This is a genomic window from Mesorhizobium sp. WSM4807 (assembly GCF_055811615.1).
In genome coordinates this window covers 1-45,256 of the sequence record NZ_JBVVQY010000035.1, presented here as the reverse complement: position 1 = coordinate 45,256, position 45,256 = coordinate 1, and the positions used below count along the sequence as shown (strand labels likewise).

Annotated in this window: 29 protein-coding genes, 1 tRNA gene and 1 pseudogene; 18 read left to right on the top strand and 13 right to left on the bottom strand. The window is 63.0% G+C overall.

Going from position 1 to position 45,256, the window contains the following annotated elements; translation table 11 throughout:
* Window positions 1-200 precede the first annotated feature (200 nt).
* Window positions 201-947, bottom strand: coding sequence for a histidine utilization repressor (hutC, locus tag AC0L3N_RS29510; protein ID WP_473551050.1), 747 nt, complete (start codon window positions 945-947; stop codon window positions 201-203).
* Window positions 944-2,296 carry a formimidoylglutamate deiminase gene (locus AC0L3N_RS29505; RefSeq protein WP_473551049.1) on the bottom strand — a complete coding sequence of 451 codons (1,353 nt, stop codon included), beginning with the start codon at window positions 2,294-2,296 and terminating at the stop codon, window positions 944-946. The genes hutC and AC0L3N_RS29505 overlap by 4 nt, the downstream gene beginning before the upstream one ends.
* A 100-nt stretch (window positions 2,297-2,396) precedes the next feature.
* Between AC0L3N_RS29505 and hutI the strand changes: the two genes are divergently transcribed.
* The 8 genes from hutI (at window position 2,397) to AC0L3N_RS29465 (ending at window position 20,436) form a co-directional block, all read left to right on the top strand.
* Window positions 2,397-3,632, top strand: coding sequence for an imidazolonepropionase (hutI, locus tag AC0L3N_RS29500; RefSeq protein ID WP_473551047.1), 1,236 nt, complete (start codon window positions 2,397-2,399; stop codon window positions 3,630-3,632).
* On the top strand, window positions 3,629-5,164 hold the full coding sequence (gene hutH / locus AC0L3N_RS29495; protein ID WP_473551046.1) for a histidine ammonia-lyase: 1,536 nt from the start codon (window positions 3,629-3,631) through the stop codon (window positions 5,162-5,164). Before hutI ends, hutH begins: the two co-directional genes overlap by 4 nt.
* 220 nt (window positions 5,165-5,384) lie before the next feature.
* The gene (hutG, locus tag AC0L3N_RS29490; protein WP_473551045.1) at window positions 5,385-6,203 is read left to right on the top strand and encodes an N-formylglutamate deformylase; all 819 of its coding nucleotides are present in this window, start codon (window positions 5,385-5,387) and stop codon (window positions 6,201-6,203) included.
* 40 nt (window positions 6,204-6,243) lie between these two features.
* Entirely contained in the window at window positions 6,244-7,914 is a 1,671-nt protein-coding gene (hutU, locus tag AC0L3N_RS29485; protein WP_123147607.1) for a urocanate hydratase, read from the top strand.
* 8 nt (window positions 7,915-7,922) lie between these two features.
* Window positions 7,923-8,510, top strand: coding sequence for a HutD/Ves family protein (locus AC0L3N_RS29480; RefSeq protein ID WP_473551043.1), 588 nt, complete (start codon window positions 7,923-7,925; stop codon window positions 8,508-8,510).
* Between the two features lie 246 nt (window positions 8,511-8,756).
* Window positions 8,757-17,318 (top strand): glycoside hydrolase family 94 protein, encoded by an 8,562-nt coding sequence (locus tag AC0L3N_RS29475; protein WP_473551042.1) that lies wholly within the window; start codon window positions 8,757-8,759, stop codon window positions 17,316-17,318.
* Between the two features lie 360 nt (window positions 17,319-17,678).
* A complete protein-coding gene (locus AC0L3N_RS29470) occupies window positions 17,679-19,451 on the top strand; it encodes a glucan ABC transporter ATP-binding protein/ permease (protein WP_123147604.1) in 1,773 nt (590 codons plus the stop codon).
* A gap of 220 nt (window positions 19,452-19,671) precedes the next feature.
* Window positions 19,672-20,436 carry a heme ABC transporter permease gene (locus AC0L3N_RS29465; RefSeq protein WP_123147603.1) on the top strand — a complete coding sequence of 255 codons (765 nt, stop codon included), beginning with the start codon at window positions 19,672-19,674 and terminating at the stop codon, window positions 20,434-20,436.
* 94 nt (window positions 20,437-20,530) lie between these two features.
* Here the strand turns inward: AC0L3N_RS29465 and AC0L3N_RS29460 are convergent, their stop codons facing one another.
* Window positions 20,531-21,589 carry a D-TA family PLP-dependent enzyme gene (locus AC0L3N_RS29460; protein ID WP_473551040.1) on the bottom strand — a complete coding sequence of 353 codons (1,059 nt, stop codon included), beginning with the start codon at window positions 21,587-21,589 and terminating at the stop codon, window positions 20,531-20,533.
* A gap of 150 nt (window positions 21,590-21,739) precedes the next feature.
* Between AC0L3N_RS29460 and AC0L3N_RS29455 the strand changes: the two genes are divergently transcribed.
* On the top strand, window positions 21,740-22,426 hold the full coding sequence (locus AC0L3N_RS29455; protein WP_473551038.1) for a D-lyxose/D-mannose family sugar isomerase: 687 nt from the start codon (window positions 21,740-21,742) through the stop codon (window positions 22,424-22,426).
* Between the two features lie 291 nt (window positions 22,427-22,717).
* Here the strand turns inward: AC0L3N_RS29455 and AC0L3N_RS29450 are convergent, their stop codons facing one another.
* From AC0L3N_RS29450 to AC0L3N_RS29425, 6 genes are read right to left on the bottom strand one after another with little or no spacing between them, the layout of a single operon-like run.
* Entirely contained in the window at window positions 22,718-23,614 is an 897-nt protein-coding gene (locus AC0L3N_RS29450) for an RDD family protein (RefSeq protein WP_473551037.1), read from the bottom strand.
* Entirely contained in the window at window positions 23,601-24,632 is a 1,032-nt protein-coding gene (locus AC0L3N_RS29445; RefSeq protein WP_473551035.1) for a stage II sporulation protein M, read from the bottom strand. The genes AC0L3N_RS29450 and AC0L3N_RS29445 overlap by 14 nt, the downstream gene beginning before the upstream one ends.
* Entirely contained in the window at window positions 24,629-25,939 is a 1,311-nt protein-coding gene (locus AC0L3N_RS29440) for a DUF58 domain-containing protein (RefSeq protein WP_473551034.1), read from the bottom strand. The genes AC0L3N_RS29445 and AC0L3N_RS29440 overlap by 4 nt, the downstream gene beginning before the upstream one ends.
* Window positions 25,936-26,892 (bottom strand): AAA family ATPase, encoded by a 957-nt coding sequence (locus tag AC0L3N_RS29435; protein WP_473551033.1) that lies wholly within the window; start codon window positions 26,890-26,892, stop codon window positions 25,936-25,938. Before AC0L3N_RS29435 ends, AC0L3N_RS29440 begins: the two co-directional genes overlap by 4 nt.
* Window positions 26,879-28,084 (bottom strand): DUF4350 domain-containing protein, encoded by a 1,206-nt coding sequence (locus AC0L3N_RS29430; protein WP_473551031.1) that lies wholly within the window; start codon window positions 28,082-28,084, stop codon window positions 26,879-26,881. The genes AC0L3N_RS29435 and AC0L3N_RS29430 overlap by 14 nt, the downstream gene beginning before the upstream one ends.
* On the bottom strand, window positions 28,081-28,707 hold the full coding sequence (locus AC0L3N_RS29425) for a DUF4129 domain-containing protein (RefSeq protein WP_473551030.1): 627 nt from the start codon (window positions 28,705-28,707) through the stop codon (window positions 28,081-28,083). Before AC0L3N_RS29425 ends, AC0L3N_RS29430 begins: the two co-directional genes overlap by 4 nt.
* 152 nt (window positions 28,708-28,859) lie before the next feature.
* On the opposite strand from AC0L3N_RS29425, the gene AC0L3N_RS29420 reads away from it, so the two are divergent.
* The 6 genes and pseudogenes from AC0L3N_RS29420 to AC0L3N_RS29395 all read left to right on the top strand — a co-directional run bounded on the left by AC0L3N_RS29420 (window position 28,860) and on the right by AC0L3N_RS29395 (window position 39,569).
* A complete protein-coding gene (locus AC0L3N_RS29420; RefSeq protein ID WP_473551029.1) occupies window positions 28,860-29,642 on the top strand; it encodes a hypothetical protein in 783 nt (260 codons plus the stop codon).
* Between the two features lie 359 nt (window positions 29,643-30,001).
* Window positions 30,002-33,811, top strand: a complete 3,810-nt coding sequence (gene metH / locus AC0L3N_RS29415) for a methionine synthase (RefSeq protein ID WP_473551028.1) — start codon at window positions 30,002-30,004, stop codon at window positions 33,809-33,811.
* Window positions 33,812-34,058: 247 nt separating this feature from the next.
* Window positions 34,059-34,925, top strand: coding sequence for a class I SAM-dependent methyltransferase (locus AC0L3N_RS29410; RefSeq protein ID WP_473551026.1), 867 nt, complete (start codon window positions 34,059-34,061; stop codon window positions 34,923-34,925).
* A gap of 409 nt (window positions 34,926-35,334) precedes the next feature.
* Entirely contained in the window at window positions 35,335-37,947 is a 2,613-nt protein-coding gene (locus AC0L3N_RS29405) for a bifunctional diguanylate cyclase/phosphodiesterase (protein ID WP_473551062.1), read from the top strand.
* 115 nt (window positions 37,948-38,062) lie between these two features.
* A pseudogene (locus AC0L3N_RS29400) lies at window positions 38,063-38,399 on the top strand (vitamin B12 dependent-methionine synthase activation domain-containing protein); the annotation flags it as partial.
* 885 nt (window positions 38,400-39,284) lie between these two features.
* The gene (locus AC0L3N_RS29395; RefSeq protein WP_095493788.1) at window positions 39,285-39,569 is read left to right on the top strand and encodes a hypothetical protein; all 285 of its coding nucleotides are present in this window, start codon (window positions 39,285-39,287) and stop codon (window positions 39,567-39,569) included.
* Window positions 39,570-39,772: 203 nt separating this feature from the next.
* Here AC0L3N_RS29395 and AC0L3N_RS29390 read toward each other — a convergent pair whose 3' ends face one another.
* Together AC0L3N_RS29390 and AC0L3N_RS29385 are read right to left on the bottom strand one after the other, a co-directional pair.
* Entirely contained in the window at window positions 39,773-39,997 is a 225-nt protein-coding gene (locus AC0L3N_RS29390) for a hypothetical protein (protein ID WP_123147588.1), read from the bottom strand.
* A gap of 214 nt (window positions 39,998-40,211) precedes the next feature.
* On the bottom strand, window positions 40,212-40,445 hold the full coding sequence (locus tag AC0L3N_RS29385; protein ID WP_473551024.1) for a hypothetical protein: 234 nt from the start codon (window positions 40,443-40,445) through the stop codon (window positions 40,212-40,214).
* 92 nt (window positions 40,446-40,537) lie between these two features.
* On the opposite strand from AC0L3N_RS29385, the gene AC0L3N_RS29380 reads away from it, so the two are divergent.
* A complete protein-coding gene (locus AC0L3N_RS29380; protein ID WP_473551023.1) occupies window positions 40,538-40,822 on the top strand; it encodes a DUF982 domain-containing protein in 285 nt (94 codons plus the stop codon).
* Window positions 40,823-40,971: 149 nt separating this feature from the next.
* Here the strand turns inward: AC0L3N_RS29380 and AC0L3N_RS29375 are convergent.
* Both AC0L3N_RS29375 and AC0L3N_RS29370 read right to left on the bottom strand, forming a co-directional pair.
* Window positions 40,972-41,045 (bottom strand) — tRNA-Gln (locus AC0L3N_RS29375).
* Between the two features lie 342 nt (window positions 41,046-41,387).
* A complete protein-coding gene (locus tag AC0L3N_RS29370) occupies window positions 41,388-42,320 on the bottom strand; it encodes a lysylphosphatidylglycerol synthase domain-containing protein (protein WP_473551022.1) in 933 nt (310 codons plus the stop codon).
* A gap of 521 nt (window positions 42,321-42,841) precedes the next feature.
* On the opposite strand from AC0L3N_RS29370, the gene AC0L3N_RS29365 reads away from it, so the two are divergent.
* Together AC0L3N_RS29365 and AC0L3N_RS29360 are read left to right on the top strand one after the other, a co-directional pair.
* The gene (locus AC0L3N_RS29365) at window positions 42,842-44,221 is read left to right on the top strand and encodes a Ppx/GppA phosphatase family protein (protein WP_473551020.1); all 1,380 of its coding nucleotides are present in this window, start codon (window positions 42,842-42,844) and stop codon (window positions 44,219-44,221) included.
* A 100-nt stretch (window positions 44,222-44,321) separates the two neighbouring features.
* Window positions 44,322-45,017 carry an RlmE family RNA methyltransferase gene (locus AC0L3N_RS29360; RefSeq protein ID WP_473551019.1) on the top strand — a complete coding sequence of 232 codons (696 nt, stop codon included), beginning with the start codon at window positions 44,322-44,324 and terminating at the stop codon, window positions 45,015-45,017.
* The last annotated feature ends 239 nt before the right edge of the window (window positions 45,018-45,256 follow it).

Here is a 45,256-nt window from a genome sequence, read left to right as displayed (position 1 = left end):
CGCCCCCCCACCCCCCCCCCCCCCCCCCCGCCCGCCCGCCCCCACCCCCCCCCCCGGGGGGGGGGGGCCCCCCCACACCGCCCCCCGGCCCTCTTTTCGCCCCCGGGGGGGGGGGCCGGTGCAACCTCGCCGACCCCACCCCGTCTCGCAGTCTCTGCTTCGCTCCGACTGTTCGCCGACCCTCCCCTCGAGGGGGAGGTTTACCCCTGCGAGGGCGTGAACCGCGCGACCAGCGTGTGGTTCTCGGCCGCATAGGTGAAACGGACATGGGTGACGGGGTGCTCGGCGCTCCATGTCCGCCGCTCGACCACCAGGCACGGTGCGCCGGCCTCGATATCGAGTGCGGCGGCAATGTGTCCGTCGGCGGCAATAGCGCGGATGCGGTGCTCGGCGGCACTCCACGGCACCCGGGCGATCAGCCACGGGCCGGGCGCTATGGCATGAAACTCCTCGTTGGCGGCCTCGGCCACGGCGGCCAGGTTGATCAGCCGCTGTTCGTGGGCGAACGGCCGCTTGCCGGCGAAATGCCGGCATTCCAGCGCCAGCACCGGTCCGTTGGAGTCGAGTTCCAGCAAGGCGCGATCCTCGGCGTTGCTGCGCCTTTTGTGGCGCGCCACACGCTCGTAGCGATAGAGCAGACCGAGCCCCTCGACCTCGATCCTGATGTCGTGGATTTCCAGCACCGCGGCTTGCGACTGCGGCCGCCGGACAAAGCTGCCAGAGCGGCGGCGGCGCTCGATCAGCCCGGCTTTGGCAAGCTGCGACAGCGCCTTGTTCACCGTCATGCGCGAACATTTGTACTCGGCCGTCAGTTCGTGCTCGAACGGGATGCGGTGGCCAGGCGCCCAGGCGCCGGACAGGATCCGCTCGCTGATGTCGGACAGGATGCGCTGATGCAGCGAGAGAGATTCGCCGAGGTCCACATCCAATGCCTCAGTCATGCTCATCCCGAAAGCGCCGTCATCACTTTGCGAAAACGCTCGGCAATGGCATCGCGCCTTGCATGCCTGCCGCCGCTGACCAGTTTCTTGCCATGCACCCAGACGCAATCGATATTGGCGCCGTTGGCGAAGATCCAGGCATCGAGCACCGCATCGCCCGTCTTGCTGGCCAGCGAGGGATGCTTGCCATCGAGCGACACGAAATCGGCTGAGGCACCAGCGGCGATCTGCGAGGCCCCGGCGCCAAGCGCCGCACTGCCGCCGTCGAGCGCTGCATCGAATAGCGCGCGGCCGGTCGAACCGCCCGCCACCGCCAGCACGTTGCGGGCGCGGTGGGCGAGGCGCTGCGAATATTCGAGCTGCCGCAATTCGTCCGGCAGGCCGATCAGCACGTTGGAATCGGAGCCGACGCCGAGGCGGCCGCCATGTTGCTTGAACAAAGGTGCGGCAAAGGTGCCGTCGCCGAGATTGGCCTCGGTGATCGGGCAGAGGCCGGCGACTGCTCCGCTTTTCGCCATGGCCGCCGTCTCGGTCTCGGTCATGTGGGTGGCGTGGATCAGGCACCAGCGGTCATCGACCTTGGCATTGGCGAGCAGCCATTCGACCGGCCGCGCCCCGGACCAGGCAAGGCAGTCCTCGACCTCCTTCACTTGCTCGGCGATATGGATGTGGACCGGTCCGCCCGGTACCATTGTCGCGATGTTTTCCAACTCCTCCGGTGTCACCGCGCGCAGACTGTGTGGGGCGACGCCAACGACGCCTTGATTCAAGGTGCGAACGGATTCGCGGCATTTCTCAACAAGCCGCGAGAACCGATTCACATCGTTGATGAATCGTCGCTGGCCTTCGTTCGGCGCGGCGCCGCCGAAAGTGGAATGCGCATAGAAGACCGGCAGCAGCGTCAGCCCAATGCCGGTGTCGGCAGCTGCGGCAGTGATGCGTTCGGCCATTTCGGCGATGTTGGCGTAGGGCTGGCCGTCGCGGTCGTGATGCAGATAGTGAAACTCGCCGACGCGTGAGAATCCAGCCTCCAGCATCTCGACATAGAGCTGCGCGGCAACCGCCTCGACCTGGTCCGGCGTCATCGACAGCGCAAATCGGTACATCACCTCGCGCCAGCTCCAGAAACTGTCGGCGGAAGGGCCGCGCAGTTCGGCAAGGCCGGCCATGCCGCGCTGGAAGGCGTGGCTGTGCAGGTTCGGCATGCCTGGCAGGAGGATGGCATGGCGTTCGTCGCCGGGCTGGGATGCAGTGTTCGGCTCGACAGTAGCGATGCGGCCTTCACTGACGACGATCCGGGCATTGGAATGCCAGCCGTCGGGCAGAAGCGCCTGTTCCGCAAAGATCGCCGTCACGTTTTTCTCTCCTATTCCCTGTGTCCCGTGCAATGATATCACTTGCAGTGTGTTTCAATATGTATATACATAATCGCCGCCGATTGAAACGGAAAAGATAATGGCTGGAGAGAGCAAAAGCCGGGCAGGGGAGGTTCGCCTCTGGCGCAATGCGCGCCTGGCGACCATGGCCGAAAGCGCTGCCGGACTTGGCATCGTCGAACACGGTGCGATCGCCGCACGCGATGGCCTGATCGTCTATGCCGGCCCGGAAGCCGACATGACGGCACCGTTCAGCCAGAACGCCGAGGTCGTCGATTGCAAGGGCCGCTGGATCACGCCCGGCCTGATCGACTGCCATACTCATCTGGTCCATGCCGGCAACCGTGCCAACGAATTCGAGATGCGGCTGGCCGGCGCCACCTATGAAGAGGTCACCAAGGCCGGCGGCGGCATCGTCTCGTCGGTCAAGGCGCTGCGCGCTGCCAGCGAGCACGAACTGGTTGCACAGTCGCTGCCGCGCCTTGATGCGCTGATCGCTGAAGGCCTCACCACCATCGAGATCAAGTCGGGCTATGGGCTCGACATCGAAAACGAGAAGAAATCGCTGCGCGCCGCGCGGCTCCTGGGCGAAAACCGTCCAATAGCAGTAAGGACGAGCTTCCTCGGCGCCCACGCGCTGCCGCCCGAGGCGAAAGGCGACAAGGACGCTTTTATCGACCTGGTCGCAAAAGAGATTTTGCCGGCCGTCGCTGCCGAGGGCCTGGCCGATGCCGTCGACGGGTTTTGCGAAGGCATCGCCTTTTCGCCCGAGCAGATTTCTCGCGTGTTCGACGCGGCGAAAGCAGCAGGCCTGCCGGTCAAGCTCCATGCCGACCAGTTGTCCAATCTGCGTGGCGCGGAACTCGCCGCAGGCTATGGCGCGCTCTCGGCAGACCATCTCGAATACACTGACGAAGCGGGTGCGGCGGCAATGGCGAAGGCAAGAACCGTGGCGACGATCCTGCCCGGCGCCTATTATTTCATCCGCGAGACCAAGAAGCCGCCGGTCGGCCTGTTTCGCCAGCACGGCGTCAGAATGGCGGTCGCCACCGACTGCAATCCCGGCACTTCGCCGCTGACCTCGCTACTGCTGACCATGAACATGGCGGCGACTTTGTTTGGCTTGACCGTGGAGGAATGCCTTGCCGGTGTCACCCGCGAGGCCGCACGCGCGCTCGGACTGCTCGGAAAAACCGGCACGCTGGAGGCTGGAAAATCAGCCGACATGGCGATCTGGGACATCGAGCGCCCGGCCGAGCTCGTCTACCGCATGGGCTTTAACCCGCTGCATGCCCGCATCTGGAGAGGACGATGAGCGAACTCAAACTCAAGCCGGGCAACACAACACTGGCCGACTGGCGCGAAATCTATCGTGGCGCGGTGCCGAAGCTGGACGCTGCCTGCCGGCCAAAAATCAAGGCCAGCGCCGAGGCGGTTGCGCGGATCGTCGCCCGGGGTGAGCCGGTCTATGGCATCAACACCGGCTTCGGCAAATTGGCCAGCGTCCGCATCCCCGCCGCCGACCTCGAGACCCTTCAACGCAACATTGTGCTGTCGCATGCTGCCGGCGTCGGCGAGCCGATGCCGGTTGCGATCACCCGGCTGATGATGGCGCTGAAGCTGGCCAGCCTGGCGCAGGGCGCTTCCGGCGTGCGGCCGCAGACGATCGAATTGCTGGAAGCGATGCTGGCCAATGACGTCATTCCGGTGGTGCCGGCGCAAGGCTCGGTTGGCGCCTCCGGCGACCTTGCTCCGCTGTCGCATATGACGGCGGTAATGATCGGCGTCGGCGAATGTTTTACCCCGCATGGCCGGTTCCCTGCCAAGGTCGCCTTTGTTTCGCACGGGCTGGAGCCGGTCACGCTTGGCGCCAAGGAAGGGTTGGCGCTGCTTAACGGCACGCAGTTCTCGACCGCCTACGCGTTGGCCGCCCTGTTCGACGCCGAAGTGCTCTACCAGTCGGCGCTCGTCGCCGGCGCGCTTTCGACCGATGCCGCCAAGGGTTCCGACGCCCCCTTCGATCCGCGCATCCATCTGCTCAGGAAGCATCCTGGCCAGATCGAGGCGGCCGAGGCGCTGCGCAACCTGATGGCCGGCAGCGCCATCCGTGAATCGCACCGGGTCGGCGACGAGCGCGTGCAGGATCCGTACTGCCTGCGCTGCCAGCCGCAGGTGATGGGCGCGGCGCTCAGCGTGCTGCGCCAGGCCGCCGACACGCTGGGCACCGAGGTCAACGGCGTCACCGACAATCCGCTGATCTTCACCGAGGACGACACCGCGCTTTCCGGCGGCAATTTCCATGCCGAGCCGGTGGCCTTCGCCGCCGACATGATCGCACTTGCCGTCTGCGAGATCGGCTCGCTGTCGGAGCGGCGCATCGCCATGCTGGTCGACCCGGCGCTGTCCGGCATGCCGGCCTTCCTGACGCCGAAGCCCGGGCTGAATTCAGGCTTCATGATCCCGCAAGTGACGGCGGCAGCACTCGTCTCGGAAAACAAGCAGAAGGCCTATCCGGCCAGCGTCGATTCGATCCCGACCTCGGCCAATCAGGAAGACCACGTCTCGATGGCGGCACATGGCGCGCGCCGGCTGATCGGCATGATCGAGAATGCGACGGCCGTCATCGGCATCGAATTGCTGGCCGCCGCACAAGGCTGCGACTTCCATGCGCCGCTGGCGTCGAGTGCGGCGCTCGAAGCGGTGCGCAGGCTGGTTAGAGCCGAAGTGCCGCATCTCGACAATGACCGGCATTTCCACCCCGACATGGAAAAGGCCATCGCCATGGTGCGCAATGGCGCTGCCGTGAAGGCAGCGGGCGCGGTGGCACTGCCGGGAATTGCGTCGTGAGGATGCGCGCCATGACAGGTCTCGTTTCTTGGCGCCCCCCTCTGTCCTGCCGGACATCTCCCCCTCGAGGGGGGAGATTGGATGTCACGCCGGCCTTCGCCAATCGGCCATGTCGCAGGATTGAGTGCGGCGCCAAAGCTGCCAATCTCCCCCCAAGAGGGGGAGATGCCCGGCAGGGCAGAGGGGGGCGCCGTAAAGCGCCGGCGCAGGGAGACCATTCATGAACGCGCCCTCCTGGCTCACCGTCACCCAAGGCACGGCACCCCTGCTGGTCTCGATCCCGCACACCGGTATCGATCTCGCCGGTCTCGAAAACCGGCTTATGTCGCCCTGGCTCGGCCGCCGCGACGCCGACTGGTGGATCGACAAGCTGTATGACTTTGCCGAGGAGCTCGGCGCGACGGTGGTGCATACGGCGATCTCGCGCACCGTCATCGACGTCAATCGTGACCCGTCCGGCGCCTCGCTCTATCCCGGCCAGGCGACGACCGGGCTCTGCCCGACCGAGACCTTCGATGGCGATCCACTCTATCGCGCCGGGGAAGAACCGGGGCCGTCGGAGGTCGACGAGCGCCGCGAAAAATACTTTGTGCCCTACCATGCCGCTTTGCAGGCCGAGATCGACAGGCTACGCGCCCTGCACCAGAAGATCGTCGTCTATGACTGCCACTCGATCCGCTCGGTGCTGCCGCGGCTGTTCGAGGGCACGCTGCCGGTGTTCAATCTCGGCACCAATGATGGCAAGAGCGCCGACCCGGCCTTGCAGGCGATGGTCGACGAGATCCTCGCCGGAACCGGCGAGACCTACGTGGTGAATGGCCGCTTCAAGGGCGGCTGGATTACGCGGAATTTTGGCCAGCCGCAAAACAACGTCCATGCGCTGCAGATGGAACTCTCCAACCGCGGCTATATGCGCGAGCCCGAGGGCAAGGGGACGCCCGACAATTGGCCGGTGCCTTACGACCCCGCTTTCGCCGCGCCGATCCGCGCTACGCTGAAGCGGATCCTGGAAAGCGCGATTGCCTGGGTCGGGCGCTGACGCTCCGCCGCACAGCTCATTCGAAAGGAAAAGTGACGCCATGACCGATCCTCGTCATAACATCCGCGAAGTCCGCAGCCCGCGCGGCAGCCAACTCAACGCCCGGACATGGCTGACGGAAGCGCCGTTGCGCATGCTGATGAACAATCTCGATCCCGACGTCGCCGAAAACCCCAACGAACTGGTCGTCTATGGCGGCATCGGCCGGGCGGCGCGCACCTGGAACGACTTTGATCGCATCGTCGCCTCTCTGAAGACGCTTGGAGATGACGAGACGCTTCTGGTGCAGTCCGGCAAGCCGGTCGGGGTGTTTCGGACTCACACCGATGCGCCGCGCGTGCTGATCGCCAATTCCAACCTCGTGCCGCACTGGGCGACATGGGAGAAGTTCAACGATCTCGATAAGAAGGGCCTGATGATGTACGGCCAGATGACGGCCGGCTCGTGGATCTACATCGGTACGCAAGGCATCGTGCAGGGCACCTACGAGACCTTCGTCGAGGCCGGCCGCCAGCATTATGGCGGCAATCTCAGAGGCAAATGGATCCTGACCGGCGGCCTCGGCGGCATGGGCGGCGCCCAGCCGCTGGCCGCGGTGATGGCCGGCGCCTGCTGCCTGGCGGTCGAATGCGATCCCGACCGCATCGATTTCAGGCTGCGCACCCGCTATGTCGACGAGCGCGCCGACACGCTCGACGAGGCGCTGGAAAAGATCGAGCGCTGGACCAGGGCCGGCGAGGCGAAATCGGTCGGCCTGGTCGGCAACACCGCTGACATCGTGCCGGAACTGGTGCGGCGCGGCGTGCGCCCCGACTTAGTCACCGACCAGACGTCGGCGCATGATCCGCTCAACGGCTATCTGCCCAAGGGCTGGTCGCTCGCCGAATGGCGCGAGAAGCGCGCCAGCGACCCGAAGGCGGTCGAAAAGGCGGCGCGCGCGTCGATGCGCGAACATGTCGAGGCGATGGTGGCGTTCTGGAACGCGGGCGTGCCGACGCTCGACTATGGCAACAACATCCGTCAGGTGGCGAAGGAGGAAGGGTTCGAGAACGCCTTTGCCTTCCCTGGTTTCGTGCCGGCCTACATCCGACCGCTGTTTTGCCGCGGCATCGGCCCGTTTCGCTGGGCAGCCCTCTCAGGCGATCCCGAGGACATCTACAAGACCGACGCCAAGGTCCGCGAATTGACGCCCGGCAACACCCACCTGCACAACTGGCTCGACATGGCGCGTGAGCGCATCGCGTTCCAGGGTCTGCCGGCGCGCATCTGCTGGGTCGGTCTCGGCGACCGCCACCGGCTCGGCCTCGCCTTCAACGAGATGGTGGCGAAGGGCGAGCTCAAGGCGCCGGTGGTCATCGGCCGCGATCATCTTGATTCCGGCTCGGTTGCCTCGCCGAACCGCGAGACCGAATCGATGAAGGACGGCTCCGACGCCGTGTCCGACTGGCCGTTGCTCAATGCGCTTCTCAACACCGCCTCCGGCGCAACCTGGGTATCGCTTCATCATGGCGGCGGCGTCGGCATGGGTTTTTCGCAGCATGCCGGCATGGTCATCGTCGCCGACGGCACACGCGAAGCGGCCAAACGCCTGGAGCGGGTGCTGTGGAACGACCCCGCAACCGGCGTCATGCGCCACGCCGATGCCGGCTATGACATCGCCATCGACTGCGCCAGGGAGCACCAACTCAACCTGCCAGGCATTCTCGGCTGAGCCGCGCCTTGCGCATTCTCCGGGCAGCCGAATACCGGTCTATACCGTGGAAGAACGGCGGCGGGGTGACGACGGAAATCGCCGTCTCGCCCGCAGGTGCTGCGCTCGACGATTTCGACTGGCGCATCTCCATGGCTCGCGTCGAAAGCGGCGGGCCATTCTCCGGGTTTGCCGGAGTGGACCGAACCTTGGCCGTGCTGGAAGGCGAGGGGATCATCCTTGATATCGCCGGCCGCCCGGCGGCTACGGTGACGAAAGCTTCCGCCCCACTTTCCTTTCCGGCCGATGTGCCGACGCAAGCGGCGCTGATCGCCGGTCCGATCACCGATCTCAATGTCATGACGCGGCGCGGACGGATGACCCACGCCGTCGAGAGCGTGGTGATTTCGGCCCCGACAGATATCCAGTCGGTGGCCGACGCGACCCTCATCCTGTGTTTTGACGGCGAGATCACGGTGGCCGGCGCGACGCCTGTCCGCATCGGGCCGCGCGACGCGCTGTTGCTCGGGCCGGACGCCCTAAAATGGCGCCTGGAGCCTGCCCGAACGGCGACGCTGTTCGTGATCAGGATCGAACGGGTTGCTGCAAACGATTAACGCCTGTTTCGAAACATGATCGCAACACCGGCGAAATATGCCGTAAGCTCAAGTCCACATCACGAAAAAGCCCGAATCCTTCCTTCGATCAAGTCTCGGCGGGAGCCAAGGGGTGATCGTCTGAAAGTTGTGGTGCGAAAACAAACTTTCGACCTGTGTTTCGATGCAACCAATTGCATTTGAATCGGTTTTAGGGACATTGCCGTGGCGGTGACGCCGCTATGCGCCTCCCATGCGGAATTTTCAATGAATATTCAGACGGCCCCCACCCAAATGGAAAAGACGAGCGCGGGCTTCCCGGCCATCACCGAAGAGCCGATACGCTCCAATTTCCTGCCGGAAGAGCGCCTGCGCACGCTGGGTACAAGCCTCGCCAAGGGCGACGTCAAGGATCTGTTCGGCCTGGATCCGTTCGATTTCCAGCCACGCGTCCGCGACAGCGCCAGCAAGATCCTCGAAGTCTACCGCTCGACCAATGCCGCGCAGGCGAGGGGCGAGACAATCACGCCGGCGGCGCAATGGCTGCTCGACAACAACTATCTGGTTGAGGAAACCATCTTCCAGGTCAAGCGCGACCTGCCGCGCCGTTTCTATCGGCAGTTACCGACGCTGAAGCTTTCCGACGGCGCCAGCGTGCCGCGCGCGCTTGCGTTGGCCTGGACCTATGTCGCCCATTCGGACAGTTCCGTCTCGGCGACCATGTTCAAGGCGATCGTCGAAGGCTTTCAGTCCGTGGAGCCGCTGAAGATCGGCGAACTCTGGGCGCTGCCATCGCTGCTGCGCTTCGTTCTGATCGAAAATCTTCGCCGGATCGCGGTCCGGGTCAATCGTACCCGGCAGATGCGCCAGATTGCCAACGAGGTTGCCAACCGCGTGCTGGCGATCGACGACAGCGCCGACCGCCAGGCGATCCTGTCGAACTACGTCGTCCATGCACAGGACACCACCTTCGCCACCCAATTGCTCTACCGCCTGCGCGACGGGTCGCAAAATGCCGGCAGGGCGCTGGAATGGCTGGAGGGCGAGCTTGAAAAGTCCGGCTCCGATGCCGAGGAAATCATCATCAGCGAACATCGTACGCTGTCCGGCGGCAATGTAACCACCGGCAACATCATCCGCGGCCTCAGGCTTATCAACGATATCGACTGGACGGTTTGGTTCGAAGGTGTCAGCCGCATCGACACCTTGCTGCGCGAGCGCACCGATTTCGCCGCGCTCGATTTCTTCTCGCGCGACCAGTACCGGACCGCGATCGAGGAAATGGCGCGCCGCTCCGATCGTTCCGAATTCCGCGTTGCCGAAAAGGCGATCGAACTCGCCGGCCATGCCGCTGTCGCCGATACCACCGGCACCGGTCCGACCGCTCACACCGACGTCGGGTTCTTTCTGGTCGGCCCGCGCCGGCTGGAACTGGAAAAAGCGATCGGCTATCGGCCGACCGTCAGCGTCACGATCAAACGGGCGTTCGGCAAGACCGGATGGCTGGGCATTGTCGTGCCGGTGTTCGCGCTGACGGTCCTGCTTCTGGTCCTCTCCGGCAACGCCCTTGCCAATCTCGGCCTGGCCATACCGTCGATCGTCTTGATGCTGGCGCTGTTTGCCGTGCCCGCCAGCGAAGGCGCGCTTGCCTTCTTCAACACCGTCGTATCGTTGTTCCTGAAGCCCACCCGCCTCGTCGGCTACGACTACAGACGCGGCATGCCGCCCGAGGCGCGCACGCTTGTGGTGGTGCCGTCGCTGATCGGCTCGCGCGACGACGTCGAGGAGAACATCCGCAACATCGAAGTGCATCACCTGGCCAACACCGCGGACGAAATCCATTTCGCTTTGCTTTCGGACTGGCCGGACAGCAAAACCGAAATCGATGCGGCGGATATTGAGATCCTCCAATATGCTCGCGACGAGATCGCACGGCTGAACGCCCGCTATCCCAGCGAAGGCGCGCCGCGTTTCTACGTCTTGCATCGCCGGCGGCTCTACAATGAATCCCAGGGCGCCTGGATGGGCTGGGAACGCAAGCGCGGCAAGTTGCACGAACTGAACCTTCTGCTGCGCGGTGACAGCGACACCACCTTCCTGCCGCTGGATGTGCCGCTGCCTGAAAACGTCATCCATGTGATGACGCTGGACGCCGACACGCGCACCACCCGCGATGCTGTCGCCAGTTTGGTTGGCAAGCTTTGCCATCCGCTCAACCGCCCGCATTACGATGCGGCAAAGCGCGTTGTCACCGCCGGCTACACCATCCTGCAGCCGCGCATCACCGCCTCGCTGACCAGCGGCGACGACGCATCCTTCTTCCAGCGGGTCTTTTCCGCCAATCGCGGCCTCGATCCCTACGTATTTGCCGTCTCGGATATCTACCAGGACGTCTTCGGCGACGGCTCCTTCACCGGCAAGGGCCTCTATCACGTCGACGCCTTCGAAGCGGCGCTGAAGGGCCGCATCGAAGAAAACACCATCCTCAGCCACGATCTGCTCGAAGGCGCCTTGGCACGCGCGGCGCTGGTCACAGACGTCGAACTGGTCGAGGACTATCCGACCCGCTATTCGGTCGACGCGTCGCGCCACCATCGCTGGGCACGCGGCGATTGGCAGCTTCTGGGCTTCATTCTCGATCCACGCTCCGGCGTACCGGCGCTGTCGCGCTGGAAGATGGTCGACAATCTGCGCCGCTCGCTGACACCGATCTTCTGGGTGATGGCGGCGATCGCCGGCTGGACGTTGCTGCCTTTCACGCAGGCCGCGCAATGGCAGGCGCTGTTGATCCTCACACTGTTCATGGCGCCGACATTCGACATCGTCCACGCCATCCTGCCGAAAAGTGGCGACCAGACGCCGCGCGGCCATTTCTCGGCGCTGGCGCGAGACGTTGTCTTCGGCACCGCCCTGGTAGCGCTGAAGATCGTGCTGATGGCGCATCTGGCCTGGATGATGGGCGATGCCATCATTCGCACGTTCTACCGTTTGTTCGTCACTCGGCAGAACCTGCTCGAGTGGCGCACTGCCTCGCAGGCGCACAAGAACGGCGACAACGATCTCGGCTCCTATTACGGCATGATGTATGGCGCGGTGATTGTCGGCGTCGTCGGCCTCGCCATCCCGGTTCTGGCCGATTCCACCGGAGCATTTGTGGCCTTTTTCTTCGCGCTGTTCTGGATCGGTTCGCCGGCCTTCGCCTTCTGGATCAGCCGCTCGGCCGAAACCGAGGACCGTTTGCGCATATCGGCGGCGGACATCCATGCGCTGCGCACGGTTGCCCGGCGCACATGGCATTATTTCGAGACCTTCGTGACGGCCGAGCATCACAATCTGCCGCCCGATAATTTCCAGGAAAGTCCGGCGCCTGTCGTCGCGCCCCGCACCTCGCCGACTAATATCGGCGTCTATCTCCTGTCGGTGATTTCGGCGCGCGACTTCGGCTGGATCAGCCTGTCCGACGCCACCACCCGCATCGACGCGACGATGTCGACCATCGAGAGCATGCCGCGTGAGCGCGGCCACCTCTTCAACTGGTATGACACGACGACGCTGAAACCGCTCTATCCGCTCTACATTTCCGCCGTCGATAGCGGCAATCTTGCCGGCCATCTGGTGGCGGTGGCGGCCGCCTGCGCCGAATGGGCGGAAGCGCCTGCAGTCCACCTTCAGGGCGACTTCGAGGGTATCCTCGATACGGTGACCATCCTCGACGAAAGCCTGGCGGAGTTGCCTGACGACCGTCGCCAGTTGCGACCGTTGCGCCAGCGACTCGCCGATCGCCTCGACGGCATGCGGCGGGCGGTCGAATCGATCAAGGCACAGCCCGAGATGGCATCGATCCGCACCATCAACCTGGCCGTTCTGGCCGGCGAGATTCGCAAGCTCGCCGTCGCCATCCATACCGAGGCCGTATCGACACAGAGCGACACCATCGCCGACTGGGCGGCGAGACTGGAAGCCACCTGCGAAGCGCATGTCCATGACGCGCATAGCGACGACAATGCCGTCGAAGCCTTGCGGGCCAAGCTTCTTTCGTTGCGCGAGCGCACGCGTCGCTTCGCCTTCGAGATGGATTTCTCCTTCCTAATGCGGAAGGAACGCAAGCTTCTGTCGATCGGCTACCGGGTCGAGGAGCATCAGCTCGACGAAAGCTGCTACGACCTCCTGGCTTCCGAGGCGCGGCTGACCAGCCTGTTCGCCATCGCCAAGGGCGATCTGCCGACGGAGCACTGGTTCCACCTCGGCCGGCCGATCGTCGAGATCGGGTTCAAGGGCGCACTGATGTCCTGGTCCGGCTCGATGTTCGAGTATCTGATGCCGCCGTTGGTGATGAAAGAGGCCCAAGGCAGCATCCTCAACCAGACCAGCAAGCTCATCATCAAACGTCAGATCCAGTACGGCCGCTCGAAGAACGTGCCCTGGGGGATTTCGGAAGCGGCCTACAATGCCCGCGACCGCGAACTGACCTACCAGTACACCAATTTCGGCGTGCCCGGGCTGGGGCTGAAGCGAGGTCTTGGCCAGAACACGGTGATTGCGCCTTATGCAACCGTGCTGGCGGCGCAGTTCACCCCGCGTGAATCGGTGCAGAACCTGGCCAGGCTGAGGCAGCTCGGCGCCCTTGGCCGGCACGGCTTCTACGATGCGGTCGATTTCACGCCGCAGCGCGTGCCGGAGGGCACCGACCATGTCGTTGTGCTGAACTACATGGCCCACCATTCCGGCATGTCGATCGCCGCCGTTGCCGACGCCATCTTCGAAGGACGCCTGCGCGACCGCTTCCACAGCGATCCGGTGATCGAGTCGGCCGAGTTGCTGCTGCAGGAAAGGGCGCCGCGCGACATCCCGACCGCCACCGTCAGGACCGAGGCCGACGAACGGTCGAAGGACGAAACGGAAGTCGAGAGCCCCGACACGCGCATCGTGCTCAATCCGCTCAAGGCGCTGCGTTCGACCAGCGTCATGTCCAACGGCCGCTACTCGGTCATGGTCACCGCGACCGGCTCCGGCTATAGCCGCTGGGGCGAGCTTGCCGTCACGCGCTGGCAGCCGGATCCAACCGAGGATCGGCTTGGCTCCTATATCTTCCTGCGCGACGCCGGCACCGGCGACTGGTGGTCGGCCACCGCCGAGCCAAAGCGTGCCACCGACGAAGAGGTGCAGACGCTGTTCTCCGACGACAAGGCGAGTTTCATCAAGTCGGTGGGATCACTGCGTTCGGAGGTCGAATGCATCGTCATCTCGGAAGGAAACGGCGAAGGCCGGCGGGTGACGCTCTACAATGACGGCCCCGTCGATCGGCATATCGAAGTGACCTCCTTTGCTGAACTGGTGCTGGGCTCCGACGCATCCGACAATGCGCATCCGGCCTTCTCGAAAATGTTCGTGGAAACCGAAATCGCTGCGAATAATGGGGCGATCTTCGCCACAAGACGCAAGCGGGAAACGGACGAGCCTGATGTCACCATGGTGCATTTCGTCACCGACCCGTCTGCGTCGACGCGCGACGCCGAAGCCGAGACCGACCGGCGCGCCTTCATCGGCCGCGGCCGCACAATTGTCGAGGCCGCCGCCTTCGATCCCGGCGCCAAGCTTGGCGGCCATTCCGGCTTCACACTGGATCCGGTCGCAGCACTTCGCCGACAGGTGCGCGTGCCGGCCAACAAGAAGATATCGCTGACCTTCTGGACTGCCGTCGGCGCCAACCGTGCCGAACTCGACGATGCCATTGCGCGGCTCGATCATCCGGAAGCCTTCGCCCGCCAGGCGATGCTCGCCTGGACCCGCTCACAGGTGCAGACCCGTCATCTCGGCCTCAGCCTTGCCGATGCCGCCAATGTGCAGAACCTGGCGCGCTATCTGATCTATCCTGATCAGTTCCTGCGCCTTCCGGCCGAATCGATCGCTTCCGGGCTCGGCAAGCAGTCGGGCCTGTGGCCGACCAGCATATCCGGCGACTTTCCGATTTTCCTGGTCAGGATCGGCGATGTCGCCGATCTCGAAATCGTTGCCCAGGCGCTCCGCTTCCAGGAATATATGCGCGCCCGCGGCATGATGATCGACTTTGTCGTCGTCAACGAGCAGGCTTCATCCTACGTGCAGGATCTGCAACGGGCAGTCGAGACGCTGTGCGAAAACAGCCGCCTGCGCGGCAAGGAACTCGGACCCCGCCAGCACATCTTCGCGGTGCGCCGCGATCTGATGGACGAGACGACCTACAAGACGCTGCTCGCCGTCGCCCGCGTCGCCCTGCACACGCGAAACGGCACCATCTTCGATCAGATCGAGCGCGCCGAGGCCGCTGCGCTGCAAGCGCGGGACGCTTTGCAGCCGGCAGGTGCAGCAGCGCTTCGTGAACCGTCTCCGCCGGCGCCACAGACATGGGCTGCCCAGGCCTCGGTCGAAGGCAGCGCCGACGGCAGCGGGCTCAACCAGTGGAACGGTTTTGGCGGCTTCGAGGGCGACGGACGCCACTATGTCGTGCGCCTTGCTGGCCGGCGCACGACGCCGCAGCCCTGGATCAACGTCGTCTCCAACGCCTCGTTCGGTTTCCATGTTTCGGCTGAAGGCGCTGCCTTCACCTGGAGCCGAAACAGCCGCGACTATCAACTGACGCCGTGGGCGAACGACCCGGTCACCAACCGGCCCGGCGAGGGCATCTATATTTACGATCATGCCAACGGCCGGGCGTTCTCGCCGCTGGCCGCAGTGGTGCGCGATCCCGCCATGACCTACGAAACATGGCATGGACAGGGTTTTTCGACCTTCCGTTCGAAGCGCGGACCGCTGTCGATGGACCTGACCCATGTGGTGGATCCTGTCGATCCGGTGAAAATCTCCCGATTGCGCATCCAGAATTCGGGTTCGGTGCCGGCGCGCCTGCGCGTCTACGCCTATGCGGAATGGGTTCTTGGCAGCCATCGTTCGCGCACGGCGGCGACCATCGTTCCGTCCACGGATGCTGCGACGGGCGCGTTGCTGGCGCAAAATCCCTACGGGCTCGACTTCAGCGAGCGGGTCGCCTTCCTGGCCGCCGACAGCGCGGTACACTCGGTGACGGCCGACCGCGGTGAGTTCATCGGTCGCCACGGCACCAGCGAACTTCCGCATGCCGTGCTCAGCGGCGCAAGCCTGTCGGGCCGCGTCGAGGCGGGCGACGATCCTTGTGCTGCAATTGCACGCGACGTCGACATCCCTGCCGGCGGCGACGTGACGCTGCTCTGGCTGCTCGGCGATGCAGCCTCTGCCGAGGAAGCCAGCGCGCTGGTACAGCATCATTGCAGCAAGGATTTCGATCAGCGGCTGGCTGACAATGAACGCACCTGGCGAGGGTTTCTCGACACCATCCAGGTCGAGACGCCGGACAAGGCGCTCAACGCCATGGTCAACCACTGGCTGCCCTATCAGAGCCTTGCCTGCCGCATCCGCGCCCGCTCCGCGTTTTACCAGGCGAGCGGCGCCTTTGGCTTCCGCGATCAGTTGCAGGACACGCTGGCCCTGCTTGTCCATGATCCGAAACTGGCGCGCGACCAGATCCTCAACGCGGCGCGGCGGCAATTCCCCGAAGGCGACGTGCAGCATTGGTGGCTGCCGCGCACCGAGGCAGGCGTCCGCACCATGATTTCCGACGACGTGGTCTGGCTCGCCCATGCCACGGCACACTACTTGCGGGTGACCGGCGACACCGCGATCCTTAGGGAACAGCTGCCCTTCATCGATGGGCCGCCGCTGGAAGAAGGCGAGCACGACGCCTTCTTCACCCCGGAGATCTCGAAGAAGACCGCTTCACTCTATGATCATTGCGCACGCGCACTTGACCTTGCCATCAAGCGCAGCAGCTCCGCCGGACTGCCGCTGATCCTCGGTGGCGACTGGAACGACGGCATGAACCGTGTCGGCGAGCACGGAAAGGGCGAGAGCGTCTGGCTGGGCTGGTTCCTGCTGAAGACGCTGGGCGACTTTGCACCTGTCGCCAAGGCGGAAGGCGATACCAAGCGCGCGCAAGCCTGGACAAAACACGCCGACGTGCTGAGGCGGGCGCTGGAAAGCACCGCCTGGGATGGTGAATGGTATCGTCGCGGCAGTTTCGACGATGGCACGCCGCTGGGGTCGCGCGGTTCGCAGGAGTGCAAGATCGACTCGATTGCCCAGTCGTGGAGCGTGCTGTCGGGAGAGGGCGATCCGGCGCGGTCGACGACGGCGATGCAGCAGGCATTGAAAATGCTCGTCGACGACGAGCTCAAGATCGTCAAGCTTTTCACCCCGCCCTTCTCCAGGACGGAACAGAACCCAGGCTACATCAAGAGCTACCCGCCGGGTGTCCGTGAAAACGGCGGCCAGTACACCCACGCGGCGACATGGTTCGTCATTGCGCTCGCCGAAATGGGGCGCACCGACGACGCCTACCGCTGTCTCTCGATGCTCAACCCGGTCAACCACGCGCTCGACGAAGCCGCTGCCGAGCACTACCGCGTCGAGCCTTATGTCGTCGCGGCCGACGTCTACGCCGGGCAAGGCAAGGGCGGCCGCGGCGGCTGGACCTGGTATACCGGCTCGGCCGGCTGGCTTTACCGCGCGGCGGTCGAGGGCATCCTCGGCATTGAGCGCAGGGGCGAGCGCATCCAGTTCAGGCCGAAACTCCCCAGCCATTGGGATGGTTATACAGCAACGCTCAAGGTGCTGGGGGCCGAACTCAGGGTTCGCGTTGTCCGCGACGCCAAGGTCAAAGCCATCTCGCTTGAGGTAGATGGTAAAAAGACGAAGGCTTCGTCTTTCGAACCGAAAGCCGGCGACAATGCTGAGGTGGTCGTCAGGATACCGGCGTAGTTTCAAGGATTTGGAGCGTCTTTGCACGTCTTGGGGGCGCGCGTTGTTTAAGCGTGCTCTAGAAATTCTATTGCGCATGAGCTCTCCAAAAAGCCGATGCAGGCTTTTGTGATCCGTACATAACCAGTTGCTGATTAAAATTGCGGCAGTGCTTGCAGCCTGCCACGATTCTGCCGCAAGGCTGACATTTTACCTTTTTTCTCAAACCGTTAGGTGATCACGACAGATTTCGCAGCGTCGCCATCTTTTGTTCGCGAATTGGGAACTGAAGGGGTACACGAGCATTGTTTCGCGACACGTCAACAGGTACGAGTCAGAAAATGATGCAATGCACAATAACAATTTGCCGGAGTAGCTGAAGTGTCCCTTCTGCAGATCTACTGGAGAGCGCTTGGTTATCTCGCCGCCGACAGGAAACGCGTAGCGTTTATCTGCGGAGCGAATGTCGCGCTTGCCATTATCGCCATCCTTGAGCCGATCATGTTCGGACGGGTGATCGATGCTATTTCGGACGGCGGCTCGGTCTTTTCGACGCTCGCCGTATGGGCCGGTATCGGCGTCTTCAACGTCGTCGCCTTCGTTCTGGTGGCGCGCGGCGCTGACCGCTTTGCCCATGCACGGCGCAGCGAGGTTCTTTGCCAGTCATTCGAGCGCGTGATCACCATGCCGCTTGCTTGGCATCATCAGCGCGGCACCTCCAATTCCCTGCATACGCTTCTGCGCGCGGTCGAGACCTTGTTCAGTCTCTGGCTCGAGTTCATGAGGCAGCATTTGTCCACCGTTGTCGCACTGGTTCTGCTGGTGCCGACGGCGCTCAGCATGGATATTCGCATGTCGATGGTCCTGCTGGCGCTGGGCGCGCTGTACGTCGGGATCGGGCGGCTGGTGATGCGTCGTACCAGGGAAGGCCAGGCGTCCGTGGAACGGCACTTTCACCAAGTGTTCGCACATGTGAGCGACTCGGTCAGCAATGTCGCCGTGCTGCAGAGCTACAATCGCATCGGCCACGAGACCGACGCCTTGAAGCGTTATGTCAAGAATCTGCTTGATGCCCAGTATCCGGTGCTCGACTGGTGGGCACTGGCCAACGCTCTGCACCGCCTGTCGTCGACCATTTCGATGATGGTCGTGCTGTTGATCGGCTCCTATCTGGTCATGCATGGCCAATTGCGTATCGGTGACGTCATCGCCTTTACCGGCTTTGCCACGCTGCTGATTGCCCGGCTCGACCAGATGTCGGCCTTCGCCAACCAGATTTCGGAAGCCAGGGCCAAGCTCGAGGAATTTTACCGCCTTGAGGACTCCGCGGCCGACGCCGCCGAGCCGGACGGGTTGCGTGATCTGGTCAACGTCACTGGTCATGTGCGTTTTGAAAACGTCAACTTCGAATTCGCCAATTCGGGGCAGGGCGTGAACGACGTGTCCTTCGAGGTCCATGCCGGCCAGACCGTGGCCATCGTCGGTCCGACGGGCGCAGGCAAGACCACGCTCATCAATCTTTTGCAGCGCGTCTTTGCGCCGTCGAGCGGCCGTATCCTGATCGATGGCATCGATACCCGCACGGTGACCCGCAAGTCGCTGCGCCACTCGATCGCCACCGTTTTCCAGGATGCGGGCCTGCTCAACCGCTCGATCGAGGACAATATCCGGGTCGGGCGCGCCGAGGCGACCTATGATGAGGTCCACGCCGCCGCCAACGCCGCTGCCGCGCAGGATTTCATCCTGTCGAAGAGCAACGGCTACGATACGGTCGTCGGCGAACGCGGCGGACAGCTTTCGGGCGGCGAGCGCCAGCGTATCGCGATCGCGCGCGCCGTTCTGAAGGATTCGCCCATCCTGGTGCTCGATGAAGCGACCAGCGCGCTTGACGTCGAGACGGAAGACCGCGTCAAGGAAGCGATCGACGAATTGCGTCGCGGCCGCACCACCTTCATCATCGCCCACCGCCTGACCACCGTTCGCGATGCCGATCTGGTCGTGTTCATGGACAAGGGCAAGGTGGTCGAAATGGGTGGGTTCGCCGAATTGTCGATGCGCAATGGCCGCTTCGCCAGCCTGCTGCGCGCCGGCGGCCTGCTCAACGACGAGGAAGTCCGCCGCCTCAGCCGCACCATCACCGACGAGGCCGCCTGAGCGGCCAGGCTCGCCCTTCTCCCCTTGTGGGAGAAGGTGGCCGCGAAGCGGCCGGATGAGGGGTGCTCCAGCTTGGCACGGACGGCGCTCCGTCCAGCACCCCTCAACCGTCTTGGCGCTGCGCGCCAATCCACCTTCTCCCACAAGGGGAGAAGGAAAGGCTTGGTGCGACACCGCCACTCGATTGCCCCAAACGCGTCGCCGGTTTATGTAAAGCCGCATGAGTGACCTGACTTCACGCCTCAGCGGCTGGATGGATTTCGCCAACCCGACGCGGTTTGTCGGTTTGGCCGACAAGGTGGTGCCGTGGCTTGCGACCATCGCCACACTCATCCTGGCCGCCGGGCTCTATATGAGCTTCACTGCGCCGGAGGATTTCCAGCAAGGCATCACCGTGCGCATCATGTATATCCATGTGCCCTTCGCCTGGCTGGCCATGATGTGTTTCACGCTGATGGCGGTTTTCGCGTTAGGCACGCTGGTATGGCGCCATCCGCTGGCCGACGTCGCGCTGAAATCGGCGGCACCCATCGGCGCCGTCTTTACAGCGCTCGCGCTGATCACCGGTTCGATCTGGGGCAAGCCGATGTGGGGCACCTGGTGGGTGTGGGACGCGCGGCTGACGTCGGTGTTCGTGCTGTTTCTGATGTATCTCGGCATCATCGCGCTGACGCGGGCACTCGATGACGCGGCGCGCGCCGCCTGGGCCGCCGCAATCATCACCCTGGTCGGCTTCATCAACATCCCGATCATCAAATTCTCGGTCGACTGGTGGAACACGCTGCATCAGCCGGCTTCGGTGCTCCGGCTCGGTGGGCCGACGATCGATCCCAGCCTGTTGCGGCCGTTGCTGGTGATGGCTCTGGGCTTTACCGTGCTGTTCTTCGCGCTGCACCTGATGGCGATGCGCACGGAAATCCGACGTCGCCGGGTCATTTCCATGCGCCGTGTCGCAGCGAGGCAGGCCGAACGGCAATCGGCCTGACCAATTCAGATTTGCCTGGCCCTTCGCAAGCTCAGGGCGTTCGAAGCTCGAAAAGCCAAGCAATTGGCTTTCCGTCCGCACCGCGCACCGATTCTCACCCCATGCGGCCGCGCGCCGCCACCGGCAGCGTCTCGAGCACCCGTTCTCCGGCGATCAGGTGGACCTCGTCGAACAGGTTGATGACGACGCAGCAATGGTCAGGCACGACGCGCACGCGCTCACCGATACGCAGCCTGGCGTCGCCGGAAAGCGTGATGTTGCCGTGTTCCTCGCTGAGGCCGGTGACGGTGGCGCCCGGAACGCCCAGCAATTCGCCGAAATCGGGCAGCCCCAGCGTGTCGCTGGACAAGGCCTTGCTGCCGGCATCGAGGATGGCCCGTGTCGGCGTCGGATGGCTGACCACCGTCGACAGCACCGTCAGCGCGCAATCGTCGAGGCTTCCGACGCCTTTGGCGACCTGGTAGCGGTCGAGATAGATATAGGTGCCGGGGCGGTACTCGGTGATAACGGAAGCCTCGCTCGAGCGCCACATATCCGGCGTGCCGCCGCTGGAGATGCGTTGGCAGGCGAGGCCGGACGCGGCGAGCGCGTTGCGCGCATCGGCGAGCCACGCCTCGGCCTCGGCAGCGCGGCCTGCCGCCGGATAGGTCATCAGCCCGCCGAAGGCGAGTCCCTTGGCCTTGTCGATCTCTCTGGCCAATGCGACCGCCTCGCTGGCCGACTGGACGCCGCAGCGGCCCATGCCGGTGTCGCATTCCACCAGTACCTGTAGCGGCTGGCCTCGATCGGTGAAGGTGGCGTCGAGCCCGTTAAGCGTTTCCATGCTGTCTGATGTAACCGACAGCGTGACACGGCCGTGCAGCGCCTTGAGGCGCTCCAGCTTGGCCCTGCCCAGAATGTTGTAAGGCAGAAAAATGTCGGTGAGGCCGGCCTCGGCCATCACCTCGGCTTCACCGATCTTCTGGCAGGTGATGCCGACCGCACCCGCTGCGATCTGCTTCTTTGCCCAGTAAGGCAGTTTGTGGGTCTTGATGTGCGGCCTGAGCTTCAGCCCTTGGCTGTCGGCGTGGGCCTGCGCCCGCGCGATGTTGGCTTCGGCGCGGTCGACATCGATCAGGATCGCCGGCGTATCGAGGTCATCTATGCTCAGCATGGAATGCCACCATCAGGAAACTGGTTGCCGTTATGACCTTGATCGAACCGGATGTCATGAGGCCAGCTCATGCAGTTTACGTCGACACCGGATCGGCGTTCGGCTATTCGGTTTGGGGATCGCCTAGGCCGACTGGAAGGAACCACGATCATGAAACGCTCCGCTATCAACGACATCATCCGCGACGCCGATGCCTTCATCCGCTCGTTCGGCTACATCATGCCGCCCTTCGCCTATTGGACCCCGGAACAGATGAAGGCGCGTCGGCAGGATTCGTCGGCCATCTTCTCCTCCCGGCTCGGCTGGGACATCACCGACTACGGCCAGGGCAAGTTCAACGAGCTCGGCCTCTTCCTGTTCACCGTTCGCAACGGTCGCTACGAGGACATGAAGAAGGGCATGGGCATGCTCTATGCCGAAAAGATCATGATCTCGCGCAAGGATCAGCTGTCGCCAATGCATCGCCACAACATCAAGGCCGAGGACATCATCAACCGTGGTGGCGGCAAGCTGGTGCTGGAACTGTTCATGCACGATCGCGATGGCGGCATCGATCCCAAGGCCGAGGTATCGGTGCCTGTCGACGGCACCATTCACAGGCTGCCGGCGGGCGGGCTGCTGAAGCTCGACCCAGGCGAGAGCGTCACATTGCTGCCGGGCGTCTGGCATGCTTTCTGGGCCGAAGGCAAGGATGTGCTGATCGGCGAGGTTTCGACGGTCAATGACGATCTCACCGACAATGTCTTCCGCGAGCCGATCGGCCGCTTCGCGGACATCGACGAGGACGTCGCGCCGCTGCACCTGCTCGTGTCGGACTACGAGAAGTGGGTGGGTTAGGAGGCAGCCTTGCTGCCTTCTAATTTGCTCGATTGAGGAGCGCGCGGAGTCTGCGCATTTCGGCGATCAGGCGAGGAACATCCTGACGCGCGGCGGCCATGAAATCCTGGTCCGCGACCATCGCGCCGGTCATTTCGATGTCCTCGCCGCGGTCCGCCCCTTGGCCGGTCTGGATGAAACTTGAGCCGCCAAGAAAGTCCCGGCCCTCGACCCATGATTTCCACGGGCCAGCTTGGGCCGCGGCAGCTCGGGTTTCCATCTCTTGAAGTTCAAGCTCGGATAGAGATGTGTTCATGGCAGCCTCGTTGGTCCAGCGTTGCTACCGCGCGCGTGCTTGTCGGCCTTGCGGGTGCCGAGAAGAAGCTTGCGTTCGAGATGCGCCCTGAGATCCCCGTAATACGCCGTCAGGAACGGGCGGGCATCATGCGCCTGCGGCGTTGAGCCGATCTTGCGACCGATCGTTTCAGCCACTGCCCGCAGCGCGAAATAGTCGTCGCGGCGCAGCACGTCCTCCAGCTTGTGCAGTTCGGCGATGCCATACGCATCGAGCTGCGCGTGGCTGAACTGAAAAGTCTTGGCGACCGGATCCTGCCTTGCCGACAGATCTTCCATCAGCGTGCGCTTAGGCGCCTCGACGACCCAGGTTCCCGCCAGGAGGTCGCCAATCCGCAACCGGTCGCGATTGAAAAGCGGGAACAAAGCGAACAGCAGCGCCCACACCAGTCCGAAAACTGTCGTCAGCGTATCGGCGACGCCCATCCCACTCCGTCCGGCGATAATCGACAGCGGCAGAAAGACTTCGATCTCGCGCATCAGGTTGCGGGCGATGATCTGATCGACCGACAGGCCGGCTCCGTTGCGCGATGCTACCCTGATGCCGACATTCCGCTTGCCGGGCGTCGACGCGCGCCGGCCCGCCTCGAAGGCGATGAAATAGACGTTGCGCAGAAAAAAGATCGCGATGATCCAGACGATGAAAAGCGGCTGCATTTCATCGGTGCCAAGGCCTCTCACCCCGAACAGCGCGACAATCGTGACCGCGATTGCGGCCGTGGCGATAAACACGACATCGAGCAGGAAAGCGGCAGCCCGTGTGCCGGCGTCGGCCAGCTTTACCTGGAGATCGACACCTTCAGGCGTGATTAGCGAGCGCATTGTCGCCAGCGCGGAGCGTCTAACGGTCGCCATTGCGCACCACCTGGAACAGGTAGAAATAGCCGATCCACAGTGCGAGCATGCCGCCGCCGATGGCATAGCGCGTGACATCGCTGGTGATCGTCTGCCTGCCGATGCCCTCGAGCAGTCCGGCAAACAGCAGCATGACCGAAACGCCGACCATCGCGGTCGCCGCGACCCGTCCGGCATGAGCTGCTGCCGTCATACGGGTCAATTCGCCGGGAAAGGCGATGCGCGTGCCGATGCGCATGCCGGCAGCGCTGGCCAGCGCGATGGCGAACAATTCGGTGGTGCCGTGAATGGCCAGCCAGCCGCCAAGTTCCATGCCAAGCCCCTTTGCCCAATAGACTTGGAACAGCGCACCCAGCATGCAACCGTTGAACAGCATCAGCAGCACCGTCGGCGCGGCGAAGGCAAATCCAAGGGCGAAGGCCAGGATTGCAACCTGGACGTTGTGGGTGAAAAGATAGGCGGCAAAGCCTGAGAGAAAGCCGTTGTCGCCATCATAAAGCATCGTGCGCAGCAGCTCGGCAGAAGCGTCGGGCCTACGGCCGGCGGCCAGGCCGGACGGGATAATCGCGTCGAACCAGCCCTTGTCGGACGCTACCAGCCAGGCGCCGGCGCCGATGCCGACAAACATCAGCGCCACCGACACCAGCGTCTCGCGCCACAAATCGCGGATGGCGCCGGGCCAGTCGTGCAGGAAGAAATCGCCAACACGCTGCCGTAGTCCGCGGCGTGCCCCATAGAGATAGAAGTAACCTCGCAACGACAGGGATTCGAGATAAGCGATCAGCGCGCTGTCGAGGGATGTCGCTCTCGCCACCGAAAGGGAAGACAATGCCGAACGGTAGAGCAGCGGCAGCGACAGCAGTTCTTCTTCCGACAGCGTCCGCGGCGCGCGTTTCTCGACGCGGGCGAGAAGCGCCTCGAACGCCTTCCAGTCGGCCTCGCGCTCCCGACGGAAGCTGGCCAGCGACTGGCGTACGGCATCGCCGCGTACCGCATCGCCGGGTACTAGCGCGCTCACAACAGATCCTCCCGCTTGAACTGCAGGTAGCGCTCGACCAGCGCCGGCCCCAGCCTTTGATGGTCGGCTTCGATCACATGCGCACCAAGCAGCCGCAACCGGCCGATAACGACCTGCCTTTCGCGCAAAAGCCCGCCGGCGACGACGGCGCGGGCGACATCCTCGCCGGACAAAGGCGGCATGTCTGCCAAGCTCTCCAACTCGACATCCCTGATCATCATGAACAGCACGAGATGCCGCTCGGTGAGCCGGCCGACGGTGCGCAGCATCAATTCCGCGCTGATCGGATCGACGAAGTCGGTGAAGATGATCACCAGCGAGCGCCGGTCGAGCCGTGCCGCAAGCGTGGTCAGCGCCAGGGTGAAATTGGTCTCCTCGTTGGAATAGTCGATCTCTGCCGCCCGCTTCTGGATCATCGCGAAGCTGGCCGAGCCGCGCACCGCGCCGCTCGCGACGCGCGGCCGCGCATCGAAGCCGAACAGGCTGACCATGTCGCCGCCCTTGAGCGCAATGAACGCCGACAGCAAGGCGGCCGCCACCGCCCGGTCCACCTTCGGCACGCCGTCGACCGGCTCGCACATCAGGCGTCCGCTGTCGATCGCCAGCACGATGTTGTTGTTCTCCTCGATGCGGAACTCGCGCGCCAGAAGCCGGCCGTGGCGGGCGCTGCGCTTCCAGTCGATCATCCGCCGGCCCATGCCGGGCTGATAATCCTTGAGCGCCTCGAATTCCCGGCCCTGGCCGGCCCGGCGCTGGGCGTGCCCGTCGGGCAAGGCCTCGCGCTGCAGCAGCGTGATCGCTTGGTCGCGGGCGCTGCGGACGTCGGGCAACACTGCCACCTTGCTTTCCATCGGCAGGACGACCTGGTTCCAGACCAGTCCGAACGGCCCGCGCCAGCGCACCCACAAACGATCGAAGCTGGCGATGCCGCGCCGCAGCGCCTGGAACCGAAAGTCGAGCGATCCGCCGTCGCTGGTGGGGGCCAGGGCTCCGCCGGTTCCGCCGATCGGCGCCAGGCGCGCATCATGGCCGACGCGCGCCTCTAGGCTCCGCGTCCGGCTCGCAAAACGGGCGGCGACGTGGACGGTGAACTGCCCGCCGACGCCGATCTGCGGCGGCGCGTGGAGGCTGGCGGCCAGCGATTTCCGCCCGCGTCCTGCCGCGGCGTCCACCGCCAGGAAGGCGAGCAGCAGGCAGATCCACAGCAAACCGAGATACCACAATGACGGCAGCGCCAGTGCGACCAGGAAGGCCGGCACCGCGCCGGCTGCAGCCGTCCAAACCGCTCGGCCGCTTGGATAGATCAACGCGGCGCTTCCGTCTGGTCGACCAGGTCGGAGACGATCTGCTCGACGAGGCGGCAATCGATCTGCGCGGCCGGGGAAAGGATAACGCGATGGCGCAGCGCCGGCACCGCCAGCGCCTTGACGTCGTCTGGGATCACATAGGCGCGCCCGTCCAGCGCCGCCCGCGCCCGCGCTGCCCTGGCCAGCATGGCGCCCGCGCGTGGACTGGCGCCAACCTCCAAATCGGCGCTTTCACGTGTGGCGCGTACCAGCGCCGCGATGTAGCCGACGACATCGTCGACAAGGGTGACGGAGCCGACGGTTTCGAGTGCCTTCTCCAGTGTCTTGCGGTCCGCCTGGGCCTTAATGCCGTATTGCGCGATGTCGTGCGAGGCGGAGCCGCCGCCATGATGGATGATGATGGCCCGTTCCTCCTCGGGGCCGGGATAGCTGACCCGGTGCTTGAACAGGAAGCGGTCGAGCTGTGCCTCGGGCAGGGGATAGACGCCCTGATGCTCGATCGGGTTCTGGGTCGCGACCACCATGAAGTTGCGGCCGAGCGAATGCGTGGTGCCATCGAAGGTGACCGCATGCTCCTGCATCGCCTCCAGGAGCGCTGCCTGCGTCTTGGGCGGCGTGCGGTTGATCTCGTCGGCAAGCAAAAGATCGCAGAAGATCGGACCGCGCGTCAGCGTGAACTGTCCGGTTTGGAAATTGTAGATGTTCGATCCGACGATATCGCCAGGCATCAGGTCCGGCGTGAACTGGATGCGTCCATAGGCAACACCCAGAGCCTGCGCGAAGCAGCGCGCGGTCATCGTCTTGGCGGTGCCCGGAGGGCCTTCCAGCAGGATATGCCCGCCGGCGAACAAGGCGATCAGCATCAGGTCGACCGTGTCGTGCTGCCCGGTGATCGCCTTGGCCACTTCTTCCCTGATCCGTGTCGCCAGGGCCTTCACATCATCGACGTTCACCGAGCCTCCTTGCCGTCCAATCGTGCAGCCGCTCGGCTGCCTCGTGCATTTGCGTCAGATTTTTCGCCTCACCGGCGGCCTGCGCCCGCGCAGTGAATCCGCTGGCTTCGTCCTTATCGCGGGAATCGAGCCAGTGGTCGAGCGCTTCTCCCTGCAGCCCATGCGGCGCTCCCAGCAGTGCGCCGGCGCGTACCCGCATCAAGGCCGCATAACGGCCTCCCAGTTCCTCGAGCCGCCCGGCGCGCCGCAGCAGCATCGCCGTCGTATCCACCAGCGCGCGCTTGCCAAAGGCGATAGCACGCAGTTCGGCGCGCGGCGGGCCGAAACGGCCGAGGCCGTGCAGGAAGGCAAGCGCCGCCGCGGCCAGGATCGTCAGTGTCAGCGCCAGAAACGGCGGTTCGACCAGGAGCTTGGCAAGATCATATTTTCGCCCCGCGCCATGCAGCGTGAGATCGAACATGACCGGCCCCCTTTCGGGTTCCAGCAATGCAATCAGGTCGAGCGCGGCTGCCGCCTTGTCGGAATCCCCAAGCGCGGCGTTGTTGATCAGGTCGGGGTCGGTCAGGATATAAAAAGGCTTGTCGTCCAGTTCGGTGAGCACAGCCTTGTCGTTGCCGGCTGCTATGATTGGATGCTGGTCCGCCACCCACTGCAATTCATCGGGGGCGGCAACAAGCCGACCCCCGATGTCGAGTTGCTGCACCGTGCTTTGGCCGACGCCGATCTTTGCATTGGCGATCCGGCCGAGCCATTGGTTCACCACCGCATCGGGCAACCGCCCGAATTTCATGTTCCATCCCTCGTGCTCCTCCAGCGGCAGGGTCTGCCATTTGGGCAGCACGAAGAGGGTATCCTGGTCCTGCCGAAGTTCGAGAATGTGGTCGAGCGCCGCGGGATCGCTCTCAGGCGAAATGGTGACGATCAGCAACATGTCGGTGCCGAGATCATCCTCGGTCCGCGCCATGGAAGACGGGTTGCCGGTGAGCCGCATCCATTTCGCCAGCCCCGCATAGCCGACGCCGCTTTTCGACAGCGGCGTGGCGCCGCCGTTGCCGGGTTGCCGGAAGTCGGGAGCATAGGTGGACAGCAGGAAGAAGCCCGCTGCCGCAAGCAGGCTGGCGAAAATGCCCCAGAATAGCGTTCTTCGATTGAACGGTTCCTGTGCCGTTGGTTCGACCGTCGTCGCGCTCATGTCCAGGCATCCCGGAAGACGAAACGCTCATAGGCGCCGCGTGCTTCCCGCCAGCCTTCGGCGCCGACGGGCCGGCGTGCGAACAATGCGGCTTCGACGATGCGTGCGATCTCGGTAAACGCTGCGCGGGCCTTGGCGGGAACCGAAGCAGCAGCGGCGATGTCGCGCGCCGTGAGCGACGGGCGCAGGAAGTCTGGCAGCCGGCCGGCAATATCGGCGACGCTGCGGCGAAGCAGGAGATGGACAGCTTCGTCATAGTCGCCTCGCGCGGCCAGCGCGTCGGCTTCCGACAGCAGGATCTGCGCGGCGCCGGCGTCGGGACGCCATGCTTCCTCCGCCTCGGTTTCGCGACGCGCGCGCTGCCACGGCAGGCGCCAGGCGATACCATTCATCTCGAGGAAGACCAGGAGCAGGATGATCGCGGCACCTGATATCACTGCCCCCCAGAACAGATAGATCATGTAGGGGCCGAGCGACGACAATAGGTCCAGCAGCGGCTTGAGCCAGTCGGGTGGTTGCGGCGGCACATAGGCCGGCAGGTCGAACTGGATCGACTTATCCGAGATCAGCTGCTCATGCGCTTTTGCCAGCCATTCGGCTTCCGCTGTGCCTGGCTGTGCCACTGCCAACCGCTCCCCTGCAACCTGTGGTTCCCCAGCCGACACTGACAATGCACAACAGCAATTGCAAGTGGACTAGACGCCGACCTCCAATGTTGGCACATTTAATGCGGGGATCACCAGCCGATATGCGGTGATCAAGCGGGGGACGCATCATGGTTTCAACGACATTGGAACGGCCGGACAAGTTTCGCATCGGCAGGGTTTTCAACGACAGCTTTGCTGTCATCAGCCGCAATATCGGTCTGTATCTTGGACTCGCGCTGCTGTTCTCAGGTCTGCCGGCGATAGTTCTCCGACTCTGGACCGAATCGACCTCGAGCGGAATTGCCCCGGGCGACCCGACCGCGGTGGCCGATCCCAGTACGATGTTTTGGAATTCTTCCGTCGGCATTGCTGCCGGATTGATATCCTTTGCCCTGGCGCTGCTGCTCCAGTCGGCACTTGTGCGGGCGACGATCGAGGATTTGAACGGCAAACGGCCGTCCTTTGGCGACTGCATCCAGATAGCCGTCCGCTATTTGCTCCCAACCCTGGGGATCGGCCTGCTCGTAGCGCTGGGGGCGGGCCTTGCTTCAATAGCTCTGCTGGTCCCCGGAATCATATTGTGGCTTGGTTGGTCGGTGGCTATTCCGGTTCTGATACAGGAGCGCCTAGGTGTGCTCGGCAGCATGTCGCGCAGCCGTGCCCTGACCAAGGGCAGCCGCTGGGCGCTGTTTGGTCTTTTCCTTATCCTTATGATCATCACGATGGTCATTCAGTCGGTGATGGCGGCTATCATTCTCCTGCTAGACGGAATTGTCGCCGATCTGGCGGCAGCCATGCTGTCGACCGTGGTTTCTATGGTGCTGTCGGTAGCCACGGCGGTCAGCTACGTCGAATTGCGTCAGGTGAAGGAAGGCGCCAGTGTCGAAGAGCTGGCGGAAATCTTCTCCTAAAGGAAGGGGCCCGCATTCACCTCATAGATACTGCCTACCACATCATGAAGGAAGCGACATCCGCGTCGGAGACCTTGCCGGCGGTCACGTCGGCGATTGCCTGGTCGACGATCGCCGCGCCTCGCCGATGTCCACAACGGTTACCCGGTGCTGCTGTCGGAAATGACTCCGACGAGCCGCGCGACCTGTTCGGCATGTTGCTGAGAGCGGCGGCATCGGCGAAGACAGCGCAGGCGGGGTTGTAACGCCGGTGGGCAGCATTCCCCGCGGCAGGGGTGACAGCGGCAGACAAATCTCGTATATTGACATAAAGATGTCTTTATGTCGCTTAAACGCGACTGTCGCCCCAAGGACGAAATATGTCGCAAAACCCTTCATCGCTGGACGACCTGTTTGGCCCCGTCGCGGCTAAGCCCGACGGCTCGGAAGTCCTTGCGGCGCTGACGGGCGCGGCGCGCGAGCGCATCCTCATCCTCGACGGTGCCATGGGCACGCAGATCCAGGGCCTGGGCTTCGACGAGAGCCACTTCCGTGGCGACAAATTCGCGGAGTGCGCCTGCCATCAGCAGGGCAACAACGACCTGCTGATCCTGACGCAGCCCAAGGCGATCGAGGAGATTCACTATCAATACGCCATCGCCGGGGCGGACATTCTTGAAACCAACACCTTCTCCTCGACCTCCATCGCCCAGGCGGACTACGGCATGGAGGACGCGGTCTACGCGCTGAACCGCGACGGTGCGCGGCTGGTGCGCCGGGCGGCGGTGAGGGCTGAGCAGGAGGACGGCAGGCGTCGTTTCGTCGCCGGTGCGCTGGGGCCGACCAACCGCACCGCCTCGATGTCGCCGGATGTCAACAATCCGGGCTACCGCGCCGTGACATTCGACGAATTGCGCCTCGCCTATGGCGAGCAGCTGCGCGGTCTCATCGGCGGCGGCGCCGACATCATCCTGATCGAGACCATCTTTGATACGCTGAACGCCAAGGCGGCGATCTTCGCCTGCAACGAGATCTTCATCGAGAAAGACGTGCATCTGCCGGTCATGATCTCCGGCACGATCACCGACCTGTCCGGCCGCACGCTGTCCGGCCAGACGCCGACGGCGTTCTGGCATTCGGTCCGTCACGCCAACCCGTTCACGATAGGCCTCAATTGCGCGCTGGGCGCCAAAGCCATGCGTGCGCATCTGGACGAAATATCAGGCGTCGCCGACACCTTTGTCTGTGCCTATCCCAATGCCGGCCTGCCCAATGAATTCGGCCGTTATGACGAGAGCCCGGAATTCATGGCCGCGCAGATCGAGGATTTCGCGCGCGACGGCCTGGTCAATATCGTTGGCGGCTGCTGCGGCTCGACGCCGGACCACATCCGCGCCATCGCAGCGGCGGTGAAGAAATATCCGCCGCGCGCTGTTCCCGACATCGAACCGAAGATGCGCCTGTCGGGGCTCGAGCCGTTCACGCTGACCGACGAGATTCCGTTCGTCAATGTCGGTGAGCGCACCAACGTCACCGGCTCCGCGAAATTCAGGAAGCTGATCACGGCGGGCGACTATGCCGCCGCGCTCGACGTCGCCCGCGACCAGGTCGCCAACGGCGCGCAGATCATCGACATCAACATGGACGAAGGCCTGATCGATTCGAAGAAGGCGATGATCGAATATGTCAACCTGATCGCCGCCGAGCCTGATATCGCCCGCGTTCCCGTGATGATCGACAGTTCCAAATGGGAGATCATCGAAGCCGGCCTGAAATGCGTGCAGGGCAAGCCGCTGGTCAACTCCATTTCCATGAAGGAAGGCGAGGAGGCTTTTCTGCACCATGCGAAGCTCGTCCGCGCGTATGGCGCGGCGGTGGTCGTCATGGCCTTCGATGAGGACGGCCAGGCCGACACCCAGGCGCGCAAGGTCGAAATCTGCACCCGCGCCTACAAGCTGCTGACCGAGCAGGCCGGATTCCCGCCCGAGGACATCGTTTTCGACCCGAACATCTTTGCCATCGCCACCGGCATCGACGAGCACAACAATTACGGCGTCGACTTCATCGAAGCAGCCAGGCAGATCACCGCGACCCTTTCCCATGTCCACATTTCGGGCGGCGTGTCGAACCTCTCCTTCTCGTTTCGCGGCAACGAGCCGGTGCGCGAGGCCATGCATGCCGTGTTCCTCTACCACGCTATCCAGGCGGGCATGGACATGGGCATCGTCAACGCCGGACAGCTTGCCGTATACGACACCATCGATCCGGAACTGCGCGAAGCCTGCGAGGATGTCGTCAACAACCGGCAGCCGAAGGGTGGCGGAACGGCGACCGAACGCATGCTGGAACTCGCCGAACGTTTTAGGGGCACGGCAGGCAAGGAGGCGCAGGAGCGCGATCTCGCCTGGCGTAACTGGCCCGTCGAGCAGCGCATTTCGCACGCACTGGTCAACGGCATCACCGAATTCATCGACCAGGACACGGACGAAGCACGGCTTGCCGCCGAGCGCCCGCTGCATGTCATCGAAGGTCCGCTGATGGCAGGAATGAATGTCGTCGGCGACCTGTTCGGCGCGGGAAAAATGTTCCTGCCGCAAGTGGTAAAATCCGCCCGCGTCATGAAGCAGGCCGTTGCCGGCTTGCTTCCGCACATGGAGGCGGAGAAGCTGGCGAACGCCGCCAATGGCATCGACACCGGCGAGCGCCAGACAGCCGGAAAGATCCTGATGGCGACAGTGAAGGGCGATGTCCACGATATCGGCAAGAACATCGTCGGCGTGGTTCTGGCCTGCAACAATTACGAGATCATCGATCTTGGCGTCATGGTGCCGGCGGCGAAGATCCTGCAGACGGCGCGCGAGCTAAAGGTCGACATCATCGGCCTGTCCGGCCTGATCACGCCTTCGCTCGACGAGATGGTTCACATGGCCGCCGAGATGGAGCGCGAAGGTTTTGACATTCCACTTCTGATCGGCGGCGCGACGACCAGCCGCGTGCATACGGCGGTAAAGATCCATCCGCGCTATATCAGGGGCCAGACGGTCTACGTCACCGATGCCAGCCGCGCCGTCGGCGTGGTGTCGGCACTTCTGTCGAACGAGACCAGGGACGGCTATGTCGACAAGGTTCGTGCCGAATACAAAAAGGTTGCCGATGCGCACGCGCGCAGTGAAGCCGACAAGCAGCGCTTGCCGCTCGCCAAGGCGCGTGCCAACGCCCACAGGATCGACTGGTCGGCCTACGCGCCGCCAAAGCCGTCCTTCCTCGGCTTGAAAGCTTTCGCAGCCTGGGACCTGGCCGAGCTCGCGCGCTATATCGACTGGACGCCGTTCTTCCAGACCTGGGAGCTGAAGGGGCGCTACCCCAAAATCCTCGACGACGAGGCGCAAGGGCCGGCAGCGCGGCAATTGTTCGAGGACGCCCAGGCGATGCTGGCGAAGATCATCGCGGAAAAATGGTTCGCGCCGAAGGGCGTCATCGGCTTCTGGCCGGCCAACGCCGTCGGCGACGATATCAGGCTGTTCACGGACGATAAGCGATCGAAGGAGCTGGCGACCTTCTTCACGCTGCGCCAGCAGCTGACCAAGCGCGACGGCAAGGCGAACGTCGCCCTCTCGGATTTCGTCGCGCCTTTGGACAGCGGCAGGGCCGACTATCTGGGCGGCTTCATCGTTACCGCCGGCATCGAGGAGGCGGCGATCGCCGAGCGTTTCGAGCGGGTGAACGACGATTACTCGTCGATCATGGTCAAGGCGCTGGCCGACCGTTTCGCCGAGGCCTTCGCCGAGCGTCTGCACGAACGCGTGCGCAAGGAGTTCTGGGCCTATGCGCCGGACGAGGCTCTGGCGCCGGACGAGCTGATCGGCGAACCCTATCGCGGTATCCGCCCGGCGCCCGGCTATCCGGCGCAGCCCGATCACACCGAGAAAGCGACGCTTTTCCGCCTGCTCGACGGCGAGCGCAATGCCGGCGTCAGCCTGACCGAAAGCTTTGCCATGTGGCCGGGCTCCTCCGTGTCCGGCATCTACCTCTCGCATCCCGAAAGCTATTATTTCGGCGTCGCCAAGGTCGAACGCGACCAGGTCGAGGACTACGCGCGCCGCAAGGCCATGCCGCTTGCCGAGGTCGAGCGCTGGCTCGGCCCGATACTCAACTATGTGCCGGCGGAGGGGCTGGATGCGGCTGCGTGAAATCGCGTCGCGGGGCTGATAGGGCGAGGAGCCGGCACCTCCATGACAGCAGCCTTGTCCTGATTGCGCGCTCGTTCTGCACAGACACGATGAGGTTTGGCACGTCCGCCTTGGCCAGGGCGGCGGTGAGCCCGACCTGCAGCGGTGGTGGTGCACCGGCTCCCGCCTCGGATTGACGCGCGACACTTTAGCTGCAAAGTATATTAACGTTCTGTTTACCAAATATTAGTCTCGGCAGGGGGGCAATTTGGAACCGTTTCTGGGTGCGAACCGCCTTAATTGGGATGATCGGGCCGAGCTGCATTCGACCGACACAACGGGCAGCTACCACATAGAAAATGTGCTGGCAGGCGGATCCAATCTCTATGAGTTGGAAACGCGCGAGGTCGGTGACATTCTCGGCAAAGATATCGTCCATCTGCAATGTCATATCGGGCTCGACACAATCAGCTTGAAGAATCTGGGCGCGGGCAGCGTGACCGGCCTCGACTTTTCACCGACAGCGATCGCAGCGGCGCGGGATTTCGCTGCAAAGGCAGGCACTAATGTGCGCTTCGTGGAGGCGCCACTGTTCGAGGCAGTCGAGGCGCTCGGCCGAACCTTTGACATCGCTTACGTTACCTGGGGTTCGGTAAACTGGCTGGACGACGTGTTCCGCTGGGCGCGGGTGGTTGCCGATCTCCTGCGGCCCGGCGGCCGGCTCTATCTGGCCGAGGGCCACCCGTTGATGTTCCAGTGTGACCGCAAGGCTGCGGCGCTGGAGTTCAAGCACGACTGGCGAACGCCAATAGCTCGACCACTCGCATGGAACGAGGAACTCACCTATACCGGTGACGACCGCATCTTGAAACATCCGCGCTACTATGAGTGGATTCATCCGGTCAGTGACGTGGTGAACGCGCTGATTTCAGCTGGGCTGACGCTGGATTTTCTCAATGAGCATGACACGGTTTCGTGGCAGCACTTTTCATTTGCCGTGAGGGCCGGCAAGGATATGTACGGCTTGCCAGAGAACTCTCCCAAGATCCCAATGGCCTATTCCATTGGCGCGACGAAGCGTAGCGTCGGCAAGATACCATACCTGGTTACCCCCAAGGCGATTGAGGGCCACTAGTCCTACGATTGATCCCGTTTTGCATTGTCATCTTGTCGATCTGATGCCGGAAAGGTGAGCACGGTTATCCCTCGACGGTGGGGATCGCCGAGCTTTCCTGCTCTCAGCGGCGGTCGAGTCGATCGCCCGAGGGGGAACCCATGCACCTTCAGCGACTGCAAGCAGTTCTAAGGTGTCAGCCGGAGCCGCAGGTCCGTGTCAACCACTCCGGCGACCTCAGGCGGCTGGAAAGTGCAAAGATTTTAGGACCCAGTGAAGGTCAAAATTAAATATTGATAGCTAATATTCCTTACTCGGGTTGGCCCGAGAACCTGAATAGCAGCTGAGGAATCGCCTATTGGCTCTTTTCCGCGCTAGGTTCGGCGGTATTAAGAAGGCTGTTTTCTCGTCGGCAAATATCCCGACGGCAATGGCGGTGATAGTTATTGCCGTTGGCGCAGCGTTCGCGGACCACCAGAACAAAGTCGTCTCGGATCAAGCCGCCCGTGCGGATGTCCTGGCCAAGGTCAATCTTATCCGCGCCAAGCTTGAAGGTAACATCAACGGAAACCTTCAACTGGTGCAGGGGCTGGTCGCGGCGGTCGTGACTGAGCCCTATATGGGACAGCAACGCTTCGCCTCGCTCGCGAGCAACCTGTTTGGCAGGGGCTCGCAATTGAAGAATATTGCCGGCGCGCCCGATCTGGTCATTTCCCTGATGTACCCGATGGAGGGCAACGAGAAGGCGATAGGCCTCGATTACCGCAAGGACGAGCGGCAGCGTGTGGCCGCGCTAAGGGCGCGAGACGAGCGCGAGCTAATTCTTGCCGGTCCCGTCGACTTGAGGCAGGGAGGGCGAGGCTTCGTCGGTCGTATCCCGGTTTTTGTACGGAGTGCGGGCAACACCGAAAGGTTCTGGGGCATCATTTCGGCCGTTGTCGACGTTCAGCGCCTTTATAAGGCGAGCGGCCTGCTTGACGATGATCTCGGGATTGACATAGCGCTGATCGGTAAGGACGCTCTCGGTCCAAGTGGAGATCAATTCTTCGGCAATGAGCGCGTCGGCAAAAGCAATCCGGTGACAGCCGACGTTCTGCTCCCGTCCGGTTCGTGGCGGATCGCAGCCATTCCTAAAAACGGCTGGCCTTCGACGCCCGACAACGCGTGGTTCTTGCGCGCAATCATGGCAGTGGCCGGGGCGTTGGTTGTGATCCCATTCCTGGTTACGGGTCGCCTGATTGGCGAGAGACAGCGCAACTATGCGGAACTGAGTCGATTGTCGAGACGCCTGGAACTCGCTCTGGAAGCGTCGGCTATTGGCGTTTGGGAACACGATCTCGCGACCAACGAACTTACGTGGGACGACCGCGTCAATGAAATATACGGCAAACCAACTGGGGAGCGCCGCGGTTACCTGGACTGGGCAGGAGCAATCCACCCGGATGATTTGGCTGGCGCCCACGCCGATTTCGACAGCGCGATGGCCGGCGGCGGGCCATATTTGTCGGAGTACCGGATTATTCGGCCGGATGGCGAGATTCGCCATGTCCGATCCAAGGCGATAATTTACCGGGTCGCAAACGACACCCCAAAAATGATTGGCGCCGAATGGGATGTGACAGCCGATGTCCTGCTGAACAAGGACCTGGTTCGCGCAAAACAGCTTTCCGAGTCGAAAAATGCAGAACTCGAGTCGGCCAAGGCGCGCATAGAGCACATTGCGCTCCACGATTCGCTGACTGGTTTGCCGAACCGGCGTTACCTCGACCAAGTGCTGGAAGATTACGCTGCAAACGCTAGGCGCGCCGGCGGGTATGCGGCACTGCTTCACATAGATCTGGATCGGTTCAAGCACATCAACGATACGCTTGGCCACGCCGCAGGCGACGCAATGCTTGTTCACGCGTCAACTGTCCTCCGATCCAAGGTCGATGGTGAGGGATTCGTCGCTCGGATCGGAGGAGACGAATTCATCGTGCTGTGCGAGGCGCATGACGATATCAAGCAACTGGGGCTGCTCGCTGACCGCGTCATCAGCCAGATGCGAGAACCGGTCTACTATCAGGGCCATCGATGCCGTTTTGGCGTGAGCGTGGGAATTGCAGTCGATAACGGAAAAGATGTCGAAGCCAAACACCTGCTGGTTAACGCTGATATCGCGCTCTACCGAGCAAAGAGGCGTGGGCGCAATCGATACGAATTCTTCACCGAGGCGATGCAAAGCGAAATCGTCGACACAAAACGGATTGCCGACGAAATTCTCGGCGGCCTTGAGCGCAACGAGTTCATTCCCTTCTACCAGCCGCAATTTGACGCAAAAACGCTTGAAATTGTTGGGGTTGAGGCGTTGGCGCGATGGAGACATCCGGAGAAGGGGATTTTGGCGCCCGACGTCTTCCTAAGGATTGCGGAAGAATTGAATGTCGTCTCGATCATCGATCGAAACATATTAGAGCAATCGCTTTTGGATCTCGAAGGGTGGTCTGCTGCGAATCTTCACATCCCGCGGGTGTCAGTCAACGTTTCGGCACGCCGCCTTCAGGATGAGGAACTCATAAAGAGTCTTAGGAAACTAAATATCAAGAAGGGAGCAGTTGCATTCGAGCTCGTTGAGTCAATTTTCCTTGACGAAAATGATGATTTTGTTACCTGGAACCTTGAGCAGATAAAAGAGCTCGGTATTGACGTAGAAATAGACGATTTTGGTACGGGCTACGCCTCTATAGTCAGCTTGCTCAAGCTGCAGCCTCGCCGGCTGAAGATAGATCGCCAACTGGTCATCCCAATTGTCAAATCGCCGCAACGAAGGCAGGTCGTCTCGTCGATCATTGAAATCGGCAAGTCCCTGGGTATCGAGGTCGTAGCGGAAGGTGTCGAGACGACGGAGCACGCACGGATACTCAAGAGCTTGGGCTGCGACATACTGCAGGGCCATGCCTTCGGGCATGCGCTGGATTCCGACGGACTAAAGGCCTTTGTTCGATCTCGGCGTTTGCGCACGGAACGGATTTTGGATGAACCGCTCCGGTTGGGTAGAGTATAAGCGCATACGCCTCACGTCACAGTGTAGCGCTTCGCTTGAGTCTTAGGATTTGGAGATTGGCCGATCACGGCAGAGGAGTTCTGGGCGCCCATGCACCCGATGAGACCCGGCCCCGGACGAGCTGATCGGCGAACCCTATCGCGGCATCCGTCCGGGGCCGGCTATCGACGCAGCCCGATCACACCGAGAAGGCGACGCTGTTTCGCCTGCTCGACGGCGAGCGCAATGCCGGCGTCAGCTTAACCGAGAGTTTTGCGATGTGGCCCGGCTCCTCCGTGTCCGGCATCTACCTGTCGCATCCCGAAAGCTATTATTTCGGCGTCGCCAAGGTCGAACGCGACCAGGTCGAGGACTATGCGCGCCGCAAGTGCATGCCGCTCGCTGAGGTCGAGCGCTGGCTAGGCCCGATACTCAACTATGTGCCGGCGCAAGGGCTTGACGCAGCCGCGTGAGGCGGGAAATTACGGTGCGTAACTGATGGGGCGAGGAGCCCCATGAATCATCAAGGGGCGTCGGAGGATCGTCGGTCGACCTCCTCAAACGCCGCTGCGAACCCGTTCCGAATTGGTCAGGGCTTCGCCAAGACGGCCTACGGCTTGTTTCAGTGCCTTTTCCGCGGAATCCGTCAGCGATTTGGCGCCTCCCTCGCAAACGGCGCCAGCATCGCCTTGCGCGTTGCCTCTAGCGGAGACGGCCCAGCGGCTTGGTTGCGAGGGGGACTGGCAGCTGGAGGCCGCTGGGCCTTGACCACCAGCGAGCGTAAGAGGAGGCGCTGTAGTGGCCTGACCAAAAACTTGCGCTCAAGGCAACGGAATAGCATCATTCGAACGAACACTGTGAGGGAACCTATTGTTCTGTCGGCAACGGCTCTGCATGGTGGAGCAGCTGGCCGAGGTCACGCATGTCGAATGTCTGGCCACAGACGGGGCAGAACTGGAAATGCCCTGCTTCGTCGTTGGCCGGCGGCCCGTGGCGCCTGCCCTTGATGCCGGTTGCCGGGGTTGTTGGTTGGATCTCGTCTCACGTTGGTCAACACCGCGCTTTTGATAGGACGGCCCGACAGCCTATCGGGGGTGACCAGCGGGCCGCCGGGCCTAACCGGCGTGAGGGGAACGAGAGCGGCGCCGGCTGGGGTGGCATTCTAATCCCTTCATGCGCTACTGCTAATATAGTAAGGCGGATGCGGCATGCGAGATCCTTCTCCCATTGCAGGTGCCGGCTACCCCAATCTCCAAGTTGATCAAACGACAGTTGCTCCCTTAGCCTGCAAAAATTGCAGGTGTCAGCAACGCCGGGTGTTGGAACCCGGCAATTGGGGGCAATTGGGGAGACGCATCATGACCGATCCCATCATGGACTTAGTCGAAACGGCCATCATCCCCGATGTCTTCATTTCAGGGATGGCCGACATGGAAAATTTGGGAGACGGGAATTTCCGGTGCATATTTTACAGCCGGCAGCGAGCGATCTACGAGCGTGGAAAGTTCGAACACGTGATTGTGTGCCGCCTCGTCATGTCGGCTGGCGCGGCTCATGCGATGCTGAAACAAATCGCACATGCCGTTGAACGAGGATCGGATAACACAGATTCCATCGGCTTTCCTGGTGGGGCACTTCAATGACAATCCTTCGTCTGCACCCCGCCATCGCCTAAAGGAATTAACGAGCCCCTGCTTGAAGTGCACACCGAGCACTTGCCGAAGCGCCTGATGACCCATAAGCCGATGAAGGTGGTGGGTGGCAAAAAGCGTGGTTCACCGAACGATTTCGGGGATGATTTTGTGAGCGACGGTCAGTCGCTCGCGGGGGGTGGCCGGCGCCACGCTCAATCCTTTGCATCGTCACCGTCTTGCACAGAGCCATCGTTTTCATCTGCCGGGCTTTCTAACCCGGCTAGTTGCCGGTCGGCCATTTCTTTAGCGAGGCCCACCAGGGCATCGACCTCTTGCATCTGGTCCACGTGACCGCCATTGGCGACGCGTTTCCGGATCCTCTTCAGTTGGTCAGAGGTAAGTCGCAATATTCCGGCGATGGACAGCTTCTTGGCCACGCCTGTATCTCCTGCATCTCAACCCACGAGACAAGCAAGCGTTCCCGGCTCGGCGGTAATTCCGCTGTGTTGAAGCCATAAGGTGCCTCGCAATGGGTCAATACGTCTGGCACCGCAATTGCAGGTCAAGTATGGGGGAATGGGGTGGAGGCCCGTCGCTTCGCAAATGTAGCGGCGGGTCTTCTACATAAAGGCATAAAGGTCGCGCCCCAGCCTACGCGTTGCCGTCCGTATCGCTTTCCTCGTCTATCGTGCGCACAGGCAGATAGGCGTTGGTTTCCAGCCATTCGCGCAGCACGATCTGAATGAGGTCGGACCGACCAATTTTCATTTCAGCCGCGATGGAATTGAGCGCGTCCTCCGTTGCGGGCTCAAGCGGCACGCCTGAGACGTTCCTGAGCATCAATGCGGCGCGACGCAGGATGATCTGTAGATCCGCGCGCGACATGTCCGCGATGCGATCGGCAGCGTTAGTCGCGATGACGCAACCACCGCCATGGCCTTCGCGTTTAACCGCCTTAATCCTGGCGAGCGATAAAAATGGCGGCGTTTATTCCGATTACAGTCTACCTAAATAACAAGCCGATGGTGGTCGCTTCGATAGCGGACGCCGAGATGGCGCTTCAGCAACCATGGCCACTCATGGAAAAGCCGTCCCGGCTTGAAGCAATCCGAATGATCGAGGAATGCCTGGCCGGACATTGCAGTCACCAAGCTGCGTTCGCTGCTTTCAAGGCGGCCGCATCTGAACAGGGACTTCTTAAGCGAAAGCGTCCAAGCGCAGGCCTTAAGAAATTTGACGGGGTTGCTGAAGACCTGATGTAATGAGGTGGAACGGCCCGCTCCATGCTGCTATCGCGATTTCCCGCAACCCTTACCAATCGTTACAAATCAATGACTTATGTTGCTGTTCGTTACACGCCTTTAGCAACATGGTTTTTAGCCGTTTTGGTAGCTAAGTGCTTGAAATTACTTGGCTGGGGAACCTGGATTCGAACCAGGACTAACGGAGTCAGAGTCCGTGGGTCTACCGTTAACCTATTCCCCAGCAGGCGCGGTTGAAGAAAACCGCGCGGGCAGGGCGGCGATGGCGCCGCGCGTGCCTTGTAGCCGCCGCCGGAAAATAGTCAAGCCTGCCCAGCCCTTCAATCAGCGCAATTGCTTCAGGTTTTGACTTGCCCTCACTCTTGCCCATTCCGGGGCGAGCCGCTTGTCTCGTGGGCTCTCCCTTCTCCCCTTGTGGGAGAAGGTGGCCGAGCGAAGCTCGGTCGGATGAGGGGTGTTCCAGCTTGGCATCGCCGCGTTCCGTCCAACACCCCTCATCCGGCTCGGCGCTGCGCGTCGATCCACCTTCTCCCACAAGGGGAGAAGGAAGAAGGGGCGGTGCCCCTCAATTCTCACTCCGCCCGAGCTGCGAGTGCTCAAAATACAGCACGACGCCGAGCGCTATCACCAGCGGGATGATCAGGTAGAACAGCCGGAACACCAGCAGTGCAGCCAGCACGCCGACCGGGTCCATGTGCGACAGGCCGGCGAGGAAGACGACCTCGAACACGCCGAGCCCGCCCGGCGCATGCGAGATCTGGGCGATCGAGAACGACACTAGGAAAATGCCGAGCACGACGAAATAGCCGGGATTGCCGGCCGCCGGCAGGGCGAAGAAGATGATCGCCGCCGCTGCCAGCAATTCGATCGGGCCGATCAGCAATTGCCGCGCGACGATCGGCAGCGCCGGATAATGGACCTGAAAACTGCCGATCTTCAGCGGCCTGAGATGCAGCCAGCTGCCGAAGACGTATGCCGCCACCAGCAGCAGCATGGCGAGGCCCGCGGCTATGGTCAGGCCATGGTGCGGTACGCCGGAGAACCGGTCGATGATTTCAGGCTCGAAGACCAGCACGAGGCCGGAGACGAAGATCGTCGACAGCACGAAGGTGATCCAGCAGATCGCCACCAGGACGCCGACATCCTGCCCAGTTAGCCCCCTTGTGCCGTAGGCGCGGTAGCGGATCACCGCGCCGGAAAACACCGAGCCGCCGATATTGTGCGACAGCGCGTAGGTGGTGAAGGAGCACAGGGTAACGAACAACCAAGAGACCTTTTTGCCGATATGCAGGAGCGCTATGTGGTCGTAGCCGGCCAGCGACGCATAGGCGATGACCGAGCTCAGCGCGGCAAGCACCCAGCCGCGGGCAGGGATGGCGACGATGCCGTCCCAGACGTCGTCGAGCGAAATGCCGCGCAGCTCATGCAGCAGCAGCCACAGCGAGAAGACGACCGCCGCAGCGCCGACGACCGGCCAGAAATAGCGCCTCCAGTTCATGGCGTGACGATCATGCGCTGCAGCCCCGTTGCCCCTTTCCGGGTTCGCGTCAGGAAAACTGCCCGCGATTCCGAATGTCCATTCCCGCTATTTCAGAAATGCCTTATCGAAGCCGGCTATTCAACCGCGAAGGCGCGCCGCTGCGCTGGCGCCTTCCCTTCTCCCCTTGTGGGGCCCGAAGGGCGGGCGAGGCCCGTGACTCGCCCCGGGCGGTGGATCGGCGCGCAGCGCCGAGCCGGATGAGGGGTGTTGGAAGAAACTCGGCTTGAAAAAAGCGAATAATTTGAAGTGATTACGTCTTCAACGCCGCGATCCGTCCAGCACCCCTCATCCGACCGAGCTTCGCTCGGCCACCTTCTCCCACAAGGGGAGAATGGGTCACCATCTCAGCGCCCCTCCCGCGAACGCATTTCATGTCTTGGTGATCCGGCCCGGCGCTGCTAGTCTGGCGGCAACTTAGAACACGTGAAAGCGCCTGCTGCGTCCGGTCTCCGGTTCGCGCGGCGCCGGAAGGAACTGAAGTGGAAGACCACGACACCGGCGCCGGCGCGCCGGAAGTGGGCGTGTCCAGGGCTTCGCCGCCGCCTTCGGGCCAGGCAAGCCCACCCGCCGGCCGGCACAATGGCCGCCCGGTGCAGCCTTGGTCCGGTCACGGACAGGCAGGCGACGCGTCCCAGCATCAGAATGGCCAGAATCAGAAGGCCAAGACCAGGAAGCGGCGAAAACGTCGGCGCGGCCGCAAGGTCTTTGTGCGCGATGACGCTCACCTCGCAGCGGCCGGACTGTCGGCGCCCGCCGGCAGCGTTCCAGCCAGCCGGCCGCCCGAGGCGATCGTCGCGGCTTTGCCGTCAGCTGCGCCAAGCAGGCCGGAGCAGGATGTCCGCCGCCCGCCGGTGCAGGAACTGCCGGTGTTTGCCGCACTCGACCTCGGCACCAACAATTGCCGGTTGCTGGTGGCGGTGCCGACGCGGCATGGCCAGTTCCGCGTCATCGACGCTTTCTCGCGCATCGTCAGGCTGGGCGAGGGCCTCACCGCCAATGGCCGGCTTGGGCAGCCGGCGATGGACCGAGCGGTCGAGGCGCTGAAGATCTGCGGCGACAAATTGCGCAGCCGCAAGATCAGGAAGGCAAGACTGATCGCCACCGAGGCCTGCCGCACGGCCGCAAACGGCGCCGAGTTCCTCGACCGCGTCGAGCGCGAGGCGGGGTTAAAACTCGAGATCATCGACCGCCAGACCGAGGCGCGGCTGGCGGTTTCGGGTTGCGGCTCGCTGGTCGACCGCGACACGCAAGGCGTAGTCCTGTTCGACATCGGCGGCGGCTCCTCGGAAATCGCGCTGATCGATCTCACCGGCCACCGCTCGCCGAGGCTCGCCAACCACATCGTCTCCTGGACGTCGCTGCCGGTCGGCGTGGTCTCGCTGGCCGAGCGCTTCGGCGGCCGCGCCGTCACCCGCGAGATCTTTGCCGCCATGGTCGAGGATGTGGCCGTGCGCCTGCACGCCTTTGACGGGCGCGAGCGGCTGAGCCATGTGCTCGCCAGCCCGAAATTCCACCTGCTCGGCACCTCGGGCACGGTGACGACCCTGGCCGGCGTCCACCTTGACCTGGAACGCTACGACCGCCGCCGCGTCGACGGGCTGTGGATGGACCGCGACAGCGTCGACCGCATGGTCGAAAAACTGGTCGGCTGGGATTTCCAGCAGCGCGTCGCCAACCCTTGCATCGGCGCCGATCGCGCCGATCTGGTGCTGGCCGGCTGCGCCATCCTGGAAGCAATCCGCGCGGTGTGGCCGTCGGAGCGGCTGCGCGTCGCCGACCGCGGCCTGCGCGAGGGCATATTGAGCGAACTGATGGCCGACGACGGCGTCTGGCGCAACAACGGGCGTGGCAGAGCATGATCCCGAACCGAAGGACCGCGTCAGCGAAAAGTGGCAACCGGTTTTCGCTAACGCTGACCTTCGGTTCGGAAAAGATCATGCTCGAACAAGAAATCAAGCAATGACCAAGAAACCGGAAAAACCAGGCTCTGCCGGCATTCGCGTGCTGAAGACGCGGATCAAGAAGAAAAGCGGCCTGAAGGAATCGTCGCGCCGCTGGCTGCAGCGCCACATCAACGACCCTTATGTCCAGCGCTCCAGGGCCGACGGCTACCGCTCGCGCGCGGCTTACAAGCTGATCGAGATCGACGACAAGCACCATCTGCTCAAGCCCGGCATGAAGGTCATCGACCTTGGCGCGGCGCCCGGCGGCTGGTGCCAGGTCGCCGCCGCGCGGACGAAATCGACGGCCGAACATCCGCATGTCGTCGGCATCGACTATCTCCAGATGGATGCGGTGCCCGGCGCGCCGGTGCTGTTGATGGATTTTCTCGACCCGCAGGCGCCGGAAAAGCTCGCCGAAACGCTGGGCGGCCAGCCGGATATCGTTTTGTCCGACATGGCGGCGCCGACCACCGGCCATCGCCGGACCGATCACATCCGCACCATGTATCTGTGCGAGGTGGCGGCCGATTTCGCGCTTTCGGTACTGAAGCCGGGCGGTCATTTCCTCGCCAAGACTTTTCAGGGCGGCGCCGAAAACGAGCTGCTCGCCAGGCTCAAGCAGAATTTCCGCTCGGTCCATCACGTCAAGCCGCCGGCCTCGCGGGATGAGTCGGTGGAGCTTTATTTGTTGGCGAAGGATTTTAAGGGTTAGCGTCTTTTCCTTCTCCCCTCGTGGGAGAAGGTGGCCGAGCGAAGCTCGGTCGGATGAGGGGTGCTCCAGCTTGGCAACACGCTTGCAGTTTTCGTCGCCTCGTTTCTTCCAACACCCCTCATCCGTCTCGGCGCTGCGCGCCCATCCACCTTCTCCCACAAGGATGTTTGGACTGGGGACATCGCGAACAGGTGTGCGAGGACATCGCGAACAGTTTTGCGCATTGTGCGCGAGGGGGT

Bases quoted from the DNA above. Each gene is read 5' to 3' on its own strand.
- AC0L3N_RS29405 (WP_473551062.1), top strand. From the start codon at position 35,335: ATGGCGGTGATAGTTATTGCCGTTGGCGCAGCGTTCGCGGACCACCAG.
- AC0L3N_RS29450 (WP_473551037.1), bottom strand. From the start codon at position 23,614: ATGGCGACCGTTAGACGCTCCGCGCTGGCGACAATGCGCTCGCTAATC.
- AC0L3N_RS29465 (WP_123147603.1), top strand. From the start codon at position 19,672: ATGAGTGACCTGACTTCACGCCTCAGCGGCTGGATGGATTTCGCCAAC.
- hutG (WP_473551045.1), top strand. From the start codon at position 5,385: ATGAACGCGCCCTCCTGGCTCACCGTCACCCAAGGCACGGCACCCCTG.
- hutC (WP_473551050.1), bottom strand. From the start codon at position 947: ATGAGCATGACTGAGGCATTGGATGTGGACCTCGGCGAATCTCTCTCG.
- hutH (WP_473551046.1), top strand. From the start codon at position 3,629: ATGAGCGAACTCAAACTCAAGCCGGGCAACACAACACTGGCCGACTGG.
- AC0L3N_RS29360 (WP_473551019.1), top strand. From the start codon at position 44,322: ATGACCAAGAAACCGGAAAAACCAGGCTCTGCCGGCATTCGCGTGCTG.
- hutI (WP_473551047.1), top strand. From the start codon at position 2,397: ATGGCTGGAGAGAGCAAAAGCCGGGCAGGGGAGGTTCGCCTCTGGCGC.
- hutU (WP_123147607.1), top strand. From the start codon at position 6,244: ATGACCGATCCTCGTCATAACATCCGCGAAGTCCGCAGCCCGCGCGGC.
- metH (WP_473551028.1), top strand. From the start codon at position 30,002: ATGTCGCAAAACCCTTCATCGCTGGACGACCTGTTTGGCCCCGTCGCG.
- AC0L3N_RS29430 (WP_473551031.1), bottom strand. From the start codon at position 28,084: ATGAGCGCGACGACGGTCGAACCAACGGCACAGGAACCGTTCAATCGA.
- AC0L3N_RS29385 (WP_473551024.1), bottom strand. From the start codon at position 40,445: ATGTCGCGCGCGGATCTACAGATCATCCTGCGTCGCGCCGCATTGATG.
- AC0L3N_RS29475 (WP_473551042.1), top strand. From the start codon at position 8,757: ATGAATATTCAGACGGCCCCCACCCAAATGGAAAAGACGAGCGCGGGC.
- AC0L3N_RS29460 (WP_473551040.1), bottom strand. From the start codon at position 21,589: ATGCTGAGCATAGATGACCTCGATACGCCGGCGATCCTGATCGATGTC.
- AC0L3N_RS29380 (WP_473551023.1), top strand. From the start codon at position 40,538: ATGGCGGCGTTTATTCCGATTACAGTCTACCTAAATAACAAGCCGATG.
- AC0L3N_RS29370 (WP_473551022.1), bottom strand. From the start codon at position 42,320: ATGAACTGGAGGCGCTATTTCTGGCCGGTCGTCGGCGCTGCGGCGGTC.
- AC0L3N_RS29420 (WP_473551029.1), top strand. From the start codon at position 28,860: ATGGTTTCAACGACATTGGAACGGCCGGACAAGTTTCGCATCGGCAGG.
- AC0L3N_RS29455 (WP_473551038.1), top strand. From the start codon at position 21,740: ATGAAACGCTCCGCTATCAACGACATCATCCGCGACGCCGATGCCTTC.
- AC0L3N_RS29395 (WP_095493788.1), top strand. From the start codon at position 39,285: ATGACCGATCCCATCATGGACTTAGTCGAAACGGCCATCATCCCCGAT.